At 52.0% G+C, this 57,671-nt stretch carries 49 protein-coding genes and 1 pseudogene (2 of these 50 cut by a window edge); 23 read left to right on the forward strand and 27 right to left on the reverse strand.

Annotated features, from left to right (window positions below):
• The 7 genes from SPM24T3_RS03640 to SPM24T3_RS03670 all read right to left on the reverse strand — a co-directional run.
• A protein-coding gene (locus tag SPM24T3_RS03640; RefSeq protein WP_009635345.1) for a gamma-glutamyltransferase family protein crosses the window boundary here: on the reverse strand, nt 1-1,378 show its 5' portion. The gene continues 224 nt to the left of window position 1, outside the view; only the first 1,378 of its 1,602 coding nucleotides appear in the window; its start codon is at nt 1,376-1,378; the stop codon falls past the left edge of the window.
• 66 nt (nt 1,379-1,444) lie between these two features.
• The gene (locus tag SPM24T3_RS03645; RefSeq protein ID WP_009635346.1) at nt 1,445-2,320 is read right to left on the reverse strand and encodes an ABC transporter permease; all 876 of its coding nucleotides are present in this window, start codon (nt 2,318-2,320) and stop codon (nt 1,445-1,447) included.
• Between the two features lies 1 nt (nt 2,321).
• On the reverse strand, nt 2,322-3,266 hold the full coding sequence (locus SPM24T3_RS03650) for an ABC transporter permease (protein WP_009635347.1): 945 nt from the start codon (nt 3,264-3,266) through the stop codon (nt 2,322-2,324).
• 27 nt (nt 3,267-3,293) lie between these two features.
• Nucleotides 3,294-4,826 carry an ABC transporter substrate-binding protein gene (locus tag SPM24T3_RS03655; protein ID WP_009635348.1) on the reverse strand — a complete coding sequence of 511 codons (1,533 nt, stop codon included), beginning with the start codon at nt 4,824-4,826 and terminating at the stop codon, nt 3,294-3,296.
• Nucleotides 4,823-5,938, reverse strand: coding sequence for an ABC transporter ATP-binding protein (locus tag SPM24T3_RS03660; RefSeq protein WP_009635349.1), 1,116 nt, complete (start codon nt 5,936-5,938; stop codon nt 4,823-4,825). Before SPM24T3_RS03660 ends, SPM24T3_RS03655 begins: the two co-directional genes overlap by 4 nt.
• On the reverse strand, nt 5,935-6,960 hold the full coding sequence (locus SPM24T3_RS03665; protein ID WP_009635350.1) for an ABC transporter ATP-binding protein: 1,026 nt from the start codon (nt 6,958-6,960) through the stop codon (nt 5,935-5,937). Before SPM24T3_RS03665 ends, SPM24T3_RS03660 begins: the two co-directional genes overlap by 4 nt.
• Nucleotides 6,960-7,685, reverse strand: a complete 726-nt coding sequence (locus SPM24T3_RS03670; protein ID WP_050956134.1) for a FadR/GntR family transcriptional regulator — start codon at nt 7,683-7,685, stop codon at nt 6,960-6,962. The genes SPM24T3_RS03665 and SPM24T3_RS03670 overlap by 1 nt, the downstream gene beginning before the upstream one ends.
• Before the next feature lie 373 nt (nt 7,686-8,058).
• On the opposite strand from SPM24T3_RS03670, the gene SPM24T3_RS03675 reads away from it, so the two are divergent.
• The 9 genes from SPM24T3_RS03675 to glnT all read left to right on the forward strand — a co-directional run bounded on the left by SPM24T3_RS03675 (nt 8,059) and on the right by glnT (nt 17,938).
• Complete coding sequence (locus SPM24T3_RS03675) at nt 8,059-8,961, forward strand: ABC transporter substrate-binding protein (RefSeq protein ID WP_037377545.1); 903 nt, start codon at nt 8,059-8,061, stop codon at nt 8,959-8,961.
• A 13-nt stretch (nt 8,962-8,974) separates the two neighbouring features.
• Complete coding sequence (locus SPM24T3_RS03680; protein ID WP_009635353.1) at nt 8,975-10,642, forward strand: FAD-dependent oxidoreductase; 1,668 nt, start codon at nt 8,975-8,977, stop codon at nt 10,640-10,642.
• A complete protein-coding gene (locus SPM24T3_RS03685) occupies nt 10,639-11,403 on the forward strand; it encodes an SDR family NAD(P)-dependent oxidoreductase (protein WP_009635354.1) in 765 nt (254 codons plus the stop codon). The genes SPM24T3_RS03680 and SPM24T3_RS03685 overlap by 4 nt, the downstream gene beginning before the upstream one ends.
• Before the next feature lie 15 nt (nt 11,404-11,418).
• On the forward strand, nt 11,419-12,192 hold the full coding sequence (locus tag SPM24T3_RS03690) for an amino acid ABC transporter ATP-binding protein (protein ID WP_009635355.1): 774 nt from the start codon (nt 11,419-11,421) through the stop codon (nt 12,190-12,192).
• Between the two features lie 45 nt (nt 12,193-12,237).
• The gene (locus SPM24T3_RS03695) at nt 12,238-13,155 is read left to right on the forward strand and encodes an amino acid ABC transporter permease (protein ID WP_237712970.1); all 918 of its coding nucleotides are present in this window, start codon (nt 12,238-12,240) and stop codon (nt 13,153-13,155) included.
• Nucleotides 13,156-13,181: 26 nt separating this feature from the next.
• Nucleotides 13,182-14,231: an LLM class flavin-dependent oxidoreductase gene (locus SPM24T3_RS03700; protein WP_009635357.1), complete on the forward strand. Its 1,050-nt coding sequence runs from the start codon at nt 13,182-13,184 to the stop codon at nt 14,229-14,231.
• A gap of 96 nt (nt 14,232-14,327) precedes the next feature.
• The gene (locus tag SPM24T3_RS03705; protein ID WP_009635358.1) at nt 14,328-15,494 is read left to right on the forward strand and encodes an aromatic ring-hydroxylating dioxygenase subunit alpha; all 1,167 of its coding nucleotides are present in this window, start codon (nt 14,328-14,330) and stop codon (nt 15,492-15,494) included.
• Between the two features lie 47 nt (nt 15,495-15,541).
• Entirely contained in the window at nt 15,542-16,528 is a 987-nt protein-coding gene (locus SPM24T3_RS03710) for an aldo/keto reductase (RefSeq protein ID WP_009635359.1), read from the forward strand.
• Between the two features lie 39 nt (nt 16,529-16,567).
• Nucleotides 16,568-17,938 carry a type III glutamate--ammonia ligase gene (gene glnT / locus SPM24T3_RS03715; RefSeq protein WP_009635360.1) on the forward strand — a complete coding sequence of 457 codons (1,371 nt, stop codon included), beginning with the start codon at nt 16,568-16,570 and terminating at the stop codon, nt 17,936-17,938.
• 96 nt (nt 17,939-18,034) lie between these two features.
• On the opposite strand, the gene SPM24T3_RS03720 is transcribed toward glnT, so the two are convergent.
• On the reverse strand, nt 18,035-18,667 hold the full coding sequence (locus tag SPM24T3_RS03720) for a TetR/AcrR family transcriptional regulator (protein WP_009635361.1): 633 nt from the start codon (nt 18,665-18,667) through the stop codon (nt 18,035-18,037).
• A 197-nt stretch (nt 18,668-18,864) separates the two neighbouring features.
• Between SPM24T3_RS03720 and SPM24T3_RS03725 the strand changes: the two genes are divergently transcribed.
• Nucleotides 18,865-19,848 carry an alpha/beta fold hydrolase gene (locus SPM24T3_RS03725; protein ID WP_009635362.1) on the forward strand — a complete coding sequence of 328 codons (984 nt, stop codon included), beginning with the start codon at nt 18,865-18,867 and terminating at the stop codon, nt 19,846-19,848.
• A 96-nt stretch (nt 19,849-19,944) separates the two neighbouring features.
• On the opposite strand, the gene SPM24T3_RS03730 is transcribed toward SPM24T3_RS03725, so the two are convergent.
• The 6 genes from SPM24T3_RS03730 to SPM24T3_RS03755 form a co-directional block, all read right to left on the reverse strand.
• Complete coding sequence (locus SPM24T3_RS03730; protein WP_009635363.1) at nt 19,945-20,370, reverse strand: hypothetical protein; 426 nt, start codon at nt 20,368-20,370, stop codon at nt 19,945-19,947.
• 31 nt (nt 20,371-20,401) lie between these two features.
• Entirely contained in the window at nt 20,402-20,878 is a 477-nt protein-coding gene (locus SPM24T3_RS03735) for a hypothetical protein (RefSeq protein WP_009635364.1), read from the reverse strand.
• 238 nt (nt 20,879-21,116) lie between these two features.
• Complete coding sequence (locus tag SPM24T3_RS03740; protein WP_009635365.1) at nt 21,117-22,619, reverse strand: FGGY-family carbohydrate kinase; 1,503 nt, start codon at nt 22,617-22,619, stop codon at nt 21,117-21,119.
• 62 nt (nt 22,620-22,681) lie between these two features.
• Nucleotides 22,682-23,521 carry a class I fructose-bisphosphate aldolase gene (locus tag SPM24T3_RS03745; RefSeq protein ID WP_009635366.1) on the reverse strand — a complete coding sequence of 280 codons (840 nt, stop codon included), beginning with the start codon at nt 23,519-23,521 and terminating at the stop codon, nt 22,682-22,684.
• Nucleotides 23,505-25,280 (reverse strand): glycerol-3-phosphate dehydrogenase/oxidase, encoded by a 1,776-nt coding sequence (locus tag SPM24T3_RS03750; RefSeq protein WP_009635367.1) that lies wholly within the window; start codon nt 25,278-25,280, stop codon nt 23,505-23,507. The genes SPM24T3_RS03745 and SPM24T3_RS03750 overlap by 17 nt, the downstream gene beginning before the upstream one ends.
• Before the next feature lie 164 nt (nt 25,281-25,444).
• Nucleotides 25,445-26,071 (reverse strand): TetR/AcrR family transcriptional regulator, encoded by a 627-nt coding sequence (locus SPM24T3_RS03755; RefSeq protein ID WP_237712972.1) that lies wholly within the window; start codon nt 26,069-26,071, stop codon nt 25,445-25,447.
• A gap of 284 nt (nt 26,072-26,355) precedes the next feature.
• Between SPM24T3_RS03755 and SPM24T3_RS03760 the strand changes: the two genes are divergently transcribed.
• Nucleotides 26,356-27,783: a coniferyl aldehyde dehydrogenase gene (locus tag SPM24T3_RS03760; protein WP_009635369.1), complete on the forward strand. Its 1,428-nt coding sequence runs from the start codon at nt 26,356-26,358 to the stop codon at nt 27,781-27,783.
• 279 nt (nt 27,784-28,062) lie between these two features.
• Nucleotides 28,063-28,521 carry a YbaK/EbsC family protein gene (locus tag SPM24T3_RS03765; RefSeq protein ID WP_009635370.1) on the forward strand — a complete coding sequence of 153 codons (459 nt, stop codon included), beginning with the start codon at nt 28,063-28,065 and terminating at the stop codon, nt 28,519-28,521.
• 79 nt (nt 28,522-28,600) lie between these two features.
• Here the strand turns inward: SPM24T3_RS03765 and SPM24T3_RS03770 are convergent, their stop codons facing one another.
• The 7 genes from SPM24T3_RS03770 to SPM24T3_RS03800 form a co-directional block, all read right to left on the reverse strand.
• Nucleotides 28,601-29,050, reverse strand: a complete 450-nt coding sequence (locus tag SPM24T3_RS03770; protein ID WP_009635371.1) for a DUF4385 domain-containing protein — start codon at nt 29,048-29,050, stop codon at nt 28,601-28,603.
• A 106-nt stretch (nt 29,051-29,156) separates the two neighbouring features.
• A complete protein-coding gene (locus SPM24T3_RS03775) occupies nt 29,157-30,203 on the reverse strand; it encodes a cyclase family protein (protein WP_009635372.1) in 1,047 nt (348 codons plus the stop codon).
• A gap of 12 nt (nt 30,204-30,215) precedes the next feature.
• The gene (locus SPM24T3_RS03780) at nt 30,216-31,523 is read right to left on the reverse strand and encodes an MFS transporter (RefSeq protein ID WP_009635373.1); all 1,308 of its coding nucleotides are present in this window, start codon (nt 31,521-31,523) and stop codon (nt 30,216-30,218) included.
• Between the two features lie 97 nt (nt 31,524-31,620).
• Complete coding sequence (locus SPM24T3_RS03785) at nt 31,621-32,940, reverse strand: MFS transporter (RefSeq protein ID WP_009635374.1); 1,320 nt, start codon at nt 32,938-32,940, stop codon at nt 31,621-31,623.
• 97 nt (nt 32,941-33,037) lie between these two features.
• Nucleotides 33,038-33,988 (reverse strand): phosphoglycerate dehydrogenase, encoded by a 951-nt coding sequence (locus SPM24T3_RS03790; RefSeq protein WP_009635375.1) that lies wholly within the window; start codon nt 33,986-33,988, stop codon nt 33,038-33,040.
• Nucleotides 33,989-34,033: 45 nt separating this feature from the next.
• A complete protein-coding gene (locus SPM24T3_RS03795; protein WP_009635376.1) occupies nt 34,034-34,918 on the reverse strand; it encodes a dihydrodipicolinate synthase family protein in 885 nt (294 codons plus the stop codon).
• A complete protein-coding gene (locus SPM24T3_RS03800; RefSeq protein WP_009635377.1) occupies nt 34,915-36,081 on the reverse strand; it encodes an iron-containing alcohol dehydrogenase in 1,167 nt (388 codons plus the stop codon). The genes SPM24T3_RS03795 and SPM24T3_RS03800 overlap by 4 nt, the downstream gene beginning before the upstream one ends.
• 667 nt (nt 36,082-36,748) lie before the next feature.
• On the opposite strand from SPM24T3_RS03800, the gene SPM24T3_RS03805 reads away from it, so the two are divergent.
• Complete coding sequence (locus tag SPM24T3_RS03805; RefSeq protein WP_009635378.1) at nt 36,749-37,963, forward strand: M20 aminoacylase family protein; 1,215 nt, start codon at nt 36,749-36,751, stop codon at nt 37,961-37,963.
• Nucleotides 37,964-38,062: 99 nt separating this feature from the next.
• Here the strand turns inward: SPM24T3_RS03805 and efeB are convergent, their stop codons facing one another.
• From efeB to efeU, 3 genes are read right to left on the reverse strand one after another with little or no spacing between them, the layout of a single operon-like run.
• Nucleotides 38,063-39,331, reverse strand: a complete 1,269-nt coding sequence (gene efeB / locus SPM24T3_RS03810) for an iron uptake transporter deferrochelatase/peroxidase subunit (RefSeq protein WP_009635379.1) — start codon at nt 39,329-39,331, stop codon at nt 38,063-38,065.
• A 3-nt stretch (nt 39,332-39,334) separates the two neighbouring features.
• The gene (gene efeO / locus SPM24T3_RS03815) at nt 39,335-40,561 is read right to left on the reverse strand and encodes an iron uptake system protein EfeO (protein WP_009635381.1); all 1,227 of its coding nucleotides are present in this window, start codon (nt 40,559-40,561) and stop codon (nt 39,335-39,337) included.
• A gap of 11 nt (nt 40,562-40,572) precedes the next feature.
• Nucleotides 40,573-42,189 (reverse strand): iron uptake transporter permease EfeU, encoded by a 1,617-nt coding sequence (gene efeU, locus SPM24T3_RS03820; protein ID WP_009635382.1) that lies wholly within the window; start codon nt 42,187-42,189, stop codon nt 40,573-40,575.
• Nucleotides 42,190-42,486: 297 nt separating this feature from the next.
• Between efeU and SPM24T3_RS25390 the strand changes: the two genes are divergently transcribed.
• Nucleotides 42,487-42,708, forward strand: a complete 222-nt coding sequence (locus SPM24T3_RS25390; protein WP_157135236.1) for a hypothetical protein — start codon at nt 42,487-42,489, stop codon at nt 42,706-42,708.
• A 190-nt stretch (nt 42,709-42,898) separates the two neighbouring features.
• On the opposite strand, the gene SPM24T3_RS03825 is transcribed toward SPM24T3_RS25390, so the two are convergent.
• Nucleotides 42,899-43,810 carry an SDR family oxidoreductase gene (locus SPM24T3_RS03825; protein WP_009635384.1) on the reverse strand — a complete coding sequence of 304 codons (912 nt, stop codon included), beginning with the start codon at nt 43,808-43,810 and terminating at the stop codon, nt 42,899-42,901.
• 374 nt (nt 43,811-44,184) lie between these two features.
• On the opposite strand from SPM24T3_RS03825, the gene SPM24T3_RS03830 reads away from it, so the two are divergent.
• From SPM24T3_RS03830 to SPM24T3_RS03840, 3 genes are read left to right on the forward strand one after another with little or no spacing between them, the layout of a single operon-like run.
• A complete protein-coding gene (locus tag SPM24T3_RS03830; RefSeq protein WP_009635385.1) occupies nt 44,185-44,721 on the forward strand; it encodes a sugar dehydrogenase complex small subunit in 537 nt (178 codons plus the stop codon).
• A gap of 11 nt (nt 44,722-44,732) precedes the next feature.
• Nucleotides 44,733-46,337, forward strand: a complete 1,605-nt coding sequence (locus tag SPM24T3_RS03835; protein ID WP_009635386.1) for a GMC family oxidoreductase — start codon at nt 44,733-44,735, stop codon at nt 46,335-46,337.
• Nucleotides 46,334-47,737, forward strand: coding sequence for a cytochrome c (locus SPM24T3_RS03840; protein ID WP_009635387.1), 1,404 nt, complete (start codon nt 46,334-46,336; stop codon nt 47,735-47,737). Before SPM24T3_RS03835 ends, SPM24T3_RS03840 begins: the two co-directional genes overlap by 4 nt.
• A 46-nt stretch (nt 47,738-47,783) precedes the next feature.
• Here SPM24T3_RS03840 and SPM24T3_RS03845 read toward each other — a convergent pair whose 3' ends face one another.
• Nucleotides 47,784-48,719 (reverse strand): LysR family transcriptional regulator, encoded by a 936-nt coding sequence (locus tag SPM24T3_RS03845; RefSeq protein WP_009635388.1) that lies wholly within the window; start codon nt 48,717-48,719, stop codon nt 47,784-47,786.
• A gap of 127 nt (nt 48,720-48,846) precedes the next feature.
• On the opposite strand from SPM24T3_RS03845, the gene SPM24T3_RS03850 reads away from it, so the two are divergent.
• The 5 genes and pseudogenes from SPM24T3_RS03850 (at nt 48,847) to SPM24T3_RS03870 (ending at nt 56,073) form a co-directional block, all read left to right on the forward strand.
• On the forward strand, nt 48,847-50,352 hold the full coding sequence (locus SPM24T3_RS03850) for a SulP family inorganic anion transporter (RefSeq protein WP_009635389.1): 1,506 nt from the start codon (nt 48,847-48,849) through the stop codon (nt 50,350-50,352).
• A 1,083-nt stretch (nt 50,353-51,435) separates the two neighbouring features.
• Nucleotides 51,436-51,966: a spore coat protein U domain-containing protein gene (locus SPM24T3_RS03855; RefSeq protein WP_009635390.1), complete on the forward strand. Its 531-nt coding sequence runs from the start codon at nt 51,436-51,438 to the stop codon at nt 51,964-51,966.
• A 45-nt stretch (nt 51,967-52,011) separates the two neighbouring features.
• The gene (locus SPM24T3_RS03860; RefSeq protein WP_037377498.1) at nt 52,012-52,734 is read left to right on the forward strand and encodes a molecular chaperone; all 723 of its coding nucleotides are present in this window, start codon (nt 52,012-52,014) and stop codon (nt 52,732-52,734) included.
• Nucleotides 52,706-55,076, forward strand: a pseudogene (locus SPM24T3_RS03865) (fimbria/pilus outer membrane usher protein). Before SPM24T3_RS03860 ends, SPM24T3_RS03865 begins: the two are co-directional and overlap by 29 nt.
• A 25-nt stretch (nt 55,077-55,101) precedes the next feature.
• A complete protein-coding gene (locus SPM24T3_RS03870) occupies nt 55,102-56,073 on the forward strand; it encodes a spore coat protein U domain-containing protein (protein ID WP_009635392.1) in 972 nt (323 codons plus the stop codon).
• A 160-nt stretch (nt 56,074-56,233) separates the two neighbouring features.
• On the opposite strand, the gene SPM24T3_RS03875 is transcribed toward SPM24T3_RS03870, so the two are convergent.
• Nucleotides 56,234-56,647 carry a DoxX family protein gene (locus SPM24T3_RS03875; RefSeq protein ID WP_009635393.1) on the reverse strand — a complete coding sequence of 138 codons (414 nt, stop codon included), beginning with the start codon at nt 56,645-56,647 and terminating at the stop codon, nt 56,234-56,236.
• A gap of 272 nt (nt 56,648-56,919) precedes the next feature.
• On the opposite strand from SPM24T3_RS03875, the gene SPM24T3_RS03880 reads away from it, so the two are divergent.
• Nucleotides 56,920-57,671: the 5' portion of a LysR family transcriptional regulator gene (locus tag SPM24T3_RS03880; protein WP_009635394.1), read on the forward strand. 157 nt of this gene lie beyond the right edge of the window; only the first 752 of its 909 coding nucleotides appear in the window; the start codon lies at nt 56,920-56,922; its stop codon lies beyond the right edge, outside the window.

Genomic DNA, 57,671 nt, shown 5'->3' on the forward strand with positions numbered 1-57,671 from the left:
CGATTGCGGCCTGCGGATTCTGCCCATAAAGCATAACGCGTACCGCCAGCTGTAAGTGTCCCTGAGCCTGCATCGGGCCGCCCATCAGGCCAAACGACATCAGTGGCTTGCCTTCGCCGTCAGTTGCAAACGCCGGAATAATGGTATGCAGCGGGCGTTTGTTCGGCGCAACACAGTTGGCGTGCGTCGGGTCCAGCACAAAGCCGCAGCCGCGATTCTGCATGCTAATCCCAGTGCCTGGAACTACCACGCCCGAACCGAAGCCCATATAATTTGACTGAATAAATGACACCATCATGCCGCTGGCATCGGCGGTAGTGAGATACACGGTGCCGCCTGGTTTTGGTGAGCCGTAAGTCACATCGCTGGCACGTTTGGGGTCAATCAGGTCGGCGCGCTGTTGCAGATATTCGTCGCTCAGCAAATGTTCGGGGCTGAAATGCATATGATCGACGTCAGCAATATGCTGGTCGAGATCGGCCAGCGCCAGTTTCATCGCTTCAATCGATAAATGGATAGTCTGCACTGAATCTACCGGCTGCGAGCCAATATCCAGCTTCTCCAGAATTCCCAGCGCAATCAGCGTGGCGATCCCCTGACCGTTGGGTGGCAATTCATGCACCGTTCCACCGGCGAACGACTGGGTCATGGTTTCCACCCAATCAACCTGATGGTTAGCCAAATCGTCCAGCGTCATGGCACCGCCACAGGATTGACTGTGGGCGATGATTTTCTCCGCCAGTTCGCCGCGATAAAACGCTTCGCCACTGGTTTTGGCAATCAGCTCCAATGTGTCGGCCAGCGCGGGGTTACGGAAGATTTCACCAATTTGGGGGGCTACGCCGTTTGGGGCAAAGCACTCTTTAAAGCCCGGTTGATCGCTGAGTTTTTTAACCGCGATTTTCCACAGGCGGCCAATCAGCGGCGATACCGGAAAGCCATTGCGCGCATAGTCGATAGCGGGTTGCGCCAGCGTAGTCAAAGGCAGGCTACCGAATTTTTTCGCCAATTCAACCCAGGCGGAAACTGCGCCCGGCACTGAGACCGAATCCCATCCGTACATTGGCATGGCTGATTTTCCGGCAAAATATTCTGCATTCCAGGCCGCCGGTGAGCGCCCCGAGGCGTTCAATGCATGGGCTTTTTTACCATCCCAGACAATGGCAAAGGCATCACTGCCAACGCCATTACCGCTGGGTTCAACCACGGTCAGTGCCATCGCGGTTGCCACGGCGGCATCCACCGCGTTGCCGCCCAGCATCAGCATGCGCATTCCTGCCTGTGCCGCCAAAGGCTGTGAGGCACAGACGGCATTGGCGCCCATCATGCTTGGGCGCAGTGTCGGATAGCCGACGTTAAAATCATAAGACTGAGACATAGTTACTCCTGTAAAAGAGAGCCTGTTTTAAGGTGATATTCACGGTCAGGCGCGGGCTGCCAGATATTAATCCGCTCGCGGATCAAGCGCATCGCGCAAGCCATCGCCCAATAAATTAAACCCTTGTACGGCGAGAAATATCGCCAGACCGGGAAACAGTGACATCCACGGCGACTGCCCCAGAAAGCTGCGCGCGGTGTTCAGCATCGCACCCCACGAGGCGTAAGGGGGCTGTTGGCCCAATCCCAGAAACGACAGGCTGGCCTCGGTAATAATCGCCGAGGCAATGGCCAGCGTGGCTTGAACCACAATCGGGGACATCACGTTGGGTAACACATATTTGACGATTATCCAGCGGTCGGGCAAGCCGATAGCCCTTGCGCCTTCTATATATTCTTCATTGCGGATGTTCATCACCTGCGCGCGGGTCAGGCGGGCAAAAATCGGCATTGCAGACAGCCCGATGGCGATCATCGCGTTACCAATACTTGGGCCGAGAAACGCACCCAGCGCAATGGCCAGCACCAGGAATGGGCAAGAAAGCATGGCCTCGATGATTCTTGAAATAACGCTGTCGTTCCATCCTTGCCAGTAGCCGGCCAGCAGGCCCAGCGGCACGCCGATGGCGATAGCAATAACCACTGAAACACAGCCCGCCATCAGCGAGGTGCGCGCCCCCCAAAACAGTCGCGAGAGAATGTCGCGGCCCAATTCGTCGGTGCCCAGCCAGTGCAGCGCGGAAGGTGCTTTGCGCACCGCCATAAAGTCAGCCTTGATCGGATCAAACGGTGAAATCCACGGCGCAAATAGGGCGAGCAAAGCAAAAATTATCACAATCGCTGCGCCAATCACCGCGCTTTTGTTTGACAAAAATTTGCCAAGCACGCGATTAGGCCGTTTTGCGCCAACTGACTGTGTAGTCGAGAAAATGACTTGGCTCATGTTATCCCCTTCGCATCCGTGGATTGACCAGCACATAAAGTACGTCGGCCAGCAGGTTCATCACTAGAAAACCCACCGCGACCACCATTACCACGCCCTGAACCACCGCATAATCTCGGTTGAACACTGAATCGACAATCATCTTGCCAAAGCCGGGCAGGGTGAACACCTGTTCGCACAACACCGCTCCGCCCAGCAGTTCGCCGAACAACAGGGTTGTCAGAGTAATAATCGGTACCAGCGCATTGCGCAGTGCGTGTTTGAAGATCACTTTCTTGCGCAGCAGACCCTTGGCGCGTGCGGTACGAATGTAGTCGGTTTTCATTACTGCAATCATTGCCGCTCGCGTGTGGCGCATCAGCGTTGCAGAAAGACCCGTGCCAAGCACCGCCGCCGGCAAAATCATGGTGCGCAGATTTTGCAGCGGATCCTCGGAAAACGGCACGTAACCTGAGGCCGGTAACCACTGCAATTTCACCGAGAAAAACATGATCAACAACACGCCGAGCCAGAAATGCGGGACCGAAATGCCGGACAGCGCAACAAAGTTGGCCCCGTTATCAATCCAGGTACCTTTATTTACCGCCGCCGTGATACCCATGCCGATGCCGATAATCAGCGCAATCAACATCGCCCACAGAGAAAGCTCCAGCGTAACCGGCAATTTGCTGGCGATCAGTTGCAGCACCGGTTCCTGAGTGCGCAGCGAGATACCAAAATCGCCGTGCAGCGCGTTGCCGACCCAGTGGAAATACTGACTCGGGATCGGATCGTCGAGGTGATATTCCGCCCGCAGCTGCGCGATCACCGCCGGATCGCGCTCTTCGCCCGCCATTGCAGTGATAGGGTCGCCCGGCAGCAATTTTTGCAGCGAAAACACCATCAGCGTGACCAAAAACAGCGTCGGCACGGCGGATATCAGACGTTTGAAAATCAACTCCAGCATAAGAATCCCCTGTTGCTGTTTAACGAATTACTGCGTCAGCGTCATGCCCTGCAAGCGGATCAGCCCGTCAGGATACGGCGTAAAGCCGGCAATTTTTTTGCTCATCCCGAAAATGCGCGGCTCGAAATACAGATAAACAATCGGCAAGTCGACGTTTTCCTGCTCAACGATATTTTTGTACAACGCCTTGCGCGCAGAGACATCGCTGGTCTGGCGCGCGCTCAGCAGCCATTGATCAACCTGGGGATTGCTGTATCGGCCATCGTTAAGCGCACCTTTGCTGTTGAGGAACGAATAAATGCTGCCATCAGGGTCAGGACGACCCGACCAGCCGGACATGCTGAGTTGATAGTCGCCGCGCTGCTGTTTGTCTAACAGGGTTGCGAATTCAGTCATCTGCAAGTTGAGGTTAATACCGGCCTCGCTGACCATGGCCTGTAACACCTGCGCCACCTGCTGGGAGGTAGGGTTATTCGGCACCAGCATGTCGATATTCAGCGGCGTTTTTACCCCGGCCTCGGCCAGCAATGCCTTGGCTTTATCAATGTTGCGTGCCTGAATGGGCAAATCAACGTGGTAAGGACTGACGGGTGAGAACGGCTGATTGGCTGGGGTAAACAGGCCCTGGAACACCACCTGATTTAATGCATCACGGTCGATAGCCAAAGAGAGTGCCTGGCGAACCTTGGTTTCTTTAGCCAGCTCGCCTGTGGTGTTGGCGGTTCCGTTATTCAGATTGACGGTTAACCCCATGTAACCCAGACCTGTCACCGTCGCCAGTGCCAGCTTGCTGTCTGCCTTCACGGTTTTTACGTCGGTGGCGGCAATACCCTCGGTGACGTCCAGATCCCCTGCCTGCAGATTGGCCAAACGCACCGAGGCGTCAGGGATCGGCAAGAAGATAATCTTGTCAAAATGGTAGGCGCTTTTATTCCAGTACTGGTCAAAACGCTTTAGCACGATGCGGTCCTGCTGTACGCGGCTGACGAATTCATAAGGGCCGGAGCACACAGGATGCGCCGCCACGTTGCCTTTGGCGGTGGCGATTGGGGCCATCATTGCACCGGCGCGGTCGGTCAACTGCATCAGCAGTGCGGCATCCGGGTTCTTCAGGTGTATTTTCACGCTGTAAGGGCCGGTAACCTCAACCGAATCAATGGAAGAAATCTCGCTTTTGCGCAGCGAACCGGTCAGCGTCAGGTAACGGTCAAGGTTGTATTTCACCGCGTTTGCATCAAATTTTTCACCGTCGTGGAACAGCACGCCCTGACGCAGATTCATGCTCAGAGTTTTGCCGTCGGCGCTGTATGACCAGTCGGTAGCGAGGCCGGGAACGATCGCCAGATGCTGATCGACGTCGACCAGACGATCGCACATCGCGCTAAAGACAAAGCGACCGTAATAGGTGCGGGCAGTGGCCGGGTCAAGCTGGTCCGGGTCAGCGCCCAGTCCGATGCGCAGAGTACTTTCTGCGTGAGCACTTTGCGCATAAACAGAAGCAGCGCTGGTCAGCAACAGCACGGCGCTAAGAGCTGCCGACAGCCGGGGACGAAATTTCATGGCGTTGTTCCTTCAGTGGTATTGGCGTTAAGCGAGGTCGCCAGCTGGTTGCTGGCCTGTTCGAATAGGGCGCGGCGCAGCGTAAAGGCCGCCGAGGGAGGCGGAATAAGCACCGCCGTTCTGGAACGTAATAGCTCAGACCAGCGATGGCAGGCCACCTGCCGCGAGTCGCCGACATTTTCCAGCAGCGGTTCCACCCGCCGACACTGATCGGTGGCGTAGGCGCAGCGCGTATGAAAACGACAGCCGCCGGGCATATTGGCCGGATTCGGCATATCGCCCTGCAACAGGTCTACCGGCCGCTTTACTCCCGGCGTCAGCAGCGGTGCGGAGGCAATCAGCGCCTGAGTGTAAGGATGCAGCGGGGCATCAAAAATATCGTCCACCTTGGCCAGTTCGACGATTTGCCCGAGATACATCACTGCCACTCTGTCACTCATATGGCGGATCACCGCCAGCCCGTGGGCGACGACAATCATTGTCAGGCCAAACTGCTGCTTGAGGCTTTCCAGCAGATTTACCACCTGCGCCTGCACCGAGACGTCCAGCGCCGAAACAGGTTCATCGCCAAGCAGCAGTTTAGGTTGTGAAGCCAGTGCGCGGGCAATGCCAATCCTTTGCCGCTGACCACCGGAGAACTCGTGCGGATAGCGCCCACTGAAGGCGGCTGGCAGGCCGACGGTGGTCAGCAGCTCGCGAACTCTCTCACGGCGCGCGGCGGCATCGGGCACAATATTGTGCAGCCACAGCGGTTCACCGACGATTTGCTCTACGGTCATGCGCGGATTCAGCGAGGCAAACGGGTCTTGAAAAATGATCTGCATCTCGCGGCGCAGTGGCTTCATCTGTGCATTCGACAGGCGGCTGATATTTTGCCCTTGATAGAACACGTCACCCTCGCTGGCGCGCAGCAGTTGCAGTAACAGGCGGCCAAGAGTGGATTTTCCCGAGCCGGACTCGCCAACAATCGCCAGCGTTTCGCCCTGAAAAATACGCAGAGAAACCCGGTCTACGGCCTGCACGCCGGGAGTCTTACGAAACAGTGACGGCGGACCGGCAAATACTTTGCTCAGACCGACGGCTTCGAGGATAGGGTGCGGATGAGTGTTCATGGCATCGCCTCCAGTGAGGTTTGCAGGGAAAAGTGCTGTTCCAGCGGTGCTTTAAAACAGGCGACCTGATGAGTTGCATTGTTCAGCGAGGTCAGCGCGGGGCGATGCTGATGACAGCGCAGATCGGCAAACGGGCAGCGGGTGGCGAAACGACAGCCCTGCGGCATGTCGGCAGGCAGCGGCACCGCGCCCGGAATGGTTGAAAGCGGACCCTGACGTGAGGCCAGAGACGGCATCGATCCCATCAGCCCGATGGTGTAAGGATGCTGCGGATCGTTGAACAGCGCGGCAACGTCACCCTGTTCGACGATTTGCCCGGCATACATCACCGCCACGTTATCGGCAACTTCAGCCACTACGCCGAGGTCATGAGTGATCAACAGCATTGCGCTGCCGCTTTGTTGCTGCATGCGATTGAGCAGGGCAAGGATTTGCGCCTGGATAGTGACGTCGAGCGCGGTGGTAGGTTCATCGGCAATCAGCAGCCTGGGTTGATTCACCAGCGCCATTGCGATCATCACCCTTTGGCGCATGCCGCCGGAAAGCTGATGCGGATAGGCTTTCATCCGCAGTTCAGGAGCCGGAATCTGCACTTGCTGTAAAATTTGCAAGGTTTGCCGCAGGGCCTCGGCTTTATCGACATCCTGATGGCGCATCACCGCCTCGCTTATCTGGTCGCCGAGGGTCAATGCGGGATTCAGCGAGGTCATCGGCTCCTGAAAAATCATGGCAATATCCTGGCCGCGCAGATCGGCGTACTGCCGTTCACTCAGGGTCAGCAGCCCGTGGCCGTCAAACTGTACCTCGCCCTCCAACACTTGCGCGTTTTGTGGCAGCAGGCCCATCAGCGCCAGCGAGGTCACGCTCTTGCCGCAGCCGGATTCTCCGACCAGTGCCAGCGTTTTTCCGGCTTCTATTTTCAGCGAAATACCGTCCAGCACGGTGGCCGGGCTGCCGCGAAACTGGACTTTTAATTGATCAATTGCCAGCAAGGGCAGCGGCGGAACAGGGTGTGAGTCCATCAAATAAGCTCCTCATCGTCATTGTTCAGGGCGGCGGTAAAGGCGTTCTGTAAAAAAAGCAGGTGTTCGCGCATCATTCTGGCGGCTTCCAGCGGTTGGCGGGCGGCGATATGTTCCACGATGCGCCGATGATGATGGTCATAAATGTCGAGGCGTTCTTGATTTCGCGCCTTGTCACGCACCGCCTGCCAGCTTGGGTCACGGCGGATTGCGTCTACGGCGTCAAACAGCCCGAGCAGCAGGCGGTTTCCGGCAGCATCGGCGATAGCGCGGTGAAAAGCGCTGTCCCACAGTTCAATCTGGTCGGCGTCGTCGGCCGCCAGCGTGGTCATGCGGTCAAGCAGGCGCCACATCAGCTGCACCTGCTCGGGCGTGGCCCGCAGCGCCGCGTATTTCGCCAGCCCCGGTTCAATCTGCAACCGCGCTTCCATCACTTCCAGCAGGTTCGACTGTCGCGGTAAAGTTTGCAGGCTAAGCGGCTGGGCCGGGGCCTTGGGGCCGATAAAAGTCCCTTTGCCTTGCTTACGCCAGATACGTCCTTCCTCAGCCAACACGTCAAGCGCGCGGCGGATCTCACGCCGACCGACGCCAAAACGCAGCACCAGATCGCGCTCCGGTGGCAGCGGCTGGCCCTCGTCGGAATGTTGCTCAAGCAGCTGTCGCAACTGTTCCAGTGCGGAATGCGAGTTGCCGTGGATTTTTAAAGTGTCGAGCTTCTCAGGCATGGTCCGCGTCTCAATCTGCTGGTGATGTTGATGGAAAATAGGTTGCACAAATCGAACCAATTTGTACTTGGTTCGGAAATTATTTGTGTATGAGCCATAGATAACAATAATTTTCAGCGAGTTAATATGATTCAGATCTTGAATCAATCAGTAAAGGTTCATTGCTGACTCTGCCCCAATTTGATCGTCTTTTCTAAAACCTTGCACCTTGTTGGGGATTGTTTTCAGTAAAGCCAATTTGATTATTTAATGTACAAACTGTGCAGGCCGCGTACAGCCTGTTAATTAATCGGTTAGTTAAATTTGGCATGATGGTTGCAGAATGGAACTGGGTTTTTTAGAGATGGCAAACTTTTACCAGGGGTCCAAAAACATGAAAATGAAATCTGTCGCGGTGTCTGCCTTGTCTTATCTTTGCGTTACTCTTGCCAGTGTTTCCGCTATTGCACCCGCCCTTGCAGCAGACGCGCCCTTGGCGATGAACGCCCAGCTGCACGCGCAATTACCTGAAAAAATCCGCCAAAGCAAAGTGCTCAATTTGGTCACCGATGCACACTATCCGCCGTGTGAATCTTTCGCCGATGACAATAAAACCATGGTCGGCTTCGAACCAGACCTCTGGGATGCCATGGGCCAGGTGCTCGGCGTGAAGGTTAAACCCGTATCAATCGATTTTGACGGGCTGATCCCCGGTGTGAAAAGCGGGCGCTATGACGTGGCGGTGGAGTGCATTTCCGACAGTCTGGATCGTGAGAAGCAAGTCACTTTCGTTAACTACGCCTACGCAACCAATGAAGTTTATACGCTGGCGACCAACACCAGCGTCAAGGCCGACCCGCTGACGCTGTGCGGCTTGAATGCTGGCGTGCAGACCGGCACCGATTTCGAGCACGCCATCAATGAAATCTATACCCCTAACTGCGTCAAGCAGGGTAAACCGGCGATTAAAACGGTCACGCTGCCTTCTGCCGATGCGGTGTTGCTGGCGCTTTACGCCGGGCGAGTAGACTTTGTGCTCAACGACGCCGCCGCTGCGGGTGAAATCAAGAAGAAAGCGCCGCGGCCAATCCGCACTATTGAAATGCCACTGATGCCGAAATACTACCTTGGCATGGTGGTCGCCCACGAAAATGACGCGCTGGCTCAGTCGCTGCTAAAGGCGCTCAACGTACTGCATGAAAACGGCACCTACGACAAAATAATGACCAAGTGGCAGTTGACTGACGTGCGTCTGTCCAAGCCGGGCATCAACCTGATGAAAACCAACCCAATCTGACTGAGGCACCAAGATGCTTCAGTCTGAAAATCTCGGTAAAGACCTCATCGAGCACTGCGATGTGCTGATTATCGGCTCTGGCGGTGCGGCGCTTAGCGCGGCGCTGAAGGCCGCAGCAGCAGGATTATCGGTGCTGATTGTCGAAAAAAGCGCCTGGCTGGGTGGCACCACTGCGATGTCAGGCGGCGCGACCTGGATACCCGCCAATCATCACGCCAGACAGGCGGGAGTTGAGGATTCACCCGCCGAGGCGTTGGCGTACCTGCGCGCCACGGCACCGCCGGGCTGGGCCGAGAGTGAAGACGCGCTATGGCGGGCTTTTACCGACTCTGCCGCCGAAATGCTGGCATTCGTTGAAAAACATTCACCGCTGCGCTTTGCGTTGACTGACGAGGCCGATCCGCTGGCCACTTTTGTCGGAGCCAAACGACAGGGGCGAATGCTGGCCCCGTTACCCTTGGCGGCCAGCGTGCTTGACAAGTTTGGACATTTCAAACTTAGGCCTTCACCGTTGCCACAATTTTATACCTACCACGAAGTGATTAAGCACGATATCTGGCATCACCCGATTGGTGTGGCCTGTCGCCTTTCGCCGCAGCTGGTCTGGCGATTTGCCCGTCGTCTGCGCACCAAGGGTGGGGCGATGGTAACCGGTCTGCTGGCGGGATGTCTGGCGCTAGGCTGTCGTGTGGTGAGCGACGCCCGAGTCGAGAGTCTGCTTACCAAAGGCAGTCATCAGGTGATCGGTGCTCGTTATTCACAACAGGGAAAGCAGATTGAAGTTCGGGCTTCGCAAGGTGTGGTGATTGCCAGCGGTGGCTTTGAAGGGGACGCACAGCGCCTCGAGCAGCATTTTCCTGGCGCGATGGACTACGTTTGCAGCCCGGACAGTAATACCGGCGACGGGCAGCGGATGGCGGAAGAGATTGGCGCGCAGCTGGCGCATATGGATCAGGCCAACATGGGCGGCGCGGTGCCGTGGCGTTATCTCGGCAAGCCTTATGGATTGTCGGTTTACTTCCACTATGAGCCCAACGCCATTCTGGTGGATGCTCGCGGCAATCGCTTTACCAATGAATTTACTTTCAACCTTGGCGCAGTGCTGGACGCCCGCAACGAGCAAGGGATGCCGTTACATCTTCCGGCCTGGCTGGTGGCCGATAGCCGTTTGTTGCAGCGTTCGCCCATGCTGCGGCTGACAGCGTTGCGCTTTCAAAACTGGATGATTAAAGCGCCGACTTTGGCCGCGCTGGCGGCGAAACTCAAACTGCCGCACGGCAGTCTCGATGCCACGGTGAATCGCTTTAACGGTTTTTGTCAGCACGGCGTCGATGAAGATTTTCATCGTGAACAGTCGGCGGCGCACGGGGAAGCGGATACGCGTTTTCATGGCGGTTTGATGGATATCTGCCAGCCGCCGTTTGTTGCAGTGCCGTTTAATCGCTCTTTTCTGGCGACCAAAGGCGGCCCGAGAACTGATGAGTCTGGGCGAGTGCGTCATCGCGACGGCGAGATTATTCGTGGACTGTTTTGTGCCGGGGTGGCGATGGCCAATCCGATTGGCACCAAGGCAGTCGGTGCGGGCACCACGCTTGGGCCGAATCTGACCTGGGGGTACATTTGCGGCCGCACTTTGGCCGCACAGTCAGCGTCATTGAACGGGAGTGAAAAATCGTCATGAGTAATTTTAACAACCAGGTCGCACTGGTCACCGGCGGCGCGAAAGGCATTGGCCGCGCTATCTGCCAGGAGCTGGCAAGCAACGGGGCGCGTATTGCGCTGGTTTATCGCCACGACCGCCACAGCGCGGAAACAACCGCAATGGAGATTGTGCAGGCGGGCGGTCAGGTTCAGGTGTATCAAGCTGAGCTCACCGAACGCAGCAGCGTGGCTAATCTGGTGAATCAGGTTGTCGCCGACTGGGGCGGGATCGACATTTTAGTCAACAACGCCGGAGCCAGCGCCCACGCCAGCCTGCTGGAACTCAGCGATAGCCAGTGGCAAACGGTGTTGCAGTCTAACGCCACCGGCTGCTTTATCACCAGCACCGAGGTTGCAAAAGTCATGCTCGAGCGCGGCGGCAGCATTATTAGCATCGCCGGAGCTTCGGCCCATCGTTGTTATCCGGGGGCGGGCGCCTTTGGCCCCAGCAAGGCGGCAATCGTCAACCTGACCACCCAAATGGCGATGGAATGGGCGCAGTACGGCATTCGCGTTAATGGCGTTAGCCCCGGACCTATCCGCGAGGCGAACAGCGGCTGGCAACAGCAGGAAAAAGTATTGGCCGAAGAGGTGTCACGCCTGCCGTTAAGCCGCGCCGGAACGCCTCTTGAGGTGGCAAAGGCGGTGAGTTATCTGGCCAGCGACGATGCCGGTTACACCACCGGGCAGATGCTGATCGTCGACGGCGGCGGGGTTTGTACCTGGTATCTGGCTCCCTGAAAAAGAGGAAACATCATGGCAGCAGGCAATATACCGGCAGTAGATGCCCGGCAGGTGATCAAGCTGTTTAACGGCGTCGAGATCCTCAAAGGCGTAGATCTGCGTATCGAAAGCGGTGAGGTGGTGTGTCTGATTGGCCCTTCAGGCTCGGGAAAATCAACCTTTTTACGCTGCCTTAATCATCTCGAAAAAATTGACGGCGGTTCGCTGCAGGTGTTCGGCGAGTGGATTGGGTATCGACAGGTTGGCGACAAGCTGCACCTGTTAAAGGAGTCGGAAATCGTTCGCCAGCGAGCGCGCATCGGCATGGTGTTTCAGCGTTTTAATCTGTTTGGCCATATGACTGCACTGGAAAATGTGATCGAAGCGCCGATGCAGGTCAAGAAAGTGCCGCGCGCGCAGGCAGTGAGCGAGGCCAAACAGCTGTTGGACCGCGTCGGGCTGAGCCATCGCTATGACGCCTATCCCTCCGAACTTTCCGGCGGACAGCAGCAGCGCGTAGCGATTGCCCGCGCTCTGGCGATGAAGCCGGACATCATGCTGTTCGACGAGCCAACCAGCGCGCTGGACCCGGAGCTGGTCGGCGAAGTACTCGATGTCATGCGCAAACTGGCCGAGGACGGTATGACCATGGTGGTAGTGACCCACGAGATGGCGTTTGCCCGTGAGGTTTGTAGCAAAGTGGCATTTATGGACAACGGGGCGATTATTGAAACCGGTTCGCCGCAGAGCCTGTTTACCGCTCCCGCTCACGCGCGCACCCGAGATTTTCTGACCCGCGTGCTGTGAATACCGGACTGACTGTCCTTCCTTCAGCAAGAGTGAATGAGAGAAATGATGACAGATAATCAGCCTCGCCCGCGACTCGCACTGGCGGAGAAAGAAGCAAGCACGCGAACGCCGTCCTCATTGACGCCACCTACATTGCAGCCGATGACGGTGGTCGCCCCGCGTTATTACGGGCGCTGGATTTCATTGGCCGTAGGGCTCGCGCTGATCGTCATGGTCGTGCATTCGATGATCACGAATCCTAATTTTGGCTGGCAAACGGTGGGCAAATATTTGTTCTCGCCGACCATTCTTGAGGGCCTATGGGTCACCGTGTGGCTGACTCTGGTGATTATGGCGCTGGCGATTGTCCTGAGTGTTATTTTGGCGGTGATGCGTCTTTCGCAAAATCCATTATTTGCCGGATTTAGCCGTGGATATATCTGGTTCTTTCGCGGCACGCCGGTGCTGGTGCAATTAATTTTCTGGTACAACCTGGCGGCGTTATATCCGACTTTTAGTATTAGTTTACCGTTTATGCCCACTCTTTACTCCGGCAGCATGAATGATCTGATTACCCCGTGGACCGCCGCAATATTAGGACTCGGCCTAAACGAAGCGGCATATATGGCAGAGATTATCCGCGCCGGAATGTCCTCGGTGGATGAAGGCCAGCAGGAGGCTGCCCGCGCGCTGGGTATGCAGAAAATCCAATGGTTGAAACGCATTATTTTGCCGCAGGCGGTGCCGTTTATTATTCCGCCAACCGGTAATCAGGTGATTGGTATGCTGAAAAGCACTTCGCTGGTCAGCGTAATTTCATTATCGGACCTGCTGTATTCCGCACAGGCCATATATTCGCGGACTTATGAAAATATCCCGTTATTGATCGTTGCCTGTATTTGGTATTTGGCTGCGACGACGGTGCTTAGCACTATCCAGAGCAAAATTGAACGCTATTTCCAGAAAGGCAAACGCCGTTAATTCACGCAGTTTTCGCCGGGGGCATGATGAAACTTGGATTATTCAATTTAATGTCTTTTAAGGACAATCCTGGAGGTATTCAGGGGGTCATCAAAGATACCCGTAAAATGGTCGCGCTGGCTGAAGAAATCGGTTTTGAAACCGCCTGGTTCGCCGAACACCATTTTACCAATTATTCACTCAGCGTTTCGCCATTGATGATGGCTGCGCACATGGCCGGTTATACCCAGCGTATCAAGCTCGGGACGGCGGTGATCGTGCTGCCGTTGTATCACCCGATGCGGCTGGCGCAGGAAATCGCGCTGGTCGACCGGCTGACCGAAGGCCGACTGGTGCTGGGTATCGGCAGCGGTTACCAGGCTTATGAATTTGAACGCTACGGGTTGGACGTTGACGAGCGCAATCAGGCATTGCTCGACGGTTGGGCGCAGGTAGCCTCGGCGTTGACCACTGGCAAAACCGAGTCGCTCGGCTTCAACGGCGACGCACTGCGCACTGACTTTTTGTTAAATACGCTGCAACAGCCGCTGCCCCCGCTGTTTGTCACCAGCACCAATCCGCATATTCTGCGCGCCTTTGAACCCTGGAACCCAACGCCGTTTATGACCGCCGGTTATCGCGGTTCGCCGCGCCTGAGGCAAATGGTCAGTGATGCTCGACAGGGCTGGGAACAGGCGGGGATCGATAGCCAGCGTCCCGTCGCGGTCCAGCAATATATTCATATCACTGATAGTCAGGTGCAGGCGCATCAGGCTGCCGAGCGCGCGATGTTTGTTGCCCGCATGATTGCCGCGCTGCATGAGAAAGAAACATTGACTGACGGCGCATTTATCACCGCACCGCCGTTTGCCAACGAGCCGGACGCCGAGGAAGTTTGCCGCAATCTGATGATTGGAAATCCGCGCAGCGTGGCCGACAGAATTATTCGTGAGGTGCAGGACACTGGCGCAACGCATTACAACTGCTTTTTCCAGTTTGGCGATATGCCGATAGACCATGCGCTACGTTCGCTGACGCGCTTTGGTAACGAAGTCATTCCGCTGCTGGAGAGGGAGCTGGGGCGCATACGCTGCTGAGGCTGGCTGCTGAAAAAACGCCGGATAAACGATCTGCAATTAATCAATCGTCATCATGCAATCTCTTATATAAATTGAATTTATGGAGGCTACACCATGCTCGACTTGACTCAGAGAATTAACTGTTTATTTGATGATGGACAAGCCATCGCCGATCAGATTACCGCGGCACAAAGCGCTGACGCCGGACTGGCTGCCACTTTGCCGCCGCAGGCTTATAACAGCGATGCCTTTTTTCAGCTAGAAAATCAAAAGATCTTCCGTGAGGACTGGTTGTTTATTGGTCACGTTTCGCAAGTGCCTAATGTGGGTGACTATTTCAGTCTCGATATTATCGATGAACCGCTGCTTTGTACTCGCAGCGACGACGGTATTCGCGTGATGTCCCGCGTTTGTCTGCACCGTTGGGTACCGATTATCGAAGGCAGCGGCAATGCCAGGGCGTTTGTTTGCCCGTTCCATAACTGGAGCTACAACACCAAAGGGCAGCTGGTGGGCGCGCCGTTGATGAATCAGGCCGAGGATTTTGACCGTAAGTCCTGCGAGCTGCCACAGATCCGCACCGAGATCGTCGCCGGGATGATTTTCATCACTTTTTCTGCCAGCGTTGATTCTTTGCTAACCCGCCTTGCGCCGGTCATGCCGCTGTTCGAGAAATATCATTTTGCCGAGCTGCAAACCGCCTATGAGCTGGATTACGACTGTCTGTTCAACTGGAAGATGGCGGTGGAAACTTTTATGGAGTGCTATCACCATTCGGCGGTACATCGCACGACTTTGGAAGACAGCTTTCCCGGCCGTTTGAGCTATATCGGCGAAGACGGGCCCGGCTGGACCTTCTGTCATCAGCCGCTGCGTAAAAATGGCGAAGTCAGCGAGGTATTGACTGCCGGACTGCTGCCGTTTGACGGCATGAGCGAAGAAGATCTGCGCCGTATCGACCTGATGCTTATCTACCCGTTCTGCCTGATCGGCATCAATCCCGACCGTCTGAGCATCAGCACGCTTTTGCCTATCAATAAAGATAAAACTGTTTGGCATCGTCTGGTGCTGGTTTCCAAAGAGTCGATGGCGCAGGAAGGTTTTGCCGCCACGGCAGAAGAGATGAAAAATGGCAGCAAGGCGATCATTGCCGAAGATCTCGAGATAAACAGCCTGCAGCGTCGCGGTAGTCGCTCGCAGCTGGCGAAACCGGGTCGCCTTGGGCATCTCGAACGCACAGTCTGGCATCTGGCCAACTATATGAAGCGCAAGCTTTTATAGTTCAAAAAACTTCAAAAATTAACTCTGATTACACAAAGGGACGCAGTATGAGAACGTTGAAATTAGGCCGCTCAGGCCTGGAAGTATCCGCCGTCTGTCTGGGCTGTTTGACCTATGCGCCAAAGGAAGCCAGTGGATACAGCTGGTCGCTGGACGAAACCGCCAGTCGGCCGTTTATTCGCAAGGCGCTGGATTTGGGCATCAACTTTTTTGATACCGCCAACTCCTATTCCAAAGGAGCCAGCGAAGAGATCCTTGGCCGCGCGTTGAAGGATTTTGCCAATCGCGACAACGTGGTGATCGGCACTAAGTTGTATAACCCAATCCGCAGCGGCCCAAACAGCAAAGGGTTGTCGCGCAAGGCGATTATGACTGAATGCGATGCCAGTCTGCGTCGTTTGGGCACCGATTATATCGATTTATACCAAATCCATCGTTGGGACTATGAAACTCCGCTGGAAGAGACCCTCGAGGCGCTGCATGACTTGGTGAAGGCCGGAAAGGTGCGCTACTTAGGTGCCTCGTCGATGTTTGCCTGGCAGTTTTCCAAGGCGTTACAGGTGGCAAAATACAATAACTGGACGCGGTTTATCTGCATGCAGAATCACCTCAATCTGCTGTATCGCGAGGAGGAGCGCGAAATGCTGGGACTGTGTGAGAGTGAAGGCGTGGCCGTGACGCCGTGGAGCCCGCTGGCGCGCGGTTTGCTGACGCGTCCATGGCAGCAGGCAACCGACAGCCCGCGTGCCGGTCAGGACAGCTATGCAAAACTGCTTTATGCCGCCACGGTTGATGCCGACAGTCGAGTGATCGATGCCGTTGGCGCTGTAGCGAATGCGCGCGGCGTGCCGATGGCGCAAATCGCGCTGGCCTGGCTGTATCGCCACAATTCAGTGGTCGCCCCGGTGATTGGCGCGACCAAATTTTCACATCTTGAGGATGCCGTTGCTGCCAGTGAATTGGTGTTGAGCAGTGAAGAGATCGCCGCGCTGGAAGCGCCTTATATTCCACACAATATCGCTGAGCATGATTAGCGGTCACCATTAAGATTGTTTAACAGGCGGGAACCTTACATGAAGAAATCACCGGAACAGATTGCAGAAGTTGAGCAGTCGTTGAGAGCCAAAGGCGTTGAGTATTGCATCGGCGCGTATGTTGATATTCACGGTATTCCAAAAGGTAAAGTGGTACCAATCAATCACTTTCATCAGATGGCGCAGGGTTCAGAGCGCTATACCGGCTATGCGCTGGACGGGTTGGGGCAGTCTCCGCACGAGGATGAATTGACCTCGGTGCCGGATCTCGACCACATTATTCAACTGCCGTGGGAGCCGAAAATTGCCTGGATGCCCGCCGACAATGCCTTTCAGGGTGAACCCTATGCGCTAAACACCCGCGTTGCCCTGCAAAACGTCATCAAGCAGGCCAACGAGATGGGTTTTGGTTTTAACCTTGGCATCGAATGTGAGATTTACCTGCTCAAACGCGAGGAAGACGGCTCGCTGTCAGTGCCGGAAAAAGACAATAAACTGAAAAAACCGTGCTACGACATTCAGGGATTTGTTGAACAGTTCGCCTGGCTGGATAAGGTTTCCACCTGTATTAACAGTCTGGGCTGGGATTTATATTCTCTGGATCACGAAGACGGCAATTCTCAGTATGAATTTGATTTTAACTACGCCGATGCATTGACCACCTGTGACCGAATGATTTTCTTCCGCTTTATGGCCAAGCATTACGCCAGAGAAATGGGGCTGGTGGCGACCATGATGCCAAAACCGTTTTCAGACAAAACGGGTACCGGCGCGCATTTCAACATGTCGCTGTATGATTTGAAAACCGGCAGCAACCTGTTCAAAACTCAGGATGCCAGCGATGAAGATCCTTACGGGTTAGGCTTGACCGAAATCGGCTACTACTTTATTGGCGGGTTGCTTAAACACGGTCGCGCGCTCTGTGCCGCCTTTGCGCCAACGGTTAACAGCTACAAACGGCTGGTGCGACAGGGGGCAATGAGCTATTTCTCATGGGCACCGGTGTTTAACTCCTATGGCTCGAACAACCGCACCAACTCGGTTCGCGTGCCGGCAGGTGGCGGCCGCTGTGAATCCCGCAATGCCGACGGGGCGGTAAATCCTTATCTGGCGGCGACTTTGGCCCTGGCCGCCGGTCTGGAAGGTATTCGTGAGAAAATCGATCCGCGCAAACCGAATGAAGACAACTTGTATGCCATGACTGAAGCAGAGCGTGCCGCTCGCGGTATCGATTTCCTGCCGCAGAATTTGCTCGAGGCGGTGGAAGCTTTCGACAGCGATCCGTTTATTGAGGCGACGTTGGGCAAAGCGCTGAAGGATGAGTTTGTGAAATATAAAACTCAGGAGTGGAATCAGTATCACCTGAGCATCAGCCAATGGGAAATCGAGAAATATAGTTCGATATTCTAAGTGCTGATGCCCCCAATTTCTTTATTCCAGGGTCTGATCCCCTCCTCAATTTTTATTGGGGAGGGCGGATAAGGCGGTTCGATGATTGTGCAGTGGCTAGCGTTCCAGATGTTCCAGCACAAACTCACGCATGCAGTTGATGGCGTGTTTATATTTAAAATTAGGGAACATCACCGTGCGAAATAAAACCCCGTCCAGAAAGGTTGAAATAAACATCGACATATCCGCGGGATTCACGTCGCGGAATTCTCCGGCAGTGATGCCGTCTTTTAAGGTGTTTTTCAGCACCACTGACTCTTTCTCGTAAAACTTTTTGATCGCTTTATCGATATTGGTCAGATGCTCGTGGGTATTAGCGTAGTCCAAACTAATTTTGGCTAGCTTCTGCATCAGCGTAAACTGCAAAATATGGATTTCAATCCAAGAGAACAGCACTTGCTTAGGTGTGGCCGAGTTGGCGGTAATAGTGTCAAATTGCAGGAATGCTTTTTCGACCGCAGCTTCTATCACTTTGAGAAATAAATCTTCTTTGGATCCGAAATAATAGTAGATCAACGCCGAGTTAAGTCCGGTGGCTTTGGCAATATCTTTAATTCGCACCGAGGAGTAATTTTGGTTGGCAAACAGGTCAAATGCCGAGTCGAGTAAAATTGCCGCAACATCGCTCTGATTTTTTTTTGCTGGCTTGTCCGTTGCAGTAATTCGGGCCGAGACTTTAGGTTCCTTCATTAGCCATCCTGTTTAAATGCTGCATAATAAGATTAACGTCAGTTTCGCATGAGCAAATGACATAATGAAATGATTTATAGGCATTTTATTAGATAATCTTGGATCTGTTTTAAAATCCCTGTCATCTCAATAAGTTAACTAGTTAATTAATTAGCAGTGAATTTATTTATCCTTTCGCAAACATAAGGAGCGTCATAGTGCAGGATCATCAGCAGTTTTTATTGGGCGATTTTCCCCTGCAAAACGGCGAAGTTTTGCAGCAGGCGTCACTGGCCTATGCGACCTTTGGCGAGCTGAATGAGCAGGGCGATAACGCCATCCTGATCCCCAGTTATTACACCGGATCGCATCGCAACTATTTCAAGCTGATAGGGCCGGGCAAAGCACTGGATCCCACGCGTTATTTCATCGTGCTGAGCAATATGTTTGGCAACGGTCTGTCGAGTTCGCCGAGCCACTCTGGGCCGCAGCACGGCGCTGATTTTCCTGCGGTTACGGTGAAAGATAACGTGCGCGCGCAGTATCAACTCAGTCAGGCTCTGGGGATAAATTCTTTTGCGTTGGTTTCGGGCTGGTCAATGGGCGCGATGCAGGCGTGGCAATGGGCGGTGAGTTACCCCGGTCATGTCAGAGCGTTGCTGCCAATTTGCGGCACCGCGCGCTGCTGGCCGCTGAATCATGTGTTTCTGGAAGGTGTAAAAGCCGCACTTCTGGCCGATGGGAAATTTAACCGCGGTCGCTATGAAACGCCACCGCTGACTGGGTTGGCGGCTTTTGGCCGTAACTATGCAGGCTGGGCTTACAGCGCAGAATTCTTCCGCGACGGGCTATATAAACAGCTTGGTTTTGAGTCGCTTGAGGCGCTGCTGTTGAACTGGGAGCAGAGTCACCAAAGCTGGGATGCCAACGATTTACTGGCGATGCTTAAAACCTGGCAGGGCGGTGAGGTCAGTTTTGACGATATCGGCAAGGTCACAGCCAAAACCATTGTGATGCCCGGTAGCACCGACCAGTATTTTACCGTTGAAGAGGCAGGGCTGGAGTTTGAGCAATTACCCGTTGGCATCGGCGTGTGGTTACCGCTGGAATCCCCGTTTGGACACTGTGCGGGCGCACCGGGAAGATTTGCCGCAGAGTCAGAACAGGTCGAGCGGGCGATGCGAGAATTGCTGGGGAGTTAAAAGGGGGGAGCATGGCGAAATATGTGTCGCGGTTCCCCACCTTTGTGCTTCCCCCACATTTAATGCGGAGGAAGCACATGAGTTTAACAATACGCGTTACTCGATAATGGCTAATTCTACGGTGCGGCCCTGATCGAACCAGGTTTCCAGACCGGTAACACGCAGTTGCAGTGAGCCTTCGATAACTTCTCCAATGTAGGAAATCGGCAGTGGCTCTTCGGCGGTGTCATCGCCGTAGACCACGCAAAACTGCTGGCGCGGGCTGTAGAAACAGACTGAACCGGTGCAGACGCCGTACTTCTCACGGCGCATTCTGCCGACCTCTTCGGTTTTGAACTTGTTTTCCCACGGGGCGACGATGGGCATGGTGAAAAACACCATATCGCCGATCAGTTTGCCGTGCTGCAAAATACTGGTCATCGGCAGCTTGGCGCGCAGCTCTTTTACCAGATTGGGTACTTTATCTTCCCAAACTTCGATTACGCAGACGGCTTCACCGGCCACGGACATTTGTAATTTCATGCATCCCCCTGATTAGGCTAAAAATAAATGATTAGGCTTTAACGCGGCGGAAGCCGTCGCCAAGGCCCCAGGGAAGAATGAAATCAACCCACATGTGCAGACGATTGGCCCAGGACAGCGCGGCGTGAGACAGGCGAGCCAGTTCATCGAGGCTGGTACAGCGTTCGGCGGTGGCGACGTACAAATGCACCATTTTTGCCGCCTCAGGCAGGCTGACAAAATCAAAGAAATCAGCCTTGTAGCCAATTATCTCTCTGATCAGCAGTTGCAGCGTCTTCAGATCAGCCTCGGCGCTGTCTTCGGCAACGCGGATAAGCCCCCACAGCATTTCATCGGCCAGCGTTCGAGCTTCACCTTCGGCAAAAATAATGGTGCTCAGGTATTGCCCGCGCGAACCGGTGCCGCGAGGCACAATGCCTTTGCCGAGATCGGCAATTTCTGCGGGTTGCTCGAACCAGATTTTTTCGCGTTCCTGTTCGAAACGCGCGATCACTTCATCAACCGTCATAACCTTTTCTCCTGATGGGTAAACTACGCCGTAAAGTCGTGCCATTTAATTAATTAACTAATTAAATGCAACTGTTATGCCAATGGGTGAAAATATATTCAGTTGTTGGTTATCAAGGAGATAGAAAATGATTGCGGAAAAGCCGGGATCGATTCTTAAAAAGAAGGATCAGCACAGTGCAAAAATGCACCAAAAGCGCCAGTCGGGATCTGGCTGGCGCGGGGATGTGCGGCGAAAGTTAAGCATCGATCTCTTCATTGGCCTGCCAAAGCTCGGCCATCACAGTTTCAATTCTTTTGAATAAGCGGTAGCGCGGCTCATGGAAGGCAAACATTTCCGAATTTGGCATAAAAGGTTGTGCCGTGACGTTAACAGCCTGCGCCACGCCCGCCGAAAGATTTGGCCAGACTCCGATGCCAACTCCGGCACAGATAGCTGCACCCAATGCGCCAGTTTCTTTGCATTCTGTCACGCGGATTGGAATACCAAGCACGTCGGCAAACATCTGCGGCCAGACACAACTGCGCGCCGCACCGCCGGACAGAGTTGCCTGAGTAAAGGGGACTCCCGCCGCTCTGAGCCTGTCTATGTGGGCGCGGTGGGCAAACGTCACGCCTTCAAATAGCGCATACAGCATATCGGCGCGAGTATGCCAGCCGCCGAGGCCGTAAAATCCGGCTTTCGCCGGGCCTGCCTTACGTCCCGAATACAAATAAGGATGATACAGCGGTAGCTGATTGTTTGGCGTTACGCTGGCAACAATGTCGCTGCTGCGCACCGCGCCCTGACCCGCACGACCATCGTCAAATTCGCGCAGAAACCAGTCGAGGTTAGCCGCTGAAGTGGCGCTGGCCTCAATTGCCATATAGCGATAGCGCTCGATCATTGAATTCATAAATACCGGGCGCAAATACTCGGGCTTATCGACCACCACCTGATTGATGCTCCAGGTGCCGGCGACAATCGAGGCTTCTCCGCAGTGAACCACGCCAGACCCGACTGCGCTGGCGACTACGTCAAAAATTCCGGCCACTACGGGTATTCCCTCTGGTAAGCCGGTGAGCGCCGAGGCCTGCGCTGTAATATGGCCCACCACGTCGCTGGATTCGTGCAGCGGTGGCAGCAGTGGCAGAGCGTCTTCGATATCGTACAGCGCAATGAGTGATCGATCATAACTGCGGGATTGGTAGTAGAGCAGCCCGGCTCCTGCGGCGTCGGAGAAGTCAGCGGAAATTTCGCCAGAGAGGAAAAAGGCAATGACGTCTTTTGCCAACAGCAGATGACCGATATGACGATACACCTCCGGCTGCTGGTGTTTAAGCCAGCTGATCAGAACCGGCGTGGCGGCTGGCCAAGGTTTTTGCAATGAACGCAGATAGATGGCGCTGTCTCTGCCGCTGAGTTCCAGCTGGTGCACCAGACTGGCGGCGCGGTGGTCAATCGACTGGATGCCCAGCAGCGGCTGGCGCTGTTTGTTCAATGCATACAGCCCGTTGCCGTGACCTGCGGCTCCCACTGCGATCACCTGCAGATTCTGCTGCGAAACCTGCGCCAGGCAATCCCTGACCGCCTGAGTCACGCCGTGATAAATGTCCTCAATCGGTCGCTCGGCAAACCCTTCCTGCGGACGCAAAGTTTCTCCGGCACATTCGGCGACTGACAGCACGCTGCCCTGCAAATCAAACAGCACCGCTTTGATCATGGTATTACCCGCGTCGATCCCAAGCAGACATTGACTCATTACTCCCCCCGCAATCATAGTTTGCGGCGCACTGCTTAAGCGCCAGGTATGACAAATGAAGATTAATAACCTTGATAAATCTCCAGTGCATCAGCGCCGCTTGCCCCATGATGGATGATTGCCATCAGCGCTTTCACCACCTGCGACGGATTGCTGTGCTGGTAAACATTGCGGCCATACACCATGCCCGAGGCACCTTGCGCCATTAGCGCGGCGGTTTTATTCAGCACCGCGGAAAGCTCGCCCTTGCCACCGCCGCGCACAAGAGTAGGGCAGCGTGCGGCTTCGACTACGCGGTGAAAATCTTCAACGTTGTCAGTAGGATCGGCCTTGATGATATCGGCGCCCAGCTCGCGGGCCAGACGCACCAGCGGCACTATCTTGCTGACATCACCCAAAGAACCGTAAGCTGCGCCTTGACCGGCCGGTGCCATCACCAGCGGTTCAATCATCAGCGGCATGGAATATTTTTCGCAGGCGTGGCGCAGCCGGCCAATGTTCTCAACGCACTGGCGGAAAATGCCGGGTTTGTCGGGGATCATATACAGATTGACGACCACGGCGGCGGCATCCATTTGCAGTGCTGCGAGGATAGGTTCTTCGGGGTTGTGCAACACCGCCCACATCTCGCGATGTCGCGCGGCGTTATAAGCATTGCCAACGTCGGTACGCAGCACCAGCGCCGGTTTCCTTTGTGCCTGCTGCTGCAATAAATCCGCCTGACCATAGTTGACCTGAATCGCGTCTGGCTGGGCGGCAATCAGGCTGGTCATCACGCTGCTGATATCCTCTAGACCAATCAGGAAATCCGGCTCGTTGGCGATGCCGTGATCGATGGCGACATCAAGGCATTTTCCATTGTTAAACAATCTGTTAAGTCTGACTTTATTCGTTGCTGACATGACTGACTCCCTTTGAAACAGGCAGCGGATAAAGCCCGGTCAGCCCGTGCAGGCTGGCGAGGCGTGAAAGTGTAGTGGCCAGATGTTGGGCGGTATCGTCGACGTTCCAGCCTAGCTCACTGCCGAGCAGGGTGGCTATTTCCTCGACCCGAGCCAGAGTGAGTTTGCCGCTAATCGCCATCGGCGTGCGGCGAACCAGCAGGTCTTCCAGCGTCTGCACCTGTTCGCGGTGGATCAGATAGCGCAATTCATTGCGGCTGTAATCGGGGTAATGCTCAAGAGGGCAGTCAGGATCGCGGCTGATAGAGGCAGCAATATCCGCTGCGCGGGTCCCATAGCGAGAAAGTAGCTGGCCGACGCGCTCAGTGGTTAGCCCGAACTCATTGCAAATCAGTTGGATCCAGGCCGCTTTTCCCTCTGGTGACGGGTAATCCTTGCCGCCGCCAATCGCCATTTCCGTGGTGCTGATTTTGCGCTTTTCGCCAATCAGGTTCATCACTTTGTCTGCCGCCTGTTCACCAAATTTGCGGAATGTAGTCCATTTTCCGCCAACCAGACACAGGGTCGTAAAGTCGCGTCCGGCTTCGGGGGGCAGCAACACCAGCGAATGATTGCGTGAAATCTTACCGCTGATTTTGCTGTCACTGGCGGGCAGAGGGCGAACGCCGCTAAAGGTGTAAAGCACATCGCGACCGCTGACCTCGAAATCGGGGAAAACGAATTTCAGCGATTGCAGGATATAGCGCTGCTCGTCGGCTTCGCACACCACGTCGTCAGGATTGTCGATACGGATATCGGTGGAGCCGACCAGCACGTTGTCATACCACGGGAACATAATGCACACTCGGCCTTCCTGATTTTCGTAATAGACCATCTCGCCGTTCAGCGCGTTGAACAGCTGCGGATGCCGAACAATGAGGTGTGAACCTTTGGTTCCGCCGATCAGTTTTTTACTCGACGGGTTTTGCAACAGCGTGCTGTTAAGTCTGTCGATCCACGCGCCAGTAGCGTTAACGACGACGTGCGGGCGAAGGGTAAACCGCTCGCCGCCGAGCGTGTCTTCGAGTGTCAGACTTTCGCCATCGCTGGCAATCAGCTTGATATAATTAAGTGCCAGCGCCTGCGGGTTAGCGAGTTCGGCGTCCAGTATCAGCTCGACTCCGAGTCTTTCCGGCGCGCTTATCCAGGCGTCATAGTAGGTCGCACTGCAGGTTGCCCAATCGGCAAAATCTGGCCAGCGCTGCTGTGTTTCTCGCTGATTGTTTAGCCTGTGGCGGGGCATGGAACCATATTGACGAGTGTATAAGTCATACATCGACAGCCCGGTCTTGATAATGATTGCACCGCGCCGGGATGGCTGTTCGCTTAGGCGCAAAAAGCGTTTACCGGCATTGAGCAGGCCGCCGCTCCAACTATCGATAGGAACTGTGGTGCGCAACGGGGCGACGTAATGGGGGGCATTTTTCAATAATCGATCACGTTCCTGCACCGACTCTTTGACCAGCGAAAACTCACCGGTTTCCAGATAGCGCAATCCGCCGTGGATCATCCGTGAAAGCGCGCCGCTCGCGGCCTGACACCAGTCGCCTTGCTCGACCATAATCACAGGAATGCCCTGTAAAGCCAGCTCACGAAAGGTGCTGATACCATTAATGCCACCGCCGACAATCACCACCGGCGTAGCATCGAGATGCTGCATTTTGCTAATTTTAACAGAGCGTGGAGAGCTGAACGGCGGTAACGCGTTATCGTGTTCCATCAGTAAAGGCTCCGATTAAGGGCAATAAAAATAATTTTAAAAAAATGAAGGGGTTTTTAATATGAGGTATAGGGGATAAACGGGAAGGCGGCAAAAAATAGGCGATGAACAGTGGTGATACTGTGATCGGCGTCGGTGATTGGGTGTAAAAGAGCCAGGCTTGCTTAAGCCTGGATGCCCAGAATTGCTTTGGTGGCTGTCATCGTTTGCGCAAGAGGTTTGCCATCACGATGCAATTTGTTGAGCAGGCTGCCGCCGAGCCACAGTTGGTAAAGTGCGGACGCTGTTTGACGGGGATCATTGGCTGGCAAGGAACCGTCTTGCTGGCCTTGCTCAACACAGGCACTCAACAGGTCAATAACTCTGTTAGTACCCTCGCGCAGGGTGAGGCGCATTGATTCTGAGAGGTCTGCAACCTCGGCGCTGAGCTTAACCACCAGGCACTCAAGCGCGTCACAATTTAGAGACGAGCAGTCATAGGAATAGCGGTCTTGCCAGTGCTGCCAATAGCCCATCAGGCGATCGCGGCCATTGACTCCGGGGGCCGAAAAGCGGCTGTCCATCGCGGCAAGATAGGTGCGGAAATAATCCTCCAGCAACGCCTGGCCGTATTGTTCCTTGGACTTAAAATAGTGATAAAACGACCCCTTGGGCACGCCAGCCGTTTGCAGCAGTTCGTTAAGCCCTACGCTAGTAAAGCCCTTGACCGCCATCATTCGATAGCCGGTATCAAGGATATGTTGTCGAGTATCATCATAGGCATGTTTCATGGCGGGAATAATATCACTCACTAGACCAGTCGTCTAGTTTTCGTCCGTTGTTTCCCGAAGCCTTTTCCAAGAGTCAACATGATTGTTTAGAAAAGCATTGACTTCATAAATCGATAAGCAGAGACTTTAACTGGTTTATAGACGACTGGTCTGTTATTGGTTTTGATATCGATTTCGTGTCTTAGATTTGACTGAGATAAATCAGTCTTAAAAACCAATAACCCACCTCGTTCAAGATATCTAATCGTTTTTAAAATGATCCTGTAAAGCCGCTATCTTCGACCGCGGATATAAAAGAGAATATTATGCATAATCAATACCAAAGCATCAGCATCAGCCAACTTCCAGACAGGGTTGCTGCCATGAAAAAGGCCCATATCGAACAAGGCCCTGCGAGCCTTGAATTACGAATCGATCGCCTGCAACGTGCCGAGCAATTACTTAAGGAAAATCATCAGGATCTGGCCGATGCAATTTGTGCCGACTACGGCAACCGCAGTCGTTACCAATCTTTGGCTGCGGATATCGGCATGTCCATCAAGTCACTGCAATACGCCCGAGAAAACGTGGCGCAGTGGATGCAGAGCCAGGTAAACAGTGAGCCGATGCCAGGTATGCAGGCGAGACTCGAGTTTCAACCGTTAGGTTTGGTCGGCATTATCGTGCCGTGGAACTTCCCGCTGAATCTGGCATTCTCGCCTTTAGCCGGGGTATTTGCCGCCGGTAACCGCGCGATGTTCAAACCTTCTGAATTAACGCCACGCACCTCGGCACTGCTTGCCAAACTGGTAAGCCAGTACTTTGACCCGTTAGAACTGACCACGGTATTAGGCGAGGCTGACATGGGCGCAGCCTTCAGCGCACAAAAATTTGATCACCTTATTTTCACTGGAAGCACGGCAGTGGGTCGCCATGTAATGCGTGCCGCGGCTGAAAATCTAGTACCGGTAACGTTGGAATTAGGCGGTAAATCCCCCGTGCTGGTGGCACCTGATGCTAACCTGCGTACCGCAGTGGAGCGCACGTTAACTGTTAAAACTTTTAACGCCGGTCAGATTTGCATGTCTCCAGACTATGTTCTGCTGCCTGAAGGCGCGCAGGATGAGTTTGTTGGCCATGCTCGTGAATTTATGCAGCAGGCGTTCCCCACTCTGTTGGGCAATGCGGATTACACCTCACTGGTCTGTGATGCACACTTCCAGCGCCAGATTGCGCTGCTTGAAGACGCTGAAAGCAAGGGCGCAACGGTGATATCGCTGGCACCGCAAGGCGAAGCTGCTTATGACGCCGCGACCCGTAAAATGGCGACCGTCCTGGTCCTCAATGCAACCGATGATATGCGGGTAATGCAGGAAGAGGTGTTTGGTCCAGTATTACCATTGAAAAGCTATCAGCATGAGTCAGAAGCCGTGGCTTATATTAATGGCCATCCGCGCCCGCTGGCAGCGTATTATTTCGGGGATAACCTGGCGAATCAGCGTAAAATGGCCGAGATGACGACCTCGGGCGTTCTGGTCATTAACGATATTATGACTCACGCCTCAATTGAGAATCTGCCGTTTGGCGGCGTTGGCCCATCTGGTATGGGCGCATACCACGGTATTCACGGTTTCTTGCGTTTTAGCCATGCCAAAGCGGTGGTTGAGCAAAGTCTGGCTGGGGAATCGAGCCTGACACTGCGTGCGCCTTATGTTGAAAAGCTTGAGCAGCTTGAACAATTTTTGGCTAATTAATTCGAAGGTAAAAAGTCGATCTGACGAGCCTGTATTATGCAGGCTCGTCAAATGAGAATAATCGTAGATTTATTCGATCATCGTTAATAAATGTATTATTTTTTTGCTATTATCGTTTATGCAATTTTATAACAATTTAAATAATAAATTTTAGCGTGATTTTGTTGAGGGCAATGAATCCCACTTTTTGTTTACCTGCCATCTCACTCCGCAAAGTATGCTGCTGCCTTGAATATTGGCATTATTATCATTGATTAATAGTCAGAATAAGGAGCGATCATGAGTGTTGAACGTGTGCAGCAGTTCCTTGCGAAACATGCTCCTGAGGCTAAAGTTCAGGTTTTGGAAAAAACTACAGCTACAGTGGCGCAGGCAGCAGAAGCTTTTGAGGTTGAAAGCGGCCAGATAGCAAAAACGCTGTCATTTCGCGTTAACGATGAGGTAGTGCTGCTGGTGATGGCCGGTACGGCGCGCATCGACAACAAAAAGTACAAGCAGCTTTTTGGCGTAAAAGCGCGGATGTTGCCTTCTGAAGATGTAGAGGCTTTAACGGGTTATCCGCCGGGTGGGGTTTGCCCCTTTGCCGCCGCGGATGCAATAAAAATTTACTGCGATCAAAGTCTTAATAGCTATGAAGAAGTGCTTCCCGCTGCAGGAAGTGTAAATTCCGGCGTGCGGATTGCCCCGGCCAGGTTGGCGAGCATCACTAATGCGACCTGGATTGACGTTACCAGCTGAGCCGCTGCGGGATACCCTAATCAAGTATGTTTTTTGCCGTTGATAGGTTTGAGAAGCGATACAAAAAAATCATCGTTGATTAGCCATACTTCAACTGATGATTTTTTTTACGTTTAAGATAGTCAGCATCGGTACGCAGGCGATCCCAATATTCTTTAAAGATGGCGGCAGAGGCGGCTTTTTCCTGGTCGATATTTCTGGTGTTTATGCTGCGATCTTCTGCATATTTTCGCCCACCGGGATAGTTGGCGTAACGGCGGGCTCGGGTATACCCCATCTGAATAAACTTTCGTGCCATATCCATGCCGACGAAATCATCTTGTTTTCGATAATTCTCGAATAACTCAATGATTGATTTGGCTGATTTCTCGGCGATAGCGGGAGTTTTAAAGCGCCAGTGCGGCAGAATTTCCGACTTATAAGGTTCAACCATCAGCACGCCTTGCTCACCGCGTCCCACCTGATAAAGCTCTGGCTGCTGGCGAAAATCAATGTTTGCAAAATCCTGCTGATAATTAAATTTGTTCATTGGACTTCCCTAATCCTTTGCTGCATCTTCCATTATTGGTCGGTAACTCTTTAGTTTAGTCGAGAAAAACCCCCTTTGGCGCTTCTGCTACTGCTCTTGCCGTTTTTTAAACCGTGGCAATCGGCGTGGCGGGCGAACCTACAGCGCCGGGCAGCCTTAACGGCGGTGCAGTCAGAAGAAAAGCCGAGCGGCGATGCTCGCTCAGCCAGTCTGCCAATGCACTTAAGTGCCAAAGCTCTCCCAGATAGACTCCAAGACGGAATAAACACAAATCATGCAGAGGGTGGGAAGGGTAAAAATCCTCATTCATCGGGCGAGCAGGCAGAATTTCCACTGCCGGATTATCGGCAATCAGTGCGACGACCCCGCTATCTTTGACCCATTGGCGTAAAGCCGGATCGCTGCCGTCGAGGCCGGCGAAGTAATCGCCAAGGTATTGCATATCGGGTGTTCCTGCCATTTGATAAATTGCTTCATCCATGCCGGTGCGAAAGCACAGCAAATCACCGGGGCGAATATCGAGATTATCTTCGGCAATGATCTGTTGTAACTGTTTAAAACCAAAGGCAAAACGTTCAATGCCAAAGTGTTTTTTGATATCAACCATCACTGCGCGCCCCTGGATCCCGTGGCTAGCCATATTTTCAATGCCGAGAGCTTTGGCACCTAGGTGACTGCCTTGCGAGCAGCCACATCCCGAGCGAAAATCCGTTTCGCCCACGATATCTATCCCGGCGCGATAGCCGTTATAGAACACCATCTCGGGCTGCCCGTTACCCTCGATGTCAAACCACTGTCCCATATGAGCCAGGCTGTCCCATTGGGTTGAATATTGCAGCGCCAGCGTCACCGTGTCGTCGCAAATGATGTCGCTTAATTTGTCATTGTCCCGCGACAAAGGGTAAGTCATGTTGGGATGCTCACCCCGACGTGTGGCTGATAGCCTGGGAGGAGGGCGACGCGGGTTCATCGCGGTTCCTCCCGGCAAATCCAGCGGCAAACTCAGGCAAAACGTTTTACCCGTTTTAACCTCGGCGACGCCCTGTCGCACTTTGTCTGCGGTGAGTAGATTCAGGCGACCAAGCTGATCGTCAGGCCCAAAATCGCCCCAGGTGGAATGAGCGGGGCGTTGCTTCCATCGATTTTGTTGCATGTCATTCTCCAGTTAAGCAGGTTGTTGCATAGGTTTCACTTCGGGTAACCACCAGCCATAGGCGATAGCGCCCAACAGTCCGACAACCCCTGCCAGCACCAGCGGAATAACAAATGAGTGAGTGAACTGCATCAGCACGCCAATCAGAATTGGCGAGATAATTCCGGCCATATTGGCAGCCATATTTTGGATGCCGCCAATAGTGGCGACGTTGGCGCGGTTAGGTGCCACATCCGACGGCAAAGCCCACAGCGCTGCGGAAGCACAGGTGGCGGCAAAGTTGGCAAAACACAGAGCGGACAGTGCCAGAGTTACCGTTGGCGAGAAGGCAGCAAGGCCAATAACCGCACTACCCAACATGCCAAACACCAGCGGTATTTTACGGGCAACGGTGAGTGAAACGCCGCGGCGGACCAGGTGATCCGATAACAGTCCGCCAAACCAGCCACCGATAATCGCGGCAATGCCTGGCAACATACCCAGCAGGCCAAATTTCAACAGCGAAAGATGGAAAGTTTCTACCAGATAAGTCGGGAACCAGGTAAAGAAGAAGTAGGAGACGAAATTGACACAGAAGAAACCAAACATCATCGCTTGTATGGTTCGCTGGCGAAGCAGGGTGCGAATACTCATTGGCGCGCCGGTTTCGGCATCCTGATTGGCTTCAATAAATGCCACTTCGGCAGCAGAAACGGTTTTATGATGGCGTGGATCGCGATACCACAAGTACCAACCGATTGCCCAGACAATGGCAATACATCCTGAAATCGCAAATGTCATGCGCCAACCAAAGGCAGCAATCAAAAATGAGATGATCGGAATTGCCAATGTCCCGCCAATCTTGCTGCCGTTATTGAAAGTTGCGGCCGCGAAACTGCGCTCCTGGCGTGGGAACCAGCGGGTAACTGTTGATGAACTTGCCGGATAACTTGGAGCCTCTACCGCGCCGAGCAGCAGTCGAAAACCCACAAATGCCGATACGCTGTTCGACAGACCACATAGCGCGGTGGCCAGGCCCCAGGCCAGGCTGCTAACCGCGAGGGTCACCCTTGGACCAAATTTATCAACCAGCCAGCCGCCGGGCAGTTGAAACAACACATAACTCCAGAAGAAGGCCGAGAGCAGTAAACCGCTGTCAGTGCTGGATAAATGTAAATCGCTGGACATAAACGGTATGGCTACGCTCATGGCGGCGCGGTCAATATAATTGATCGCGATGCCCACTGAAAGCACGGTCAGAATCGCATAACGCATTTTGCCCCTGGCGGTTTTTTCGTCAGTTTTGGCCATCACAGCATGGTCTGAAGAGTTGATAAACATCACTGCCTCCAATGGTTTTATTATTTTGTTGTAGGGTCATATGATTTTTACTGCCCAGGCTTAACAGGGCAGCTTTGTTGATTTTCAGGACAAAACTTCAGACTCGATGCGCTGACGCATGGTGTGTCAGACGAAGCGGTGGTTCGACTATTGGCTCGACTTTACCCATCAGGAACAGATAGTTAATGATGCCAAGGACCACCAGTGCCGCCGAGAGCACCAGTGCCATATTGAAAGATCCTGTCGCGGCTACGATGGCGCCTGTCACTATTGGGCCAATGGCACCGCCAAGATTGGATACGGTGTTTTGCAGCCCCGCCACGATCGAAACGCTGTTTTTTGGCGACACGTCGCCCGGTAATGCCCATACCTGAGAGGCGGCAACGGTGGTACCCGATTTGGCGATACAAAGCAGCAGTACTGTCATCGTTACCGACTCGGTAAAGGGCGCAAATCCGATGCACAAGGCCATGAGCAAGCCAATGGTCAGGAAAAGCTTGCGGGTGGCGGTGAGAGAGAGCACTTTTTTGTGCACCATGCGATCCGATGCCCATCCCGCAATGACTTCAATCACCATGCCGCAGATAAGCGGAAGCGCGGTGACCATGCCCATTTGCAGGAAACCCATGCCTTTTTCCTTCACCAGATAGGTAGGCAGCCAGGTGATGAAGAAATAGGAGGTGTAGTTAATGGTGAAAAAGCCCAGGCACATGGCCCAGATATTGCGGTACCGCAGCAGCTTGTACCATTTCATCGGCAACACGTTTTTATCGCCGTGCCTGAGTAGCTGCCCGTCACGAATAAGGCTGACTTCCTGCGCACTGATTTTTTTATGATCCTCTGGATTGTCGGCATAAATGAGATACCAGGCGATGACCCACAGCACGCCAAGAGCGCCGACAATGACAAACGTCAGACGCCAGTCAAACATATAAATCATCCAAACAATCAGCGGCATAGCGACTGCGCCGCCAAATTTTGATGCGCTGTCAAACAGGCCGGAAACGGTGGCACGCTCGCGGTCAGGAAACCAGCGTGCAGTAATGCCGGCGTTGCTGGGATAGGCAGCTGCTTCGCCGATGCCCAATGCCAGACGCATAAGCAACAAGGAGGTAAACCCGGTTGCCACGCCCATCAATGAGGTGGCTATTGACCACCAGGCCACGGCCAGGCCCAGACCTTTTTTCTGCCCGAATCGGTCGGCAAACCAACCTGCCGGGATTTGTAACAGCGAGTAAGACCAGAAAAATGCCGCCATGATGAAGCCCATCATTTCGGGCGTCAGCTTGAGCTCGGAAATGAGGTGAGGGGCCGCCGCAGAAAGGACGGTGCGATCAATATAATTAATGGCGATCGCAAACCACATCAGGCTTGCGATCCACCAGCGAATACGGGTACGACTTGTCACTTTATTCATGATTTGCAGCCCGGCACAGAGTGTTATTTTGAGCTGAATAGCAGAGCTTTCAGCTTTCGAGTGACAGGCAAGGTAGGGCTTGCCTGTGGGTGAAAATTTACAAACTGTTCATCACGTTTTGTGGACGCTGTTTTTGCTTCACACACTGAATAATCTGCTGTACGCAACGTTCGCCAATGGCACTGATAGCGCCATCGGTATAGCCAGCGATGTGTGAAGTAGGGATGAAATTGCCTAAAGTGAACAGAGGATGTTTCGCCAGCGGTTCCTGCTCGAAAACATCGGCAGCTGCACCTGCGATAACATTGTCTGAAAGGGCGTCGTAAAGGTCAGATTCGTTGACCACGCCACCGCGCGAAACGTTGATTAAAAAGGCGGACTTTTTCATCTGTTTCAATCTCGCGGTATCAAACAGATTACGGGTTTCGTCGGTGAGCGGCGTGTGCAAGGTGATGAAATCGCTTTGCTCGGTGAGTTGATCCAGGCTGACAAACTGCACATTGTTTTCGGCGGCAAATTTCGCATCGGGATAAAAGTCGAAAGCCAGAACGCGCATGTTGAAGCCCTTGGCACGCAGCGCGACCTGTTTGCCAATGTTACCCAAGCCAATAATGCCCAGCGTTTTTCCATAAACATCGGTGGCAAAAATACGTGGCCATGATCCCGCACGGGTTTCAGCCACGGCCTGTGGCAGCTGGCGTGCTCCCGCCAGGATCAGTGAAAAAGCAAAGTCGGCTACCGCATGCTTGTTGGCATCAGGCACATTGGTCACATAAATCTCACGAGCCTGAGTTGCCTTTAGGTCGATATTGTCTACCCCAACGCCGTGTTTGCAGACAATTTTCAACTGAGGAGCGAGGTCTAGCAGTGCCTCGTTAACCTCGGTAAAGGCAACAATAATTGCCACCGTTTCGGCGAGGTGCGGCTCCAGCTGGTCGAGCGATGCATCGGCGGCAAGCATAACTAATTCAAAGCCTTGTTCACGCAGCGTGGCGATCGGCTGTGCATCGTATTTGGCGAAAGAGGGGGAGGTACAAATAACTTTCATAATAAATATCCTGATATCATCATAAAAAAGCCTGCCGCTCGCCGATTACTGCGTGTATTGGTTAACAATTTGGCGAATTTGTTGTTCTTCAAGCTCGCTGAATTGCACCGCATAGCGGCTTTCACCCACGTCGTGCCCCATCAGCACCAGCGCTTTTTTAACCGTGGCTGGCGAAAATCCGACGCTGTAAAGTTCGGTTCTCAGGCCGGTGACATTTTCCTGTGCCAAACGAGAACCGGTGATATCTCCGTCGCTAAATTTTGCCCAAATCGCATTGATTTCATTGGGGGCAACGTTGGCCAAACCGGAAATACAGGCTGAGCAGCCATCGACAAAGCCTTGATGAATCAGGGAGTCAGGGCCATTTAGCACGTTAAAGTTGCTGATGCCTTCTGCCGCCTTGAGAAATCCGCCCAGGCTTTCGTAGCTGCCGGCGCTGTCTTTAATGCCGATAATGTTTGGATGCGATGCGAGTGTGCGCACGGTTTCTGGCTGTAACGTGTTACCGGTTCGTGCCGGGATGTTATAAAGAAACAGCGGAACATCAAGACCATCGGCAATCGTCTGATAATGCCAAATCAGTTCTTCCTGTTTCAGCGGCACAAAATAGGGGGTAATCACCGAAACCGCATCCACGCCCAATTTGGCAATTTGCTTGCCCAGACGCAGCGTTTCACGGGTGGAAATCTCACCTATGTGGGCGACGACTGGCGCTTTACCGGCCACTTCGTCAACACAGGTTTGGGTCACGGCCAGCTTTTCTCGTTCATTGAGCACGAAAAACTCGCCATTGGTGCCGCCACAAAAAATGCCATTTCCTGCTGCCAGTTGACGACGAATTTGCGTGCGCATGGCGCGCTCTGAATAGTCACCCTGCTTATCAAAAGTAGTGACAATGGCGGTTAAAACGCCTTTAATTTCTTGGCTCATTTTGCAATTCCCCGAGTAATATTTTCTTTTGGAAACAATGTCAGATAAACGTTACGAACATCTTCTGCGCTAACCGGCATCGGTACATTTTTCATTAGCCGTTGAACGTCGAGTGCGGCATTCACCAGACTCGGTAGGTGGTCAGAACCAATTCCCAGTTCCTCGAGGCTTGCGGGCAGTTTTAGACGTTTAACCAGCGCGGAGAAATACTCAACCAGCGCCAGAGACTTCTGTTGTTCATCAAGTTGCCGATTGGCATCAGGAAGCAGGTCATAGGCCTGAGCGAACTTAGTCACCGCGGCAGGGCGAACAAAAGCCATGCAAGGAGCCAGCAGGATGGCGTTCGCTACACCGTGAGGAATGTGATATTTGCCACCGAGCGGATATGACATCGCATGCACCAAATGGGTGCCGGAATGGGCAATGGCGGCTCCGCCATAGTAAGAGGCCCACAGCATATCGAGTCGCGCCGCCAGATTTTCAGGCTCATTAAGCGTCGTTTCGAGGCTGGCAAACAGTTTTTTCAAGCCAATCAGCGCATAGTTGTCACTCACCGGATTGGCAATCGTCGCGGTAAAACACTCAATCAGGTGACATAAAGCATCAATGCCTGTCGATGATGCTATGTGGGCGGGCATGCTGGTGGTCAATTCGGGTGCCAGGATGACGTAATCAGGGATCATCACCGGAGAAATAATGCCAATCTTCGTTTGCTTCTCAGGGATGGCCAGAATGGCATTCGGCGTGGCTTCAGACCCGGTGCCTGCGGTGGTGGGAATTAGCAGTGACGCAGTGCGATGGAGTGGCTTTTCGCCTGCCAGCAGCGCATCCAGAGACAGCGCCCCCTGTTTGCAGAGTACCGACAGCAACTTGGCAACATCTAATACACTGCCGCCACCAACGCCGACCACCAGGTCAATGTCCTGAGTTTGTACAGAGGCCAACGTTGATGCAACGTCATGATGAGTCGGTTCCGGTGGAACGTTATCCACGATTTGCAGCAAAGCGACTTTGCTCGCGATCTGGCGGATTAATGCCTGAACAGCGGGTATGCCCACAATATTCTTGTCTGTGACTAACAGGACATTCCGCTTGCCGCAGAGCAGATAACCAATGTCGTTAAGTGTCTGATAACCGCTTAACAGGCTGCTATTTATGTTCATTCCCCTACCTTCTGTATTCATCGGTACATCAAAGATTGATTGAATTTCATCACCTGAAAATGCCGCCTTCGTTAAAGCGGACGCATAAATTTATAGATTAAATCGATGTCGATTAATTTGATCTTGCTCACATATAATCAATTATGATTGATTATAATCATTTCTGGCAAGGTGAACCGTGCAGCTCTTTACTCAATTATCCCCACCGGAAATGCGCGGGGCAGTAAAGCACTGACGTTCGCAGGTTATGAGAGGCAATACGAAACATGCTCGTTTATCAACGCGCAGCGAAGCAATGTACAGGCTGACCAATTAGTCACTGTAAAATCACGGTAGCCAATGTGTCTTACAGGCGATTATTGCATTGACCCAGATTAAATATTCCCAAACTTGTTTAATGTCATTTTCATTGTCTAATAAACGGCTCTTGCTACGGGTAATTATTACGTGAGGGAATTGTTATTGGACATTTATCGATGGGGTGGAATTGATTATTTATTAAAGTTTTAATTTTTCTGGTTAGATGTCGTGTTTAGTTAATAAAAAAATCACCTATCAATCAGAGTAATTTTGCATTAGTTACAAATGGTATTCTCTGCTTCCAAATGCTATTAATAAAATTACTGAATAAGTTTCGTAATTTCTAACCTCATTAGCTGGAGCAAGCATGCCGTATATCGAAGAAGTGATTGAGCAGGTTGAGCCTCGCATTATTCCTCTGATTGCCAGTTATGTACCAGAACTTGTTGCAACCCGTCACGATATTCATCAGCACCCTGAAATTGGTTTTGAAGAGAAACGCACGTCGGCAATTGTCGCCGAAAAGCTGACATCGTGGGGAATCGAGGTGATTCGCGGCTACGGCGTCACGGGCGTTATTGGCCTGCTTAAGGGGAAGCATCCGGGAAATCGCAAGACTATTGGTTTGCGCGCCGATATGGATGCACTGCCGATGCAGGAAGACACCGGTCTGCCTTATGCTTCTGTTTATCCGGGAAAATTTCACGGCTGTGGCCATGATGCACATACGACTATTTTGCTGGGCGCGGCGCGGTATCTGGCTGAGACCCGTGAATTTGCTGGCACGGTACAGTTTATTTTTCAGCCAGCGGAAGAGGGGCTGGGTGGAGCAAGAGCAATGATAGCCGATGGGCTGTTTCGTGATTACCCAGTGGATGAAATTTACGGACTGCATAATGCTCCTGCCGCTTACTCGAAGCCAAATCTATTAAAGGTTTCTGCCGGCGTTTCAATGGCGGGAGCAGACTTCTTTGATATTCGATTAAAAGGCAAAGGAGCTCATGCGGCTCATCCAGACGCCTCATTCGATCCCATTCCGGCGGTTGGTGCGCTTATTCAGGCGTTACAGACGATTGTTAGCCGTAATATTTCCCCATCTGATCCGGCGGTTCTTTCTATAACCCGTCTGGAAGCGGGATCGGCCTACAACGTTATTCCTGAAACCGCAGTTATTGCCGGAACCGTGCGCGCATTTTCAGACAGCGTTCGTGAAACCATTCGCCAAAGGATCCGAGACATCGCATCTTATACTGCTGCGGCACATAACCTGACGGTTGAAGTTGATATCCGCGACGTATTCTCGGTGTTATCCAATGATGAAAAAGCGACTGATTTTATTGCCGAATTGGGTCGGGAAGTGCTGGGCGAGTCACGTGTTTCAACGGTATCTAACCCTACTATGGGCAGTGAAGACTTTGCCGATATGCTAAAGCACGCGCCGGGTGCCTTCTTTACTTTGGGGCACGGCGGTGAGAAGCCGGTACACAATCCGGGGTTCACCATCGATGACAATATTTTGCCGGTTGGCGCAACGCTGTTTGCTCGACTGATTGAGAAACGATTAGCCGTCGCGGCGGGTTAATCGCCAATCGGTTAACTGACGGCGTCGCTGTAAAAATATTTATGTTAGTCAGAGACAGCAGAAAAAAATGCCCTGATCATTATTATCAGGGCATTAATATCAGGATTCGAACATCTGGGCACCGATGTAAGAGCCTTCCTGTGGGGCAGGGGGAATAAAGAATATCCCAGAGCCGATATGCGAGATATATTCGTTTAACGCGTCAGCGGCCCCCAATTGAGTTTGCAGCGTTTCAAACTGCGCCGGGTCTTTCTGATAGCTGATAAACAGTAATCCGGCACTCAGCATTCCGAGATTGCTCAGGCCGTCAGTATAATTATACGAACGTCGGAGGATTCGTATCCCTTTATTGTTTTCATGCGAAGCCAGGCTGATGTGCGCGGTGGCCGGAATAACCAGATTCCCAGCTTCATCTTTTTTGGTGAAATCTGGCGTATCAAACTCTTTGGTTCCGCTAAGCGGGGCACCCGAAACCTTGTGGCGGCCAAAAATATTATTTTGATCGCTGACCCGGTCGGTATCCCAGTTTTCCATGCGCATTTCAATTTTACGCACTACCTGATAACTGCCCTGTTGCTGCCAGGCTGGACCGCCATCTTTGATCCAGACGAATTTGTCGAAATCTGCCTTTTCGGTCAGGTTGCGCGTGCCGTCTTTAAAGCCAAACAGGTTACGCGGGGTTGATTGCCCTTTGCCTGCCGAAGCACGGCCAAAACCGAGCACGGACCAGCGAGTTTCAGCCGCCCCGGTCGATTTGGCGATGCGTGCCAGATTGCGGATAGCGTGATAGGCCACCTGCGGATCATCGGCGCAGGCCTGCAATGACAGGTCGCCGCCGGACAAATTGGCCTGCAGGTTGTCGCTTGGAAGCGCTATCAATTCGCGCATCAGGGCCGGTTTGAATTTAGCTAAACCATAAGTATCGCCAAACACGCGCGGGCCAAGTCCTACAGTAACAGTCAAGGAGGCAGGGCCTAAATCCATCGCCTCGCCGGTGTCCATCCCCACGCCGCTGTCACGAGCCGGTTCAACCTGGCCGATGGTTTCACCTTTCATTAATTGCGCAATAGCAGACGACCAGCGCGCAAGTAATACCTGCAAATCACGAGGATTGCTGGTGGTCAGATCAAAGGTCATGTACATGATATAGCGCTGTGGCGGTGTCGCGACTCCGGCCTGCGGGCCGTTACCATAAAACGCATGATCTTTGGATAAATCGACCATATCTTCCGGGTCGTTATTCGCCACTTCTTTGGTATGGGCGGATCCGGCCATCGGGATAGCCAGCGCACTGGCCACCGCTCCTTTTAATAAATTTCGACGTGAAAATACTCCGGCCTCCCTGGCCGGATTTTTATTACCTTTCATTGATCAGGCACCTCCGCTGGTCGCCACTTTCTCCGCAATTTTAGACAGCGGTTCTTGCAAAGCCTGCACGCTGCGGCTCAGCTTGGCGCCGTCTGCGGCTTTAATTTCAGCTGTGTAATATTTGAAACCGCCTGGATTCTTCGGCTCGCGATAGGTATCCAGCAGTTTGTTAACGGCATCGAACTGGTCGGATACGCGTTTGGTCAAATCAGGGTCGATCTTCTCAAGACCCGGTTTCAGGTAAGCAAACGACTGTTGCGCACCTTCAACGTTGCCCGCGAAGTCTACCAGATCGATGTGGCTGTAAGCTTCTTCTTCACCGCTAATTTTGGTGCCTTGTACTTCTTCCAGCAAGTCTGCAGCGCCGTTGGCCAAGTCTTCTGGCTTGTAGGTTAACTGTTTGGCGAGTTTATCCAGATGCGCCACGTTCTGTTGCAGTTCAGCCGCCAGTTTTTTGGTTTCTGGAGTGATCTTGCCATTCTGATACAGATCGCGTTCGATAGCGTGGAAGCCATGCCAGCCGACTTTAGGGTCAAGGTTAGAGGCGCGCATGTCAATCAGGTAGTCGAGGTTACCGGCGTTGTCGGTGGCCTTGAAACCAGGCAGCAGGAAGCCACTAACGTCAGACTCGATACGCTCGTAGAAAGGACGCGCTTTCGGATAATCTTCTTTGGCTTTTTCCAGATTGCCGGCATCGATGTCGCTCTTCAGGCGGTTTACGGCAACTACCATCGCATCAACGACGCCGTTAACATAAGTGGCATAGCCTTTAGTGCCATCGGCAAGCAGGCTACCGGTGCTGCCGGTTGGCTGTGCGGCACTTTTACCGGTGACGGTAAAGGCAACCATTTCCTTGGTCGCTCCCGGGCAGTACAGCTGATAAGAACCGCCGTCCAGCGTCAGGGTGAATTTTGAAGCGGGCAGACCCGGAGCCAGATTTTCTTTCTCACCCAGAATGCGGTTGTCGCTCAGCAGTTCAAGTTCGGTGAGGGAAGTGGCGGTCTTGTTCACGATGTTAAATGTAATCGGACCCGCTTTGGCAGAAGTGTGGTCAACCACGCATGAACCGCCATCAGCGCTGGTCATGGTGATGTTTACCTGAGAAACGCCATTTTTTACCGGTGCCTGAGCCGCATCCTGTGCGTTGGCATCAACAGAAAACATTAGCAGGGCGGTCAGACATCCTGCAGTTGCCAGAGCTTCTTTTCTTTTAAAAGTCTTCTTTAACATGAATCTGTCCTTTATTTGTTATCAGGTAAAGTCGTGCTGTGTTTGGAAGAAAGCTTTAAGCCTTCTTTTTGGAATTGATGTTTTTCTCGCTGACGGAGCTGGAAAAAACGCCTTAAGGCAATCATCAGGCAAGTTGCGGCCAGAAGTGCGAGAAATGCGGGCAGTAGACGAGCCCAGAAGCGGTAGGTCTCAAAGGTCTGGCGCTGATTCTGCAGTTGGCTCATCACGTCTTGCTGATAGGCATCGGTAACCTGCCAGCGGCACGCGGTATCCTGTGTTTGACCGTGAGCACTGATGGTGCGCGGCGATGAAAGCCCGCTGCCGGAAAGGGTAATCAGAGTTTCGGCCTGACCGGTTGCTGAAAGTAAAGCGCCCTGAGCGACGCTAACGTTGACCGTGCAGTTGACGGTCCATTTAGCATTGTAAGGACCCGGATGCAGGCCTGGGTTCAGGCCGATGGGAATGCGGTTACCGTAAAGCGCAACCACTTGATCCAGTGTCAAAACCGCCGGAACACCTTCAGGAGTGTAGGCGCGTTGTGAAGTCCACTGATCAACAGCAACACCACGATCGCGATAGGTTTTTTTCTCGGAATTAGGCAGCTGGGCAACGGCGGTTTTGCCATCGGCAGACTGGATATTGAGCTGGTAGCCTGCGCCATCACCGTTGACCAGACTGGCTTGTCCGGCGGCAACACCGTTGCTGACCAGCGGAGCGGAAGCCGGAAGATCAGGTTCATTATTCGGGTAAAAGGCGTATAGAGAAGCGGCGGAAAGCGCCAGAGCAGCTGCTCCGGCTAAAATGGCGCGGGCGGCAACTTTCGGGGCCGGGCGCAGGCGAGCTGGCCAAAACACCATCAGCGCAACCAGAACGATATACAGCACCCAACCCATGACTTCAATTTGACGCGGGTCGGCAGGGATGCCCAGCACGCCAGAGATGAGCGCAGACTGTACCGTACCCGGCGGCACCAGCCACATCAGGTTGGTAAACTTGTCTTGACCGACATTGAGCCAGCCTGCTTCGTGGGCGCTGCGCAAAGCTGAAATAATCAGTCCGGCTGCCACTAAAATCAGGAATAGGCCAGTAAAGCGGAAAAAACGACCGAGATTAATGCGGATACCGCCAGCGTAAAGTCCCCAGCCAATAAACACCGCCATCACCAATCCGATGATGGCTCCTACTGCTGCCCAGATAGCAGATTGCGCAACCGAGAAGGTCGCGAGCAGGAAAACGCTAGTTTCAAAGCCTTCTTTAAGCACCGCCAGAAAAGCCATGCTGGCCAGAGCAAAGGCGCTGGACTGGCTTATTGCTTCAGCGGCTTCTTGTTCCAGACTTTTTTTAATATTTTTAGCGTGGGTATTCATCCACATCACCATGCCGGTGACAAAGAATACCGCGACCAGACCAATCACCGCTTCCATTGATTCCTGGCTAGCCTGTGGCAATGCGCGTTCAGTCATGCTCAGGCCTACGCCGACAACCACGGAAAGCAGGACTGCCAGGAAGACACCTATCCACATTGCAGAAAGACTTTTTCCATTTTTACGTAAAAAAGCCGCAATAATGCCGACAATAAGCGCGGCCTCAAGACCTTCGCGTAGTGCGATAACAAAGGTTGCTAACACAGGGCAACTCCGAATCAATGAATGACTCATAGAATGATAATTATTATTAATATCACTATCATTCGTTGCATGGAAGATTAAGATGGTAACAAATAAGTTAAAGTATAATAAATGATTTCTTGGTGTATCTAATTATTTCATTGAAATTGGCATGAAAATAATAATTCATTATAAAACAAAGGGTAATGATATTTCCATCCAATGCGCCTTCACCTTAATGCTTTCTTAAGGTTGTGATTAAAAGGTTAAATAAGTAATCAAAATATTAGTTAGCCGTTAAATTAATATATTTAATCAGTGAGTGGTGCTGGAAATTTAGCGACGGATGAAAATAAAGTGCCTTTTTTTAAAAATCAAAAACGCCAAAAGAATCGTGATTTTATTAAAAAATATGAAGTAGAAGAGAAGGATATCGACATCCAGAGGGAGGTGACGGGCTTTATCATCTCTTCTTATGGCGTGGGAGGAACATGTTTTTATGACGGAGCCGTTGTGGTTGGATCAAGAAGGAGAATTTAAGCAAGGTCGAATTCACAGGATTCTGAAATAACGTTCGTCCAACAGTGCCAGAAGTCGTTTTGAACGCCATGCATGCGCAAATCATTGCCAAGACACAGGTTATGTTCCAGTCTGGCTGCAATGATGGCGGCCAGACTGGGGGTTGGGCTGTTTAGGTTAGGGTAAATATTTTCTGCAACTGAGAGAGTTGCTAAACATGTTTTGATTGATCGGCGGATGAATAATTCATGTTTTGCAAATCCTCGATAAGCCCGACGCCGGTGGGTTTCCAGCCCAGACGCTGCTGAGTCCAGCTGCCGGTAGCCTGTAAATCCAACGCGGCAAACATGGCGAACCAGCCAAAATGCTGCTGTGCGTTTTGCGGCAAAATTGAAACTGCCGGGATGCCAAGCCCGGTAGCAACTGCTTCGGCAATATCTCTGGCAGCAACCCCTTGTTCGTCAACGGCGTGATAACGTTCCCCTTTGCTGCCTTTATCGAGAACCTGGGCATAGAGTTTAGCAACATCCAGAACGTGTGCCGCTGGCCAACAGTTAGCCCCTTCATTGACATACGCCGCCGCCCCTTTTTCACGCGACATCTCAATGTACGGCGAGACTAGCCCTTGTTTAAAAGTATTGTGTACCTGTGGCAGGCGTACTACGCGAACGTCGATACCGGCCTCAAGGAGGACTTGCCCCTCGAGTTCCGAGGCGATACGAGGATTGGGATGCCGATGATTGAACACCGCTTCGCTAGCCGGTTTGCCGTCTTCGGCATCGCCCATTCCCGTCCCTGAAGTAATAATCAACGGACGATCCGAGCCTTTCAGTACACTGCCCATTGCCGAAATTACCCGCCGATCTGTTTCACAATTCGCGACAAAATTCGAAAAATCATGATTGAACGCCGTGTGAATCACTGCATCCGCTTTTTGCGCACCGGCAATAATACTGTCGAGATCTTCCAGCGTGCCGCGATGAACTTCAACGCCAGCTGCGGCCAGTGATTTTGCACCCGCATCCGAACGCGTCATGCCAATGACCTGATGTCCGGCGGCCAGTAGTTCGGAAACGATATGAGAGCCGATAAAGCCGGTCGCACCAGTAAGAAATACGCGCATGAGAAACCTCCTGAGTTGTGTAAAGGCTATGTTATCCCGATGGCTACAACCTAAAAGTAGTGACTTTATGCTGGTATAGCGGCTAACAGGATCTACGCCTTAAGCATTAACAAAACTCATTAGTTGCTGTTGTCGATAATTACGCTTAAATCTTTGGCATATAAACAAAATTCATACCCGATTAACGTTAATTACATTGCTTTTTTTAGCCCTGATTTATGCGAATAAATTGGAATTGCTAATGTAAGCTTTTCGTTAAAAATTAGAGGTTTTGAAAAACACACACACATAATCTATAACTAATAAACAACAATAGTGTGGTTTTTAGTTACAAATAATCGTTTATTAGCGCCTTCTAATACAGGTGGCAACTTATGAGCAAAGTCGATCATACTTTTCCCTTCGAAAGAAGAAAATTCATTAAACTTTTAGCGACCACCTCGGCACTTGGCGCGGTGTGCAGTTTTATTCCGGGGCACACAGTTTGGGCGATTGATTCAGCAACTGCGGCTAACGCGGCCTTTTCCACCTTCTTAAAGGTTTCAGAAACAATTTGCGGTTATTCCACGCTTGATAGCGCGCTGGGACAACGCATCTTTACGCTGATGCAGCAGCGCAATGCTTCATTGGGCGATCAGCTAAACAGCCTTCAATCCTTGCTAAATGCTGACATGAGCTCCGCCGAGATGCAGGGCAAGCTTCAAAGCGTGGATAAAAACCAGCAGGCCCTTTTCAGCGATATCTTGCGTGCCTGGCAGTTAGGGATCGTAGGGACAGGCAAAGAGGCCAGGGTAGTGGCGTATGAATTTGCGCTGATGTACAAGCCTATCGCCGATGTCATTGTTTTACCTACCTATGCTCACGGGGAACCGCACTACTGGGCCCATCCTCCTGTCTTTAAGAACGCGTAAGAGAATAAAAAATGAAAACCTCTCATTCTGCCACGGTTGTTATCGTCGGTTCAGGCATCGCTGGCTCGCAGATTGCTCAAAAGCTGCAAAAAGCTGGGATTGATACTTTAATGCTGGAAGCTGGACCGCGTATCGAGCGCTGGAAAATAGTAGAAAATTATCGCAATTCGCCTTTTAAAACCGATTTCCAGTCACCTTATCCGCCGTCTGCGCATGCGCCACACCCGCAATATTCTCCGGGTGATAACGGTTATTTCATTCAGTATGGGCCGGAGCCTTACAAAGCCGGTTATCTGCGCGTGGCAGGTGGCACAACCTGGCACTGGTCGGCGCAGGCGTGGCGTTTGCTGCCAAATGACATGAAATTGAAATCGCTTTACGGTGTGGGGCGCGACTGGCCTATCAGTTATGACGACCTTGAACCTTACTACTATGAATCCGAAGTCGAGATGGGCGTTGGCGGGCCTGAAGATACCGGTTCGCCGCGCAGCAAGCCTTATCCGCAGCCGCCTCTGCCGTTGTCTGACTTTGACAAGGCGTTCAAGAAAGTCGTCGACCAAAATGGTTACCACTTGATCACTGAGCCAGCGGCGCGCAATACACTGCCGTTCGACGGTCGCCCTGCGTGCTGTGGCAACAGCAACTGTATGCCCATTTGCCCAATTGAAGCCCAGTACACTGGCGAAACTGCGCTGCGTAAAGCGGAGCATGCCGGATCGGTTTTGCTGCCGAACGCGGTGGTTTACAAGATTGAGCATGACGAGAAAGGCAATATCACCTCGGTTCTTTATAAAGACCCCAATGGCGACAGTTTCCGCGTGACGGGTAAAATCTTCGTGTTGGCGGCCAACGCAATAGAAACGCCGAAACTGATGTTGATTTCCAAAAGTGATAAATATCCTAACGGGATTGGTAACACCACCGATAACGTCGGCCGTCACCTGATGGACCATCCCGGCACCTCGGTATATTTCCTGAGCAAAGAACCTATGTGGCCGGGGCGTGGTCCGATGCGCCTGAGCTGTATTAACAACCTGCGCGATGGGGCTTTCCGCTCTGAATATTCGGCGATGAAAATTAACCTCGGCAACTATTCCCCAACGCTTGCGGTTAGCAATTATCTGTTGAGCAAGGGAATATCCGGCAAAGAACTGCCTGCCATGGTGCGTGATTACGCTTCACGCTGGGTGGCGGTAAATACCTTCTTCGATATTCTACCGGATCGCGATAATCGTATCGTTGCGGTTGAGGATCAGAAAGACGCGCTGGGTATTCCGAAACCGGGCGTGCATTACCACATTAATGATTACATCAACAAGGCGCGCGACGTGGCGCACCAGCATTTTGACCATATTGCCGGACTGTTTGGCGGTACCGACGTGCGTCACGATGATAAGTATTTCAATAACAATCACATTATGGGCACGTTAATCATGGGTAATGACGCCAATGATTCGGTGGTCGATGCTGACCTGCGAACTCACGACCATCAAAACCTGTTTGTGGCCTCGAGTGGTGTGATGGCTAGCGCCGGTACGGTGAACTGCACACTGACACTCTCTGCGTTGGCAATGAGACTGGCTGATAAACTGATCGAGGAGTGCAAACACCTATGATGCGCCTCTTAATGAAAACATCACTGAAAACCTCTTTCAAAATGCTGTCGCTTGCCGGTTTATTATTCAGCGCCGCCAGTTATGCTCAAACGCCAGCGTCGGGCAGCCAAACTCTGAGTCTGGTCAAGCAGGGGGAATATCTCACCAAGGCAGCTGACTGCGAGGTGTGCCATACCTCTGAGGGCGGCACGACGTTTGCTGGTGGGCTGGCATTTAAAACGCCGTTCGGGGTGATCTACTCCTCGAACATCACACCGGATAAAACGACCGGTATCGGCAACTGGACCGAGCAACAGTTCAGCGATGCGCTCAAGCACGGCATCAGAGCTGACGGGCAAAACCTGTATCCGGCGATGCCTTATACTTCTTACTCGAAACTGACCGATGCAGACATCCATGCGATGTATGCGTATTTCATGTCGATTCAGGGGGTGAATCATAATCCGCCCGCTAACGAGTTAGGCTTCCCTTATAACCAGCGTCTGGCGCTCAAGGGCTGGAATCTGATCAACTTCCACTTCAAGCCGTTTGAAGAGGATCCAAAGCAGAGTGCTGAATGGAACCGGGGTAAGTATGTTGCCACCGCGCTGGGACACTGCGAGGAGTGCCATACGCCGCGTAATCTGGCAATGGGCTTGAGCGATAAAGCTTATGCCGGAGCCATGGTTGACGGTTGGGAGGCGTTTAATATTTCGTCTGATAAAACCTCGGGGATTGGCACCTGGAGTCACGATGATCTGATGCAGTACTTGCGCAGCGGTTCACTGCCGGGCAAAGCTACTACCGGCGGCGGGATGGCAGATGTCATATCTCACAGCCTGCGTTTCCTCACGCCTGAAGACCTCAGCGCGCTGGCCACCTATATTAAAAGTGTGCCTGCGCAGCAAACGTCGTCAAAAGACCGTTCCAGCGCAGGTCAGAATGCTCAGAGCGATATTACACAAGACGTGCGCGGTATGCCGATTGACGATGCCAACCCTTCGGGTGCGGTATTATTCAACGGAAACTGTGCTAGCTGTCACGGCACTAACGGGCAGGGGATTGGCGATAACAAGTTTTATCCTTCACTGTCGCAGAACAGTGTAGTGGGTTCTGACAAGCCGAATAATCTGGTGCAGATTATCCTGCACGGCGTCGATCGTGTGAACGGTGCCGGTGAGCATATTGTGATGCCTGGCTTTGGGGATAATCTCAACGATGCGCAGATTGCGACCCTGACCAACTACGTTCGCACCCAGTTTGGACACGGCGGCACCGCGGTAGATGCCCCGTCAGTCAAAAGTCTGCGCGAAAACAATGTAACGGTTATTCCAGGATACCTGTTGATTCTGGCAGGCTTGATTGGGGTACTGATTATCATCGCGCTGATTGTGTTCTTCAGACGCAAGAAGAAAGCCTAAAATAATGGCTCTCCCGCGCAACGTGGGGGAGCCAGCTCTTTTCTCGTCAGTCAAACTGCCAGTATGGCGGTGTGCCGTAAACCTCCACAAAATAGTCAATCACCGCCCTGACATTCAGCGGCGGATGGCGCGCGTGCGGGTAAATCGCGGCAATGTGCTGCGGCTCGGTTTTAATCGCAGCCTGATAGTCGCTCATGACTATCACCAGCTCGCCTTTCTTGATGCTGTCGCCTATCAACCAGTCAGGAAATAGCACCATGCCCATGCCGTCCAGCGCCGCGGTTAGCAGCGTTTCGGCGTTATTGGAGGTCAGCAGGGCGGCAACCGGCGAATGCGCCCAACTGCTATCAGGCGCGCGGAACAACCAGCGGTTAGGGCCGGACGAACCGCCATACACCAGACATTGGTGCCCAGGCAGCTGTTCGGGTTTTTCGGGAGCGCCGTATTTTTCTATATATTGCGGCGACGCTGTCAGATGATAGCGCTGGGTGCAGAGTACGCGCGCATGAATCGAGGAGTCGGTCAGTGTGCCAATGCGAAAAATCACGTCAGAGGCGTCGCGATGGGGATCTATGTAGTCATCGGTCTGGATTAATTCCATCAACAGGCGAGGGTAGCGCGTGGACAAACCGGTCAGCCACGGCGCAATGTGTCGTTGTCCAAAAAACACCGGCGCATTGATTCTGATCAGACCTGCGGGTTCTAAAGCCCGGTCTTGCAATTCTTTGCGCGCCTCGCTGAGCTGCTCGGTCATGGTGCGAGCATATTCCACGAATAAACGACCGGCTTCGGTGGGGATCACGGCCCGCGTATTGCGATAAAACAGCTGCTGCCCGAGGGTATCTTCCAATTGAAGGATCACTCTAGACACCATCGATGCCGATACGCCTTCTCTTCGCGCCACCAGCGAGAAACTTTGCGCATCAAAAACGCCGATAAAAAATAGCAAAGTACGAAAGTTTATCGCGCTGGCGTCATACATTGTCTCGGTTCCTGCAAAGATGTTTCGCAGATTATACTGTTTCTTACCGTCCGCTGCATATTAAGTGATTACGCAGGGTATAATCGTAAATACATACAACAAACAAATAATAGAGAATACAAATAATATGAATGACAGTCATAACCCGTCTGCCGTAGACGAGTTGGATCAGGCAATGCGGGTTTCGCAGGTTCTAAAATCTCCAAAGCTTTTGACCCGGGAATGTCTGGCTGGAGTGGTGACTGCGCTGGCACTGATCCCCGAGGTTATTTCCTTTTCAGTGATTGCGGGTGTCGATCCAAAAGTCAGTTTGATAGCCTCGATCGTGTTGTGTTTGACGCTTTCTATTCTGGGCGGTCGTCCGGCGATGGTATCGGCGGCGGCGGGTTCAGTGGCGCTGGTGATTGGGCCGATGGTGCACGCTCACGGTGTTGAATACATTTTGCCAACGGTGATTCTGGGCGGAATGGTTCAAATCTTGTTTGGCCTTTCCGGCCTGTCTCGCATGATGCGTTATATCCCACGTTCGGTGATGATCGGTTTCGTCAATGCGTTGGGGATCCTCATATTTTTTGCACAGGTGCCGCACGTTTGGGGGCAATCCAATCTGGTTTGGGTAATGTTTGCCGTCACGCTATTGATTGTCCTGCTGTTACCAAGAATCCTCAAAACTGTGCCTTCGCCGCTGATTGCCATTATTGTGGTTACCGCCGTGGCGCTGCTGATGGGCTACAGAATGCCAAACGTCGGTGATGAAGGCCCGATGAGCGCCGGTCTGCCGGGCTTTACTCACTTGCTGGTGCCGCTGAACTGGCAAACGCTGCAAATTATCTGGCCGACGGCGCTGAGTGTGGCTTTTGTCGGGCTAATGGAATCACTGCTGACCGCCAAACTGGTGGATGATTTAACCGACACGCCTTCCAGCAAGCGCCGCGAATCCTGGGGGCTTGGTGTAGGCAACATTCTTGCCGGTTTTTATGGTGGTATCGCCGGTTGTGCGATGATCGGTCAGACTATTGTAAACGTTGAACTGGGCAAGGCGCGGAGTAGAGTTTCAACCGTAGCTGCCGCGGTGGTTTTACTGTTGTTGGTGACCACGCTGAGCAAGCTGTTGGCGCAAATTCCGATGGTGGTGCTGGCTGGTATCATGATGGTGGTGGCGGTGAAAACAGTGAACTGGCACAGCCTGCAACCGGCAACGCTGAAACGCATGCCGTGGTCGGAAACGCTGATTATGGTGCTTACTGTGGCGATTACAGTGTGGACCAGCAACCTGGCGCTCGGGGTATTGGCCGGTGCTGTGGTGGCGATGATTCTGTTTGCTCGCCGCATTGCGCATGTCATTCACGCTGAACGTGCCGTCAGTGAAGGCGGTGATAGCGTGCGTTATACCGTACACGGCCCGTTATTCTTCGCCAGCAGCAATGACCTTTTCGAACACTTTGATTATGCTCACGATCCGAAACGGGTCATTATCGACCTGACTCATGCGCAAATTTGGGATGCTTCAACGGTAGCGGCTCTTGACGGTATCGAATACCGTTACCTGCGCTATGGCGCTCAAGTTACCATTGAAGGGCTTGATGGCCGCAGCAGCGACTTCCATAGTAAGCTGAGCGGAAATCTCGGTTAATACAAAGATAAAAGCCCTGACTTTGATAGCCAGGGCTTTTAGGTTACTTCAGACTTGATATTTAACATTAATAACTTAATGAGTACTTTCAATTTAGATACTGCTATAAATGTCCATGTTTGAAACAGATAACATCGGGCGTTAGATTTATCACCAAACCTCCCAAATAAATACCCGTTTTAATAACTTTCCTACCTTGTATTGAATAAAGGTGGAGTAAGTCAAACACGTTCATTTCCCCTCGCGATATAGACTCTTTGATGCGCGGCCTTACTTTCATTGCGATGTTGTTAAAAGCCTTTTTCAAGGGCGTTATCGCAACTATATCCAATAAAACATAGCCTTACATCATCGCGTTTTGGTCCCCATCCTGCGATTGTCGATACTGACTACGTGGCCTGAAAGCATTAATCGGTGAGAATGCAATATTCGTGACACCGATTACTCATACAACAAACTTCGTGGCCTTTATCGCAAAAAATAATTTAATGAAACAGCAAAATCGTATTTTTCGATACAAAGAGCATATTTCATATTAACGGCGAACTCACTTATCGCTGCCGTTGATGACCACTCTACGATGATTAGAAATAGAGTCAATACTGTTTTTAAGAACATGCTTTTATTAACAGTGCTTATTTCAACAGGGGTTGGTTCAAAAGGTTGAAAATATAATAGATAACGGATTTTTGGATTCCTGGTTTGGTGCTTTTGGCCTCGGCGATTGCGGGGTCGTCCATGACATGCTGAACAGGGCAGAGGAGGAGAGGCTCAGCTCAGGCAAAAATTAGTTTTACTGGTATGTAGTTTTTAACTGATATGTAGTTATTTGCTGATGTGAAGTGATAAGCAAACGTAAAGAAAATCTCATAATTTTCTTATGAAAAGAGGGGGTGAATTCATTAGTGAATGTTAACTTTCGATAAAAATGTGGTTTAGATCCCATTGATAATCAATAAGTAGCGATTAAACCTACCTTAACTGAAATTCAATCTGGCATGTTAAGAATTATTACATTATATTCACTAATGTGTTTGTTGCTGCATATCATAAAAAATTGCTTTCCATCATGAGGGTTAAGATATGAAATCAAAGCTGGCACCCCGTATCCTGTTATCTTGCTTGGCTTTAGCCATTATTCCCTCGGCTAATGCAGCGACCGTCACCGGGACGTTTCAGGTCCTGATTACCATCCTCAAATCTTGTAGTGTTACTGCCGGTTCAGGTTCCAATATCAATCTTGGATCTGTTGACTCCACGGCGGTTAATACCAGCGGTACCAGTGTTATCACTGCTAATTGCTCCAAAACTACCCCTTACTTTATTGGCCTGTCTCCCTCTACTGCCAACGGCGGCACGACCACGGGATCCGGTTCAATGTCATCAGTGGCTAACGCTACGAACAACACCGATAAAGTTCCTTATCAGTTAAATCAGACTTCAGCGACTGGGCCAGTCTGGGGCAATACGGCGACCACCACGACAGTGGGCAACGGCGTTGCAGCAACCGGAACCGGAGCAGCGCAAACATTTAACGTTTACGCCACTGCGGCCAGTGCCAATTTTACGCCTGACAGCTATGCCGATATTGTTACTGTAACGGTGAACTACTGATTAATTTAGCTTTACTGATCCAAAGTTGCCCATCCAGGAAAGGAGATTACGTTGAAATTGCTTGTGCGGCAGTGGGTATTTGCATGCTTGTTAGGGACATCGGTTTGGGGCACTCAGGCAGCGGCGAGTGGCCTGCAGGTTTCACCGGTAACCTTGATCTTGCCGGGAAACCAAAATGCAACTGGACTGTGGTTAAGCAATGAAGGCGATAACGTAGTTAATGCTCAGGTGCGTATTTATCGCTGGAGTCAGAGTAACTTCAGCGATAATTTAACGGCTTCACAGTCGCTGGTGGCCAGTCCGCCAATGCTGGCACTGGCTCCTGGAGAGCGGCAATTAATCCGTATAATTCGCGTAGGGCCAACCTCCAACAGTCTGGAGGATGCTTATCGACTGGCTATTGATGAATTACCACCGCCTATTCTTCAAAAGAATAAATTGCAATTTGTTTTACATTATTCGGTTCCGGTTTTTATTCAGCCAGCCAGTATGCCGGTCGGATCGGTAAAATTGCAGTGGGGGCTTGTACATGTTGGAAATAAAGCTTTTCTGGAGGTTAATAATCTAGGGAATAGCCATGCACAGCTCTCGGCAGCAACTTATGTCAGTGCTAAAGGAACTCGCAAAGATATTACACCTGGATTATTAGGTTACGTTCTTCCAGGCGCGACTATGCGTTGGATATTACCAGTCTCTTACGATAACTACACCCATGGAAGCAAAATTGAAGTAACAATCAATGGTGAAAAAACCCTACAGGATTTGTAGTAACCCAAGTCGTCTGGTAAAAGTTTTTTTTCTTAATGGAATATTAATATCTGGAGCTGCGTCCGCAGACGTTAATAATTATAGCGGACCTGTGGACGGTATTATTAATGATAATTCACATATTCCCGGCTTAGACCTATATCTTGACGTCACCCTTAATGGAAATCATGTGGGGCTGGCACATTTTGGTTACGCCGAAAAAAAACTCTATGCCAGCGTAAGCACCCTGCGCCAGCTGGGTTTCCGGTTGCCGAAAGGGGCATCAGAAGCGGTGTGCCTGAGCGATATTAAACAATTAAAAATTGATTATGATGCCCACCAACAAACGCTGGGCCTGACAGGGCCACTGAGTTTACTCGATTCAGCTACTATTCAGCTTAATGATTATGATAACAATCGTCCTAGCGTAGCTAATTCCAGCGGTATGCTGCTGAACTATGATATTTATGCGGCTAAACAAAATGGCACCACCGCTAATTCTTTCACCGAGTTTCCGCGCCTTTAATTCGGCTGGAGTATTCAGCTCGACACAGCTGACCCAATATTCAGAGCAGAACCAATATTCTGGTCAGCGTAATCAGGTAAACCGGTTGGATACCAGCTGGAGATCGTCCTTTCCAGACCAGTTAATTGCGGTAAATATTGGTGATACGTTGACCGGCGCATTATCCTGGTCACGGCCGACGCGAATTGCCGGTATACAAATTGGTACTGACTACAGCCTGCAACCTAATCTTCGCACTACGCCTTTGCCGTCGTTCCTGGGGTCGGCCACTTTGCCTTCTAACGTCGAACTGTATGTCGACGGTATGAAATATTATACCGGGCAGGTCCCGTCCGGTAATTTCCAAATTAACACCATGCCCAGTATTAGCGGTGCTGGTGATGCGCAAATTATCACCACCGACGCACTAGGTAGAACGACGACTCAAAGCTTTTCTTTCTATAACGATCAGCAACTGCTGCGCCAGGGACTGACAAACTGGTCAGCCGAGCTGGGCGTAGTGCGTAAGAATTATGGCTACTCTTCTTTTGATTATGGCAGCGCGCCGGCGCTTAGCGGAACCTGGCGCTATGGGGTAAACAATAGTTTCACTGCCGGGGCGCATTCTGAAGCAACAAGCGGGCTTGCCAATGCCGGAGTCAGCAGCGACTGGATCCCCGGTTCGCGCAGCGGCACCATTTCAACTTCGCTTGCCTTTAGTTCCTACCGCGGTAGAAGCGGATCACTTTACAGTATCGGCTACCGCTGGACCGGCGGTCGCTTTAGTTTCGCTGCCAGCACCACGGCCACCACGGGCAATTATCATGATGTAGCAACCCATTATGGGGCAGCGCCACCTGAACTGAACAGCAATGCCGTTATTGGTTATGACACCGGATATTTCGGCAATGTCAGCCTCAGCTATCTGCAATTTCGTTATCCTCAGGAAAGTTCTATTCGCTATGCCAATGCCAACTGGTTCAAGCCGGTCACCGATAATTTCTTTATTAGTGCGGGCCTAAATCAAAATATTGATAACAGCAAAGACCGCAGTCTTTACATGATGGTCACCGTAACGCTTAGCGATCGCATTTCTGCCAGCACCACGGTACAGCGCACTAATGGCAGCACGGGCTATCTTGCCAATGCCAGCCAGTCGTTGCCTTCTGAAGGAGGTTGGGGCTGGAATGTCGCGGCCAATCAGCAGGATTCTCGGCAGAGCGGGCAAGGAGAGCTGGGTTATCAGGGGAATTATGGCAAGGTTTATGCCGGTTATAACACGTTGCCTGATAGTCATTACGGTTATGCAGGGGCAACGGGATCCGTGGTAATGATGGGCGGTGGGCTATTTGCCGCTCGGGAAATTACCAATGGTTTTGCGGTGGTTTCTACCGATGGCGTTGCGAATGTGCCGGTTAAACTGCAAAACAACCTGGTGGGCAACAGTAATGATAAAGGGCTGCTTCTGGTCACACCGTTGAACAGTTATCAACGAAATCTGTTGAGCATCGATCCCATGGATCTGCCTGCCAATACACAGATAACCAGGGTTAATGCCAACGCCACGCCGGGCGACCGCTCTGGTGCAATGGTGAAATTCACCATCAAACCGATCAGGGCTGCGCAGGTAATACTGACCGATGTTACTGGCAAGGTTATCCCTGAAGGCAGTCAGGTGCGATTAAATTCTCGCGGCCCGAGTCTGGTAGTTGGTTTTGATGGCATGGTTTATTTTGACGCGCTGGAGCAGCACAACAGCTTGCAAGTGACAACGGCTGCGGGTGTCTGTTCCGTGCAATTCGATTATCCCCAAAAGGCAGAAGGGATCCCACAAATTGGCCCGTTAACCTGTAAGTAAGGCCGGCGAGTCGAGGAGCTAGTGAATGCACATAAGAAATTTGTTGTTATTGATGCTGTTAGGGCTATCTCCATCGCTAGGTTATGCGATCACCTGCTCGGTGAGTAACGTTCAGTCGGTGAATTTCTCGACGGTTAACCCGCTGGTGACTGCTACTCCGACCACCAGCATGACCTTTAGTTACTCTTGTACGCGTGGGGTATTGGATACATTGGTTGGGGGCGTCACTTTATGCTTTAACATTGGCGCCTCGACCAATACTAATCAGGTCACTACGCGGGCGATGGCTAATACTGGTACTCCGGCGGGCACGTTAAGCTATCAGCTTTATCAAAACACTGGAGGTACGGTATGGGGGAGTCAGTATGTTGCGGGAACAACGCCAGTGATGGCCAATTTGGGATCACTGGCCATTGGTGTTCCCACCGGGGGGAGTTTGACGGTTTACGGGACGTTATCCACGCCACAAACCACGGCTACTCCAGGCAGTTACACTGATAACTTTTCGGCGGCGACCGCGGTAGTAACGTCAAATACTGCGCTGTTGATCCCACCCGGCACTTGCGGCTCGACGGTGATTTCAAACTTTGCTTTCAGCGTGTTGGCTACCGTTGCCAAGCAGTGTACCCTGACTACCAACGGCAATATTAACCTCGGTTCTGTCAGTGCCACAGCGGTCAATACCGCCTCCAGCAACACGCTTAGCGTGGACTGCACCAACAGCACGCCCTATACCATAGGACTGGTTCCTTCAAACAGCAGCACCACGGGCGCGGGTGTAATGTCAGGCACCGCACCCAATAAGGATACTGTGCCTTATCAGCTCAGGTCTACCAGTGGGATCAATGGCGTAATCTGGGGCAGTAGCGCGGCAAACAGTATTGCCGGGACTGGAAGCGGTTCGGCCACCACTTATACAGTCTATGCTACCGCTGCGAGTGCAAATTACACTCCCGGCAGCTATTCAGATACCGTTACTGTCAATGTCACTTATTGAACGTGAGAACAGATAAAGGTTTTTACCGCAGGCATGATGAGCCTATCGGCTATAACCTTTATCAATCCCATGACTTTTTTAATCAGCCGCTATTATTTGTCAATTCTAGTCGGAGGTTAAAATCCTGAGAGCCACAGTGACAAGCGACTTCCGTGAATGATTATTTGCGGTCGAGGGAGTATTTACCCGGACCGGTCAGCGCAAGCAGGAACAATCCGCCCATAATTGCAACATTTTTGTAAAAATTAATCTCGTTGGCATAATGCGCAGCTCCGGTCATGGTCCAGAAATTATGGCCGATCAGAGCGGTAATCAAGGTGTATACGGCCATAATCAGTGCCAGTGGGCGGGTATAGAAACCTAATATGATGGCAATACCGACAAAGAATTCCAGCACGACGGCAACAATTGCCGATAAGGTCGGGAACGGCGATCCAGTGGATGCCATATAGTTAATCGTGCCGCTAAAACCTATCAGTTTTTCATAGCCAAAAATAACAAATAACAGCATCAGCATGATGCGAGTAATTAACAGGATGGCATCACTGAATTTAGTAATAGAAAAATAACGCATGTATTAATCCCTGAAGAATTGAGGTGTAAAGTTAATTAGGCAAATACCGTATTGGTATCTGCCATGCATCATCATTAAAAATGATTTTTGGAATATCTAATTCCTTGCAAATGAGGCTATCCGCTTGAAAGTGGCTGATTAGCTTCGTTTCTACGTTTTTCCTGATAATTCAGCGTTTGGCAAACTGCCATAAGCTCAAATTCACTTTAACTGTTTCGTGATTGGGCATAAACTCCAGAAATGGATAACATAATCCCAAAAATGGCATAATAATGAAATTTGATCCCGCAGACTTGGTCCTGTTTGCCTGCGTTGTGGAAGAGGGAAGTTTTTCAGGGGCGGCTGAACGCCTTGATATTCCCAACTCTACCGTTTCCAGACGGATTTCGGCCTTGGAAAATCAGCTGGGTGAACGATTGATTGTCAGGACCACGCGCAAGATGATGATTACCGAATATGGCAAAGCCGTGCTGCGCCACGCGCAACAAATTTCTGCCGAAATAGAAGCCATGCTGGCGCTGACTGAAAACCGCCAGGCCAAGCCCACGGGTCAATTAAGAATATCAATGCCCGGAGATTTTTCTCAAAATTTAATTGGTGCTCTGCTGGCAGACTTTATCGAGAAATATCCACAGGTCACGCTGGATATAGATTCCTCTCAGCAACGCGTTGATATTATTGGCGAGGGGTATGATATCGCCTTGCGTATGGGCAACTTGCAGAATGATTCAACGCTGGTGGCTCGCCAACTGAGCACGTTTCGGGTTGGGCTTTACGCTGCGCCCTCATTTATTAAAAAGCATGGGCGGGTCGATCATCCGCAAGATTTGATGCAGCGCTCGGTGCTGAGATTGCGGACGCGTGGAGGTGACGTTTCACCCTGGACGCTCACCAAACAGGGGGAGTGCTGGGAGGGGAGTCCGCCGATGCGTGCTGTTGCCAATTCACCCAGTGTGTTGATCAATCTTGCCCGCCTCGGCGCGGGAATCACCAGTGTAACTACCCATTTCGCCCACCCTTATCT

The organism is Serratia sp. M24T3 (assembly GCF_000257645.1).
Classification (GTDB): domain Bacteria; phylum Pseudomonadota; class Gammaproteobacteria; order Enterobacterales; family Enterobacteriaceae; genus Rouxiella.

Excerpts from the sequence above, each read along its gene's own strand:
- SPM24T3_RS03655 (WP_009635348.1), bottom strand. The coding sequence starts at position 4,826 with ATGAAATTTCGTCCCCGGCTGTCGGCAGCTCTTAGCGCCGTGCTGTTG.
- SPM24T3_RS03660 (WP_009635349.1), bottom strand. The coding sequence starts at position 5,938 with ATGAACACTCATCCGCACCCTATCCTCGAAGCCGTCGGTCTGAGCAAA.
- SPM24T3_RS03685 (WP_009635354.1), top strand. The coding sequence starts at position 10,639 with ATGAGTAATTTTAACAACCAGGTCGCACTGGTCACCGGCGGCGCGAAA.
- SPM24T3_RS03780 (WP_009635373.1), bottom strand. The coding sequence starts at position 31,523 with ATGTTTATCAACTCTTCAGACCATGCTGTGATGGCCAAAACTGACGAA.
- SPM24T3_RS03790 (WP_009635375.1), bottom strand. The coding sequence starts at position 33,988 with ATGAAAGTTATTTGTACCTCCCCCTCTTTCGCCAAATACGATGCACAG.
- SPM24T3_RS03650 (WP_009635347.1), bottom strand. The coding sequence starts at position 3,266 with ATGCTGGAGTTGATTTTCAAACGTCTGATATCCGCCGTGCCGACGCTG.
- SPM24T3_RS03665 (WP_009635350.1), bottom strand. The coding sequence starts at position 6,960 with ATGGACTCACACCCTGTTCCGCCGCTGCCCTTGCTGGCAATTGATCAA.
- SPM24T3_RS03705 (WP_009635358.1), top strand. The coding sequence starts at position 14,328 with ATGCTCGACTTGACTCAGAGAATTAACTGTTTATTTGATGATGGACAA.
- SPM24T3_RS03680 (WP_009635353.1), top strand. The coding sequence starts at position 8,975 with ATGCTTCAGTCTGAAAATCTCGGTAAAGACCTCATCGAGCACTGCGAT.
- SPM24T3_RS03845 (WP_009635388.1), bottom strand. The coding sequence starts at position 48,719 with ATGTATGACGCCAGCGCGATAAACTTTCGTACTTTGCTATTTTTTATC.
- SPM24T3_RS03800 (WP_009635377.1), bottom strand. The coding sequence starts at position 36,081 with ATGAACATAAATAGCAGCCTGTTAAGCGGTTATCAGACACTTAACGAC.
- SPM24T3_RS03870 (WP_009635392.1), top strand. The coding sequence starts at position 55,102 with ATGCACATAAGAAATTTGTTGTTATTGATGCTGTTAGGGCTATCTCCA.
- SPM24T3_RS03795 (WP_009635376.1), bottom strand. The coding sequence starts at position 34,918 with ATGAGCCAAGAAATTAAAGGCGTTTTAACCGCCATTGTCACTACTTTT.
- SPM24T3_RS03855 (WP_009635390.1), top strand. The coding sequence starts at position 51,436 with ATGAAATCAAAGCTGGCACCCCGTATCCTGTTATCTTGCTTGGCTTTA.
- SPM24T3_RS03740 (WP_009635365.1), bottom strand. The coding sequence starts at position 22,619 with ATGAGTCAATGTCTGCTTGGGATCGACGCGGGTAATACCATGATCAAA.
- SPM24T3_RS03760 (WP_009635369.1), top strand. The coding sequence starts at position 26,356 with ATGCATAATCAATACCAAAGCATCAGCATCAGCCAACTTCCAGACAGG.
- SPM24T3_RS03830 (WP_009635385.1), top strand. The coding sequence starts at position 44,185 with ATGAGCAAAGTCGATCATACTTTTCCCTTCGAAAGAAGAAAATTCATT.
- SPM24T3_RS03750 (WP_009635367.1), bottom strand. The coding sequence starts at position 25,280 with ATGGAACACGATAACGCGTTACCGCCGTTCAGCTCTCCACGCTCTGTT.
- SPM24T3_RS03720 (WP_009635361.1), bottom strand. The coding sequence starts at position 18,667 with ATGAAGGAACCTAAAGTCTCGGCCCGAATTACTGCAACGGACAAGCCA.
- SPM24T3_RS03675 (WP_037377545.1), top strand. The coding sequence starts at position 8,059 with ATGAAAATGAAATCTGTCGCGGTGTCTGCCTTGTCTTATCTTTGCGTT.
- efeO (WP_009635381.1), bottom strand. The coding sequence starts at position 40,561 with ATGTTAAAGAAGACTTTTAAAAGAAAAGAAGCTCTGGCAACTGCAGGA.
- SPM24T3_RS03840 (WP_009635387.1), top strand. The coding sequence starts at position 46,334 with ATGATGCGCCTCTTAATGAAAACATCACTGAAAACCTCTTTCAAAATG.
- glnT (WP_009635360.1), top strand. The coding sequence starts at position 16,568 with ATGAAGAAATCACCGGAACAGATTGCAGAAGTTGAGCAGTCGTTGAGA.
- SPM24T3_RS03700 (WP_009635357.1), top strand. The coding sequence starts at position 13,182 with ATGAAACTTGGATTATTCAATTTAATGTCTTTTAAGGACAATCCTGGA.
- SPM24T3_RS03710 (WP_009635359.1), top strand. The coding sequence starts at position 15,542 with ATGAGAACGTTGAAATTAGGCCGCTCAGGCCTGGAAGTATCCGCCGTC.
- SPM24T3_RS03695 (WP_237712970.1), top strand. The coding sequence starts at position 12,238 with ATGATGACAGATAATCAGCCTCGCCCGCGACTCGCACTGGCGGAGAAA.
- efeB (WP_009635379.1), bottom strand. The coding sequence starts at position 39,331 with ATGAAAGGTAATAAAAATCCGGCCAGGGAGGCCGGAGTATTTTCACGT.
- SPM24T3_RS03875 (WP_009635393.1), bottom strand. The coding sequence starts at position 56,647 with ATGCGTTATTTTTCTATTACTAAATTCAGTGATGCCATCCTGTTAATT.
- SPM24T3_RS03670 (WP_050956134.1), bottom strand. The coding sequence starts at position 7,685 with ATGCCTGAGAAGCTCGACACTTTAAAAATCCACGGCAACTCGCATTCC.
- SPM24T3_RS03775 (WP_009635372.1), bottom strand. The coding sequence starts at position 30,203 with ATGCAACAAAATCGATGGAAGCAACGCCCCGCTCATTCCACCTGGGGC.
- SPM24T3_RS03770 (WP_009635371.1), bottom strand. The coding sequence starts at position 29,050 with ATGAACAAATTTAATTATCAGCAGGATTTTGCAAACATTGATTTTCGC.
- SPM24T3_RS03805 (WP_009635378.1), top strand. The coding sequence starts at position 36,749 with ATGCCGTATATCGAAGAAGTGATTGAGCAGGTTGAGCCTCGCATTATT.
- SPM24T3_RS03835 (WP_009635386.1), top strand. The coding sequence starts at position 44,733 with ATGAAAACCTCTCATTCTGCCACGGTTGTTATCGTCGGTTCAGGCATC.
- SPM24T3_RS03690 (WP_009635355.1), top strand. The coding sequence starts at position 11,419 with ATGGCAGCAGGCAATATACCGGCAGTAGATGCCCGGCAGGTGATCAAG.
- SPM24T3_RS03730 (WP_009635363.1), bottom strand. The coding sequence starts at position 20,370 with ATGAAATTACAAATGTCCGTGGCCGGTGAAGCCGTCTGCGTAATCGAA.
- SPM24T3_RS03745 (WP_009635366.1), bottom strand. The coding sequence starts at position 23,521 with ATGTCAGCAACGAATAAAGTCAGACTTAACAGATTGTTTAACAATGGA.
- SPM24T3_RS03850 (WP_009635389.1), top strand. The coding sequence starts at position 48,847 with ATGAATGACAGTCATAACCCGTCTGCCGTAGACGAGTTGGATCAGGCA.
- SPM24T3_RS03735 (WP_009635364.1), bottom strand. The coding sequence starts at position 20,878 with ATGACGGTTGATGAAGTGATCGCGCGTTTCGAACAGGAACGCGAAAAA.
- SPM24T3_RS03785 (WP_009635374.1), bottom strand. The coding sequence starts at position 32,940 with ATGAATAAAGTGACAAGTCGTACCCGTATTCGCTGGTGGATCGCAAGC.
- SPM24T3_RS03825 (WP_009635384.1), bottom strand. The coding sequence starts at position 43,810 with ATGCGCGTATTTCTTACTGGTGCGACCGGCTTTATCGGCTCTCATATC.
- SPM24T3_RS03765 (WP_009635370.1), top strand. The coding sequence starts at position 28,063 with ATGAGTGTTGAACGTGTGCAGCAGTTCCTTGCGAAACATGCTCCTGAG.
- SPM24T3_RS03645 (WP_009635346.1), bottom strand. The coding sequence starts at position 2,320 with ATGAGCCAAGTCATTTTCTCGACTACACAGTCAGTTGGCGCAAAACGG.